Here is a 57,671-nt window from a genome sequence, read left to right as displayed (position 1 = left end):
TTAAAAATTTGTAATCCCACCTTTGGACATCATGCAAAACCTGCCCCTAATGTTAATTCCTGTACTCGCCGTTCAGAAAGCAGCAGGTAACGCTTTAATTAAACCTCTCGGTCATCATGAGCTGCTGTTGGTGCTGGTGCAACTGTCACTATTACTTCTGGTAGCGCGGGGATTAGGTGAGTTGATGCGCCGGATTAACCTCCCGCCCGTTGTTGGGGAATTATTGGCGGGTGTTTTGCTTGGCCCTTCTCTATTTGGTTTAATTCTTCCAGACTTACAGGCGCACATCTTTCCCAAAAATCAAGAACAATCTGATTTACTTTCGGTGATTTCTTGGTTAGGCGTGTTATTTTTGCTGATTGTGACTGGCTTGGAGACGGATCTCAAGCTGATTCTTCGTAAGGGGAAAACGGCTCTGCTGATTTCACTGGGTGGAATTATTGTACCCTTTATCACCGGATTTGGACTGGGCTGGCTATTGCCAGATAGTTTTTTAGCCGACCCAGATAAGCGATTAGTATTCAGTCTGTTTATCGCCACAGCAATGAGTATTTCGGCAGTACCAGTAATTGCTAAGGTGCTGATGGACTTGAACTTGATTCGCCGTGATATTGGTCAAGTCACCTTAGCTGCTGGGATGACTGACGACACCATCGGCTGGATTTTACTTTCTGTGGTTTCAGGTTTAGCTAGTAGCGGCAAATTTGATTTTGGGACAATTTTTCATTCTGTGAGCGCGGCTATATTGTTTTTAGCGATCGCCTTTACAATTGGGCGTACTATTGTAGACCAGATTTTACGCTGGGTTGATGACTACGTTGGCGGCATCTCCGCTAGTATATCGGTTGTGCTGATTCTTTCGCTCTCGGCAGCCGCACTTACCCACGCATTAGGGCTAGAAGCAGCATTAGGTGCTTTCGTGTTGGGGATTTTGGCGGGTCAATCGCGCCGTTTTAGTAATGAAGCTGGACATTTGCTAGAAGTATTCACAGCAGCCTTTCTAGCGCCAATTTTCTTTGCTTCAGCTGGTTTGAAGGTTAACTTGCTAACCCTGTTAGTTCCCCAGACGTTGATATTTGGCTTAATTGTTCTTGCTGTCGCCTGTGTTGGGAAATTTACAGGTGCTTACATTGGTTCTCGCGTCGGTGGCTTGAGTCATTGGGAAGGTTTGGCCATGGGTTCCGGGATGAATGCACGCGGGGCGATGGAAATTGTTGTTGCTACCATTGGTTTATCTCTGGGAGTGCTGAATCCTCAGATGTACTCGATTATTGTGATGGTGGCCATCGTCACTTCCCTAATGGCTCCACCCCTTTTGCGTTGGTCTTTGTCGAAGGTGGTTATGGGTGAAGAGGAAGCTAAACGCTTGGAACAAGAAGAACAGGATAGCCGCAGCTTTATCAAGCAAATCCAGCGTGTCTTAATACCCACCAGTGGTGGCCCTAACATTCAACTGGCGGCGCAACTAGTGGGTTACATGGCTCACCAAAACTCCATAGAAGTGACATCTCTATATGCCTTGAGTGATAAACAACCTCAAAGCAAAGCCCGCCGAATGGAGGCAACCCAGGTAAAAGACACTGCCGCAGACCTTGCTCTAGCCTCTGTTGCTGAAGAAATGCAGCTACCTGCTGATACCAACCTGCAAGCAAAAACGGAGTCGGGGCGGAATAAAGCCGAGGTAATTCTGAATGAAGCGAACAAAAACTATGACTTGATTGTACTGGGAGCCTCTGAACAGATAAGCCCTCAGAAAGCATTGTTCAATTTGCTTGTAGATCGGGTAGTACAAGAAGCACCTTGTGCAACGATGGTGGTGAAGTCGCACCTACCCCACCCCAAAGGCGAGATATGCAAAATCGCTCAACAAGAGTTGAAAAGGATTCTGGTGCCAACGGTGGGGACAGAATATAGCAAAAATGCTGTAGAGATGGCAAGTACGATCGCGGCTCAAACCGGGGCATTAGTCATGATCGTTAACGTGATTAATTTGCCACAGGTTGAGTATATTCTTTACGAACAGCGATCGCTAGCTCCAGTCAAGGAAATTGCCCACGATATGCTCGAACAGCAAGCAACAATTGGTCGCAATCTGGGTGCTGATGTCAAAACTTATATTCTTCAAGGAACCAGCCCAGAAAGGGAAATCCTCAAGTTTGCCCAAACTCAGGAAGTTGACCTAATTATTATCGGGAGTAATATCCGAATGGTTACGGGTCGTGTTTTCTTCGGTCACAGAGTGGATGTAATTTTGAGTAAAGCCCATTGCCCAGTAGCGATAATTACTGCGCCATAGTCGTTCTGACTTTAAATGCATTTAGTTTGTTTGAATATAACAACTGGGGGAGTAGGGAGTGGTGTAGAAACTCTGCGTACCTACCCTGCGGGAAGGCCAAGCGCCTATGCGTTTAAAAACGCTATGATTTTACGCAAAGCTGTACTAAGGAATAAGGATTTATTAACTTCCAGATTTTCTGCATAGAAGCATTTCAGTGCCATGTCCCCAGAAAAAGTTATGGATCTAATTTAATCCTCATTCCTAAGCAAACTTTATCTTTAATAATTTGACCTTAGAGGTTGTTTGAAAAGTAGTTGGCTGTATCTTTGCACTCATTGATCCCCCCTAACCCACGCCAGTCGCTCCACTTGGGGAGACCCCTCTGAGCGACTGGCTCCCCTTAAAAAGGGGGGAAACGGAGTCAAAGTCCCCCAATTTATCGGGGGATTTAGGGGGATCTAAACGTTTTTTTACCGAGAAGAGGACTTTTCAAACATCCTCTTAGTGCGAAGCCCTGTAAGTAACTGATATTTGCAAATTAGCGAGAGCGATATTGTAATTCAAAATGCCTGGAACAAAAAGAATCCCGACTTATTGAAGAAGTCGGGATTCTGAGCCTCTCAGTGTTTGCAGTCAAATAGGATTGCTGTATAAACAAATAGGCACAATTAATTTGTATGAAGCTGAAAAAACATTGTAATTGTTTACTACTTAGCGGTTCTAATTCGCCGCTAAATATTCCCATCTTGCTTCTACACGAGAATCAATACCATTTATGCAAAACGCGTATGGTGTATTTGTGATAGTAATCCACTTGTTTCTTGAATATTGAAAAGCACTATTAGGTAAATAAGAGTAATTTTGATTATTTGGAAGCCAGACCATAATGAGTTGATTTGCTGTATATTGAAACCAAAATCCGTCAACACCTCCTACCCATTGATTCTGATAAATAGGAAATTTTCCACCAGAGTCGGGGCATCTATTTATACTTGCTTGAAGTGCTTGATTTCCTTGATAAAGAGAATATCCAGTACCTGCTATAATACCTACAGCTCTAATAAAATTTAGTATTATTCCCCGTGGATTTGCTTGCGCCAAATTATATGGTGCATCTGATAAAGATTTAGATTTTTGAAGATTTGTAAGATTGTGGGATGTTTGAGCAGATGCTGTGAACATATCTGATACTGAAAATCCTGGCAATGTCATACTAAAAATAGTAATACCAACTAAAAATTTATTTTTTGCAAGCATAATAATCTAACCTCACGAAGAATCAGTGTATAGTACATCAAGAACGAAGGCGAATGTTGAAGAATAATTCAGGATTCAGAATGCAATTAGTGGGGGATTTATACCCGCCACATTTTAAAGGATGTTTTAAAAGTGTTTTACTGTGATTTTAGGCACTTAATGATCCCCCCTAGCCCCCCTTAAAAAGGGGAGAACCGGAATCAAAGTCCCCCTTCTTAAGGGGAGCCACTGCGTTGGGCGGGTTCCCCGACTTGAAGCAAGTGGCGTGGATTTAGGGGGATCTAAAACCTTTTGCTACCGACAAGAGGACTTTTAAAACATCCTCTTAAACACATTTATTCATCTACCAGTTGCACAGAATTCATGGCTTTATTCTCGCGACTTGTGCCTTTATTGTTTCTTGGTAAATTACTACACTAAACTTTTAATGTATTTCGGAAAAATATTTTTTGACTTGGGACAAAAATTATGAGTGTTGAGGATAGTTACGATAGTTACTGCCTTAAGGGGTGGATATAGTCTAGTTTACATATCGAAAAAACTAAACCGTATAGTTTAAAAATAACACTCATGCTCACAAGATAAACTCACCCTAATATAGCAATCCTAAATAAGTCGTGAAAATCTCTGATTCCTCTCTCTGTGGTCTCTGTGCCTCTGCGGTTAATTTATTTTTACAAATGATTTACAATTGCTATTTTAAGGTAAGATTCTTTTTTAAGCCTTTCTAACCCAGGTAGAATGCAGGCAGAATAAGCTAAAATTCATAATCTAGATGTAGTCACTAGTTAGGTTTCTTTTGAGGATACAATCAAAAGTTTTCATCCTGATTGACCTACAGAGATTTAAATTTTAAGTCCCTCCTCAAAGGGTTCTTTTTAACAAGTAGGCAATACTTGTGTGTACACCGTAGGCTTGCGGGGAGGGGAGACGAAGCGTAGCTTTGCTGGGGTGGGCTTCTTGGGGTTCAAGAAGTAATCAAGCGGATACAGCACTTCCGGCAGCTATGAGGTACATCCTCAAACCTGAAAGCTATGCTAGGAGAGGAACAAGAAGAAAAGTTGTATTGCATAATAGCGGGAAGCGCTGTATGATATAAAAGATTTGACCTTAGCGCGAAGCCCTGTAAGTAACTGATGTTTGCAAATTAGCGAGAGCGATATTGTAATTCAAAATAGCTGCGACTCGATTACCTTCTGCTGTTGTCAGGTCATTTTCAGCAGAGATCACCTCTGTTTGAGTGCCCACACCAGCTTGGAACCTCAGCCTTGCTAAATCCAAAGCTTGTCTGGCTTGAGTTAAAGCCAGACTAGAAGTTTGGATATTCTTTAAATTGGATTGCAATTGAAAGTAATACTGTTCTACAGTAAAGCGAATTTGGTCGCGCTGGCTAGCAAATTGAGTTTCTGCGATCGCAATATTCGCTTTCGATTGAGCCGCACGCGCTTTGGCCGCGCCCCCATCAAACAAAGTTAGACTTCCTTGAATTCCTGCTGAATAGCCATCAGTAACGCTGACGCCATCATTATACCGATCTAGCAGATTGTAGCTGCCTGCCAAACTAATTTGCGGCCCTAGCTGTGAAAGTGCCTGTCGTCGCTGTTGCTCGTAAATATTACGTTGTGCTAAATCCTGTTGCAATTCTGGACGATTTTGAAACGCTTGGACAATAGTTTCTTCCAGTGTTGGCTGCCAAAGACCTCCTAACTCTACAGGATCGGCAGCAGTGATATCAACTGACTGCGACAAACTTAACAGGGTAGCAAGCTGACGACGGGCAATTTGCTGCTGTGAGATAGCATTAGTCAAGAGTTGTTGGGAATTTGCTAAATTTACCTGAGCTTGCAGCACATCGAACTGTGTACCTACTCCAGCTTCTAGTCGAGCTTGAGTATCCCGCAAACTAGCCTGGGCATTCTCCACAGCAGACCGATTAATTCTTACTTGTTCATCGGCTTGTTGCAAATTATAGTATTGAGTCGTGGCATTCAACCTAATTGTCAAAGACTGAGTTTCAACATTAAATTCATCCACACGTAGTTGTTCTTGGGCTGCTTGGATTGTCGCTTGTCGATTCCCGGAGGTATAAAGGTTATAATTCAGTTGCGCTGAACCATTGAAAGAGCTACTAGCTTGAGATGAACTGCTAGTAAAACCATTACCACTGTTAGTCACATTCCCGTTGACTCCCAGAGTCGGAAACAAAGCAGCTTGAGACTCGCGTAGGGATGAACGACTACGTTCTAGCTGGAATATGGCTACCTGTAAGTCTCGATTGTTGCGTTGTGCTAATTCCAAAGCTTGTTGCAAAGTGATTGACACAGTTTTCTGAATCTTCACTTCCCCCGGTTTGGTGGGAAATTGGAGAGGATTGGGATTGGGGTTGAGGTAATCGGGAACCTGTACAGAACTTGAGGAATTCTGGGGTTTTGGGGGAGTTGCTGCACCTGCTAAAGTTGGAAAAAGAATAGCAATTGCGACGCTAAACCAGGTAAAATGCACGAAGAATAAACTGAAATTCATAATTGATGTAGTCATTAATTAGGTTTCTTTGAGGAAACAATCAAAAGTTTTCATCCTGATTGATCTACAGAGATTTAAATTTTAAATTCCTCCTCAAAGGGTTGATCTTAACAAATTAGCCCACAATCAAACCATCCTGAACTCGAATAATCCTTCTGGTTTGAGCCGCGATATCTGGTTCATGAGTGACAATTACAATGGTGATGCCTTGGTCATTAAGTTCAGTCAGCAAACTCATCACCTCATGAGAAGTTTCAGTATCTAAAGCACCTGTTGGCTCATCTGCCAAAACTAATGCCGGTCGGTTGACTAAAGCACGAGCGATCGCTACCCGTTGTTGTTGTCCACCAGAGAGTTGACTGGGACGGTTAGCTATGCGTCCCCCTAATCCCACCTTTTCCAAGGCTTCTAATGCCCTTTCACGGCGTTTTGGCTTCGGCAAGTTAGCATAAACCATTGGTAACATGACGTTTTCTAGCGCTGTCGCCCGCGCCAATAGATTAAATTGTTGGAAAACAAAACCGATTCTTTGGTTGCGGATATAGGCTAATTCATCATCATCAAAAGTTGTCAGGTTTCTGCCTTCAAAAATATAGTTTCCAGTTGTGGGACGATCCAGGCATCCTAAAATATTCATCAGCGTCGATTTACCCGAACCTGACGCACCCATAATAGAAACATATTCCCCTTCTTCAATAGAGAGTTCAATTCCCTTGAGTATTGGAACACTAACTTCTCCCAAATGGTAAGTTTTAGTAATAGATTCCATCCAAATCATCGTTGGCATAAGAGTTAGGAGTTAGGAGTTAGGAGTTAGGAATTACCGAAAAAATGGGTTTAGAGCTACGTGCTTCACGCAATGCTTTAAAGTAATGAGTAATGAGTAATGAGTAATAAGTAATGAGTAATAAGTAATAAGTAATAAGTGAATATTCTTACTCATTACTCATTACTCATTACTCATTACTCCAGAATCACCGTGGCTTCAGTCCGGTGAGGATGTCAAGAATTATTTAGTCACTACGTAAAGCAGTAATTGGATCTAATTTAGATGCGTTCCGTGCTGGAATTACCCCAGCGAGTAAGCCAACGCTCAATGAAAGTCCAAAACCAGCAATGATCGATAATAAAGAAATTACAAAGGGAAATTTGAAAGTGCTTGAAGCTATAAAGGCTAATAAAATACCAGTCGCCATCCCAATACATCCGCCGACAATGGAAATCACGATCGCCTCGGCTAAAAATTGATTAAGGATTGCCGAATTGGTAGCTCCTACGGCTTTGCGAATCCCGATTTCTCGTGTCCGCTCAACCACGGAAACTAGCATAATGTTGGCAATACCAATGCCACCAACCACCAGAGAAATTCCCGCGATCGCTACTACCATTACTGTAAATAAACCCACAATACTAGTAAGGGTACTAACAATATCAGCTTGATTAGTCAGCCGAAAATCATCAGCTTGGGGCGGATAAATGTTGTGACGCAGCCGTAAGAGATTGGTGGCTTGAAACTGAGCGGCTTCTAACTGCTCCTGATTAGCGCCTTTGACTAAAATTCCATTGACAGAAACTCCTACCAGTGCATTGTTACCAACCAGTCTCTTCGACATAGTAGTGAGAGGGATGAAAATCTGGTCATCTCGATCCATCGGTCCCTGAGAACCCTTAGGTTCCATTATCCCAATTACTTCATAAGCCTCTCCCTGAATGCGAATTTTCTCGCCGATGACATTGGCACCCTGTTCAAAGAGTGTTTTTTGGACTGTGGGGCCAAGAATGGCCAGTTGTGCGGCAATATCTAGTTCTTGCTGAGTAAAATATCTCCCTTCCTGGGGGTGGGTATTTCTGACTTCTGGGTAGTTTAAATCTGTGCCATAAATAGTTGTTGAGGTATTCTGTCCTGCATATACAACTTGGGCGCTGCGTTGGAGATAAGCAGAAACCATCTGGGCTGATGGCGCTTGGGTAGCGATCGCTTTCGCATCTTCCCAAGTCAAGGTGCTGCTAGAACCTACTCCTTGACGGACATTCCCGCTTCTTGCCGCACCTGCCAAAATTTGGATGACATCTGTACCCAATGCTTGTATCTGTTGCTCAACTCCCTTTTGCACTCCTTGACCGACAGAAGTAATAGCAATCACTGAAGAAATCCCAATAATCACACCCAACATAGTTAGACTTGTGCGTAATTTGTTACTCCACAGAGTCTCTGCCGCCATTGTCAAGATTTCCAGCAATGGTACTGTGCGGGTATTCTTAGCTTTGTAAAAGCCCTTAAATATCTTAAACATCAGGTTTTATTTAAAACTCAACAGAATTGAGTTAAGCATTTCTTCCTTCTCTTCCTTCTCTTCCTTTTCTTCCTTTGCGGACTTTGCGGACTTTGCGGACTTTGCGGACTTTGCGGTTCGTTAAAAAAATTGACTTAGACAAAGAGTTAAGCCTTAACCCAAGTGTATTGATTTAAAACTAACTTTAAGGTAAACCACCACCTGAACGACCTCCGCCGCCACCGGCTCCTCCGCCTCCTCCTATACCAGGCAAAATCCCTCCTCGTGGTGTTGATTGCGGACGCGATCCTGGTGGGAAACTGAGCAATACCTTTTCGTTTCCTGTCAATCCAGATTTAACTTCGGTAAAGTTATTCGCGGTAACGCCAGTCTCAATGGGAGTGAACACAGGTTTGTTATTCTTTCCTGCCACAAACACACCCGTAGCATTTTTTTGGCGCACCACTGAGGCTGTTGGCACTACTAGAACATTTTCAACTTGACCGACTTGAAAATCTACTTCCGCATTCATCCCAGACCGTAGTAGTCTTTGAGGGTCCAAAAGCGATACTCTCACTTCAAAACTGGTGACGTTTTGCTCTACTATTGCTTGGGCAGCAATTTGGCTGACTTTACCTTCAAAGGTTTTTCCTGGGTAGGCATCTGCTTTAATCAAGACTTTTTGACCAAGGCTGATTTTGGAAATATTTGTTTCTGCTAAACTGGCGACAACTTCATTTGTGGAAGCTAGAGACAAGATTGAAGAAGAAGAAGAAGAAGCTACTTCACTACTGGCAGTTGTGGGTGTCACGAAAGCGCCTGGATCAGCATACTTCTTTGTCATTACACCATCAAAAGGTGCGCGAATGATTGTGTCATTGATTTCGGCTTGGATGTTTTGCAGGGAGCCGCGAGCAGATGTTACCTGGGCGCGGGCGGCGCCAATATCTTCTTGGCGCGTTCCGGCTTTCAGAAGTGCTAAACCTTGCTGTCTCTGCCTCACCACCGCTCTAGCTTGGTCAATGTCTTCTGGACGTGACCCAGCTTTTTGCAACCCCAGTGCTTGCTGTGCTGCATTTACCGTGGCTTGGGCGCTATCACGATCTGCACGGGTTTGGTTGAGAGTCTGAAGGGAAATACCACCTGCTTTGTAAAGTTGTTGATTGCGGAGAAAATTATCTTCTGCTTTACTGAGAGCGGCTTGAGTATTTTGTAATTGTGCCTGTGCTTGGGCAATATCTTGAGAGCGATTACCTGCTTGTACCTTTTGCAGATTCGCCTCGGCTTCGTCTAAGGCTCCCTGTGATTGAGCGATATCTTGAGGGCGATTACCTGCGATCGCCTTTTGCAGATTTGCCTCGGCTTGTGCCAATTGTCCTTGAGCAGAAGTAAGTTGCCCCCGCAGGTTGGAATCATCCATGTAGGCAACAATCTGTCCTTGTTTGATCAGATCCCCTTCCTTCACCAACAGTCTTTTCAAGATGCCGGAATTTTTCGGGCTGAGGTTGATTGATCGTTCAGGCTTCACTGTTCCGTTCGCTGAAACTGTGATTGTTAAACTCTGCCTTTGTACAGGGTTTGTCAGCACCCGGCGTCTGGCTTCTTGACGGGGAGCAACTGTTACTTGGTAATAAACTGCATAGCCAATTCCACCCAAAAGGCAAAGAGCAATTAGCCAAGAGAGCCAATTAGGTCCGCCCTTTTTTTTCTTTACCTCTGGAATTAAAAATGATGAATCTACGGTATTTGGTGTATCAATTTTCATGTCCACTTTGTCTATAAAGAACGGCTACCAAGCAAGTTATTCAAGGCCAAAACTATAACCTAGTAGCCCTAATACTGACAAATCTTTTGAGTTATTGGTATTTTAAAGGTTTATTTGCAGTACCAATCCACCAGGAAGTCTGAAGTAATCATCATGCACTCTTACTAATCTCCCAGCAGGAACAATTTCCTGATTGGGAAGAAGAATATCCCCGTTGGGAAGTCGGAAGTAACCTTGATTACGCAGTCTGGCTATGGATCTAAAAGGAATAATTTGCCCATTGGGATATCTGATATCACCATTACCAAGTCTGACTACTCTGCCATTGGGTTGGTTGTCACGGTTCCAATTATCCCGATCTCTAGGGTTTCTGACTTCTCCAAAATTGGATCTGCGATCGCGATTCCAATTTGTGTCTCTAGAGTCTCTGACTTCTCCACGATTGGGTTGATTGTCACGGTTCCAATTACCCGTGTCTCTAGAGTTTCTGACTTCTCCACGATTGGGTTGATTGTCACGGTTCCAATTACCCGTGTCTCTAGAGTTTCTGACTTCTCCACGATTAGGTTGGTTGTCACGGTTCCAATTACCCGTGTCTCCAGAGTTTCTGTCTTCTCTATAGTTGGATCTGCCGTCGCGATCTTGAGCGCTTTGAGCAACAATCTGGACTTTCGTCTGGGCATTTGCAGGTGCAGTCAAGGCAATGGGAACAATGATCAGGGCAGCAGCAGCTAAGAGTATGGATACACGGTTTGGTTTCAACATATAATTGACTCCTTATTTAGATTAAAGTTCTATTCTGTTTAGGTTCGGATTCAGGAATTTAGACAGTTGCTTTTGTTTTGGCATCAAGATGTCTAATATTTACCTCATCGTATAAATTCATACATAACAATTATCACTCAAAAACTCTAAACCGATGTATGACCAAAGTCATTAGTAATTCCACACTGATCTATGACTAAAGTCATAAGTTTTTCTAATCCTGACTTGGTGCAATTCCTTGCCAGACAATATCCACGAGACTCAATAAAAATACTGATATTTTTGTGGGGCTATCTCCAGAATTTAAGTAAGTTCCTATTGGTAATTCCGCAGTTGGTATATTGACTTGGGACAACATCTGCTCCAAAAAAACGTAGTTCATTACCGATCCTAGTAAGATATGAGCCACTGTTTGGGGATCGCAAGGGCGAAGCCGATGTTGGTTGATCTCACACTCTAGGAAAGCACTCAGTAGTTTCACGTCTCGCATCGGTTTTGGTTCTTTACCTCCAAGTTCTGGGAGGGCATTGCCTCGCGATCGCAGCATCATGATCAGAGGCAGCACCTCACGATAGAATTCCATCATCTGGAAGCAAATATTGGTGAGGTTTTCTTTGAGATTGCCTTGGCCACAAAGAGATTCCAACTCGTTCACCCAGGGAGGTTTTTCTGGAATTCCCAGCGCCGCAAAAAATAATTCTTCTTTGGTTGAGAATCGCTTGAAAATTGAAGCTTCAGAAATACCAGCTTGTTGAGCAATTTCTAAGGTTGAAGCACCAAATCCTTGTTGTAAGAAAATTTGACGAGCCGCTTCTAAGATTTGCTGATTGGTGATTCTGGGTGTGCGAGCCATAAATCAATTCAAAATTCAAAATTAAAGACAGCCACCCACAAGGGGGAGCCACTTCGGTGGACGGGTTTCCCGGCATAAAACAAGTGGTGTTGGGGTTTCTACCTACCTTGGGAAACAATGATTCTTTCACCCACCCTTCGGCCACGCTCAGGGCATCGCAAGGGGCGAGATTTTAAACCTCACTTCTTTTCATTAATAAGTAAGTGGTTACTTATTAATATATTTCTTTTGTTATGGGGATGTCAAGAGCTAATGACGTAAGATTTTGCTACCGTCAACAGCGTAGATCGTTTAAGCTAGCTGAAAGATTCTTTGATTAGTGGCTTAAAGGCGGTAATGTGCCTAAACATGTTCGTTTGATTTCTTTTCTAATGGTGTGTAGTTTGTGGAGTATGCCAAAAGCCGCTAACGCGCAGGCATTAATACCCCATACACTGCAACTAGATGGGACAAAGTTAGAGAAACAGGGGTTGAGCCTGGCACAAGAGGCGGCTCAACTAGCTCAGTTTCAACAGGTTGATTTAGCTTTGCCACGAGCGCGACTGGCGACTCAACTGGCTCCGAAGAATGATAAAGTGTGGTTGCTCTTAGGTGGATTGCAATTGCAAACTAAAGAGTTTGACGGGGCGATCGCTAGCCTGAAAAAAGCGCAATCTCTCAACCCCAAAAATGGTGATATTTTGTTTGCGTTGGGTTCAGCTAATTTTCAGCAGAAAAATTACCAGGCTGCTGTTGTCAATTACCAAGACGGTTTGAAGTTAAAACCCAATGATCCAGAGGGATTATTTGATTTGGGTAATGCTTACTACCTGCTGGGTAAATTGCCAGATGCCATCGCCCAGTACGATAAAGCAGTCTCTCAAGATAAAAAATTCTGGCCAGCGCTCAACAATATTGGCTTAATCAACTACGAACAGGGCAATACCCCCGAAGCGATTAAGCGATGGCAATCTGCTGTAACCCTTGATAAGCAAGCCGCAGAACCTTTATTAGCCTTAGCAGTCGCACTGTATAGTAAAGGCGACCGCCAAAAAGGACTAACCTTGGGAGAAGCTGCACTCCGCATCGATTCGCGCTATGCTAATTTGAATTTCCTCAAAGAAAACCTTTGGGGCGATCGCCTACTGTCTGATACGAAAAAATTCCTAGAATTACCCCGTATTCAAGCAGCCCTACTGCAACGAGAAAATTCATCATCAGCCCCTGAACAACGGCCTACGCAATAGAAGTTAGGAGTTAAAAGTTAGGAGTGAGGAGTTAAATATTTCAACTCCTCACTCCTAACTTTCTTATCTCCACTTGCTTAATAGTACCTTTTCATAGTACATATATACTAACTAAATACAGGAACTAGTCGCCCAAAAACATTAGCGGGCGAGTATTCCTGCAATAAGTTGTTAATTTTCAGTGTTCGTCTGGGGGTAGAAGTGCGAGGATTTGGTCAACAAACTGTTGATGGTCAACAACTGGCTTAGAAATGTAGCCATCAGCACCGCTTTGCTTGAGAAAGTTCTCGCGATCGCCTTCCATAGCATGTGCCGTGACTAAAATAACAGGTAAGTTTGCTGTTTTTGGATCAGATTTTAACATCTGTGTAATCTTGATTCCATCAACAGATTTACCTTGATAAACACTTCTAGACAGAGAAACATCCATCAAAATCAGGTCGGCTTCTCCTGATTGGGCAATTTTTATGACTTCTTCGACATTTTCAGTGTGTTTTACACCCAAGCCGCCACGCTTGGACAAAATTTTGGAAAAAACACGAGCATTAATTAGATCGTCTTCGACAATTAAAACAGTTTTCATGAGAATTTAAGTTATAGAGGTGAGGAGATTCCAGAATTCCAGAATTCAAAATTAACAAATGCAATCATGATCAGAAGGAGTCAGAAGACAGAATTCAGAATTCAGAATACCCCAGCAGTCAAGTCACGGGTAACATTTACGGAAAGAATTTTTTCTTCTCCACGATAGCGTAGCGAGTCTTCTCCCTACAGCCCTTCGGGCATCCTACGGCAGGCGTTAGCCTCTCCTTTTGGGAGAAGGGTAGACGCTTTAGCACAACGAGCGTCTTAAAATTCCTGCTCTAAACTTCGATTCTCTATCCAGTTGCACAAAATCCATTCTGGATTCTAGCTCCTGAATTCTGAATTCTTCTTCGGTAAGTATCATGGCTACTAAGTTTATGTAGATTATAGTCGTCTGCATCCTTTTTAATAGTCAATTGCATCCTCGCCAGCAAGGATGATACTACTGCTTTTTCTTCTGTGACTATCAAGATTTTGTGATGAATCCTATTTGATCCGTTATGCTGTGGTTGCCGCAGTGTTGAGTTCCATCGGCTTTTGTGTAGTTAAATTTCAGGGAAAAAACTCATGGCAAAACAGTTAAACCTTCTCTCAACGGGACAGGTAATTCCAACAGCCCTGCACACCGAGATGCAACGGTCTTATCTAGAATATGCCATGAGCGTGATTGTCGGGCGAGCGCTACCAGACGTGCGTGATGGCTTAAAACCAGTGCATCGGCGCATTTTGTATGCAATGCACGAACTCGGTTTAGTACCAGATAGACCCTATCGAAAATGTGCCCGTGTAGTGGGTGATGTGTTGGGTAAATACCACCCCCACGGCGACCAATCTGTTTACGATGCTTTAGTCAGGCTAGTGCAGGATTTTTCTAGCCGCTATCCTTTGCTGGCAGGACACGGTAACTTTGGCAGTGTCGATAATGACCCGCCAGCAGCAATGCGCTACACAGAAACGCGCCTCGCACCCATCAGCCATGAGGGAATGTTGACAGAAATTGGTGAAGAAACTGTGGAATTTGTCGGGAACTTCGATAATTCCCAGCAAGAACCAACGGTGCTACCTGCTCAATTGCCGTTTCTGTTGCTTAATGGCTGTTCTGGTATTGCCGTGGGAATGGCAACGAATGTTCCACCGCACAACTTGGGGGAAGTTGTCGATGGGTTAATTGCCTTAATCGACAATCCAGATTTGTCAGATGAGAAGTTATTTGAGCTAATTCCCGGCCCAGACTTTCCCACTGGTGGGGAAATAATGGGTGAAACGGGAATTCGGGAAGCATACACTACAGGTAAAGGTGGAATTCTGCTGCGGGGAGTCGCAACTCTGGAGGAGATTCCAGCCAGTCGGGGAAGCAAGCGCCGGACGGCAATTATCATTACAGAATTGCCTTATCAAGTGAATAAAGCTGCCTGGATTGAGAAGGTAGCGGACTTAGTAAATCAAGGGCGCTTGCAAGGAATTTCTGATCTTCGGGATGAGAGCGATCGCGAAGGGATGCGAGTGGTAATTGAACTCAAACGCGATACCAATCCCCAAGAAATTCTCCAGCATTTATATCACCAAACTGCTTTACAAGTGACTTTTGGGGCAATTCTCCTAGCAATAGTGGATGGACAACCCCGCCAATTAAGTTTGCGTCAACTGTTGCAAGAATTTTTGAGTTTCCGGGAAGAGACGCTGAACCGTCGCTACAATTACGAGTTGGGGAAAGCTCAAAGTCGTGTGCATTTGGTAGAAGGTTTGCTGAAAGCGCTGTCTAATTTGGATGAGGTAATTGAAATTTTACGGCAAGCTGCCGATGGTAGTACGGCAAAAATTAACCTTTGTAGCCAACTAGATTTGAGTGATGTACAAGGAGATGCAATTTTGTCCATGCCATTACGCCGCCTCACCGGTTTAGAAAAGCAAAATTTGCAGCAAGAATTTGAGCAGATAAGTGAACAAATTAGCTTGTTAGAGCAATTACTGAACGATCGCCGGGAATTATTGAAGGCGCTGAAAAAAGATTTGCGATCGCTCAAGCGCAAGTACAACGATCATCGGCGGACGAAAATCGGAGAGGAGCAAAAATCTCGGGTAGAGGATCAGAAGAACAAAGATGATGAAGACAATCCAAAATCCAAAACTTGTACTGAGCGAAGTCGAAGTATCCAAAATCCAAAATTAGAACAGCCAGCAGAGTCAGCAGTTTTAGAATTTACCCAACGCGGTTATGTCCGCCGCATCCAGCCATCGGGGAAAAAGTCCAAAAGTGAAAATGGTCTGCACGATAATGACTTTATTATCCAAACTGTGTTGACCAACACCGAGAAAGACTTGCTAATACTAAGCGCTAGTGGCAAAGTCTATCCGGTGAATGTGGGAGAAATTCCCCTAACCACTGGACGTTCTCCACGGGGAAAACCTTTAATTACTATGCTTAGTAGTACTGCTCAAGGCGCTCAAGAAGCTGTGGTCAGCCGCTTTGTGCTTCCAGAAAATCTCGAAACTAGGCAAATGATTCTCTTAACAAAACAAGGAAGAATTAAACGTCTGTCTCTGGAAGAATTTACTAACCTGACTCGGCGCGGAATCACGATTTTGAAGCTCAAAGATGATGATGAATTGTCATTTACTCAGTTCATCGCACCAGCAGAGCATCTGATTTTAGCTAGTTCTGGTGGGCGACTGTTGCGCTTTGCAGTCAATGATGAACAATTACCGGTCATGGGTCGCACGGCGATGGGTTTACAAGCATTTCGGTTATTGAAAAATCAGCAAATGGTTGGCTGTGTCCCTGTCGGTAAAGATGACCAATTACTGCTAGTTACTCAAGAAGGATACGCCAAACGGATGCCTGCAAGTCAGTTGAGAGCGGCTAATCGCGGCGATTTAGGCACGCAAGCGCTGAAATTTGCCAGCAAAACTGACAACTTAGCTGGTATGGTGATAGCGAGCGCATCTGGCGAAGTAGCTTTAGTGACGAATAAGGAGCGGGTAGTGCGAATACCTGTGGAAACAATGCCGATTTTAGGCAAAGATGTCAAAGGTGAAAGTATCCTCCAACTCAACCGCGATGAAAAAATCATCACTGTTGCCGAAGTGCGATCGTAAATTAGGGTGATGTTTAACTTGCGACAAGCCAACTTGCAGGATTTAGAGGCGGTGATCCAATTGCGTCTTGAACTCCTGCGAGAGGCTGGCGATATTAAAGGTGACTCTGACACCGCAAACCTAGCAGAAGCAACTCGAAAATATCTTGGCGAAAAAATGCCACGGGGTAAATTTTTAGCTTGGGTAGCTGAAGTGGATAGTCAAATTGTTGCCACTAGCGGCTTAGTATTTTTTCAACGACCCCCCTACAATGGGAATTTTTCTGGCTTAGAAGCATACGTTATGAACGTTTATACAATTCCGATGTGGCGAGGACAGGGAATTGCAACAGCATTATTAAAGGAAATTATCAGCTTTGTGAGAACAACTGAGGCAAAACGCCTCTGGCTTGACACCACTGAGGATGGTAAACGTATCTACGATCAGCTTGGTTTTGTCTCGACTTCAAAAGAAATGGAAATTCTCTGGTACTGACCTATATTTTCAATAATTTTTTATTTTAAGATACTAAATCTGCCGGAAAGCAAGCAATGTAAATAAATTACTTGACAATTAATTTTAATAAGACCATATTGTTTAGATAGGTGAAAGTCTAGATAACATTTCTTCTATCTCAGTAAATCTTACTGAAGACCGATGTTTTAACCTGTATAAATAGCTATCCCTATTGATGTCAAGGTATGGAAACAAAAGTATAAAAAATGTTGCCTTTCTAAAAATATTTGTTATATTAGTTTACATAAGGCAATAAACCTTAAGAATTAAATTTGGAGTTCCAATCATGACAAATGCAAGCACAACAAAAGTCACTACTCCTGTAATTGAAGATCGCAATGCTTGGCGTTGGGGCTTCACCCCACAAGCAGAAATTTGGAACGGTCGCTTGGCAATGATTGGCTTTTCAGCAGCTATTTTGGTTGAAGTTTTTTCTGGTCAAGGCTTCCTACATTTTTGGGGCATCTTGTAAGTTTTAATATCTAAGATGACCTATAAATAAAAAAACCTGGAGTGCTAATTCACTGCCAGGTTTTTATTTATTTGTCATTTGTCCTTCGTCATTTATCTTTTGTTTATTCAATAATGACCAATGACTAATGACAATTGACTATTAACTACCGAATATATTCCTTGAGAACGCTGTTACGATTTGGGTGGCGTAACTTGCGAAGTGCTTTCGCCTCAATTTGACGAATCCGTTCGCGGGTGACGTTGAAAATCTGGCCGATTTCCTCAAGGGTTTTCATCCGTCCATCATCTAAGCCGTAACGCAGTCTCAGAACATCGCGTTCACGAGGGCTGAGACTGTCAAGGACTTTTTCCAGGTCTTCGCGCAGAAGATTTTTGGAAACTTGGTCTTCTGGTGTTTCACCATCGGATTCAATAAAATCGCCCAATCGAGAATCTTCTTCTTTACCAATTGGCGTTTCTAGTGAGATGGGTAATTGGGCAGATTTCGCAATAAACCGTAACTTCTCGATGGTCATTTCCATGCGAGTAGCGATTTCTTCTTCGGTGGGTTTGCGACCCATTTCTTGAGATAGCAACTTGGTAGTTTTCTTAATCCGAGAAATGGTTTCGTAAAGGTGAACTGGAAGACGAATAGTGCGTGATTGATCTGCGATCGCGCGGGTAATTGCTTGACGAATCCACCATGTAGCGTAGGTAGAAAACTTATAACCTTTCTCATGGTCAAACTTTTCCGCCGCGCGAATCAAACCGAGACTGCCTTCCTGAATTAAGTCCTGGAACGACAAACCACGATTCATGTACTTCTTAGCAATTGAAACTACAAGACGGAGGTTAGATTGCACCATCTTGTCTTTCGCCCTGCGACCAACATGGAGGCGATAACGAAAGGCTGGTAGTGGCAGTTGTACTGCTTCTGCCCATTCACTATCTCGAGGATCGCGATCTAACTGCTCACAAAGTCTTTCGCGTACCCTCTCCAATTCCAGTAAATCGGCTATCTTCCGCGCCAATTCGATTTCTTCGTCTGCCCGCAACAGACGAATTCTCCCAATTTCTTGCAAGTAAAGCCGAATTGAATCTTCGGTATAGTGCTTTTTCTTGCTTTGTGTCCGACGACGCGATTTAGCGGCTTTTCCAGACTTTGCGTCGTCCTCATCAGACTGAGGCTCTAAAAATTCCTCGTCACCTTCATCGATGATCAGCAAGTCCTCTTCATCGTCTATTAAGAGTTCTTCTAACTCGAGCTCAGGCTGATTCATTATTTCTAGTTCAGGCTGATATATGCTTTCGAGTACGTTGTTAGCCTGGTTCATGCCGCGTTCCTCATGCTCCTTGCAGAATCAATTACTCAAGATGTGTTTAATGCTCTTTTAAACGAGCCAATTGCCAACCGAAAATAAGCTTTTTGGCAGATTTGCCACAGATATTTTCGGACGTTTTACCCCTCCCATTGGAGGTTTTTTACTTTAGTTTCAGCAATTACTAAAGGTGACTTGCTCACTTTCGTAAATGTTATATGTGTTGCTATCACATATTGCTTTCAACTAACTGGTCAAAAAAAATACTCGCCTCGATCAAAAAATTTGCCACTCTATACAAATGAGTTCATATTGCTGGCAGATTTTCCTATAAAGACTCTTCCGATTGTAGCCTGTTTCACAGAAATTGCACTCTTTTTGTGTATTAATCATGAATTCATTAAGCAAATGTTAGCCACTTTCACCAAAAAGACATTAAAAACGGGAGTTATACCCTGACATTTTTTTCCACTTTTCGGAATTGCAGTGACGCTCTTATTACATTAGGAAGTAAGTACGCTTGCTCTTGCCGAATTTCATGTATTTTACACAACATTAATTACTTAGAAACAGTGCATTTTATGTTAACTCAGACGAGAAGTTTTAATCTACCCATTTTTACATTTCCTTCATAAATTACGCATTTCTGAGACTAAAGCGGATCTTGACCTTGGGTAAATACAACAACAGTGGTGGTGTTTGCCTTAAAGCAGTTAACCTTCTGCGTACTAGCTAGCTTAACTGAGGAGTTGAGGCTGTGACAGATCGATCTCGTGGGAGATCAATTTAGGTTTAACTAATTCGGTCTTATTCACACGTTAGCGCACTGTGGCGATTTCAGCCCTATGAAAGTTGACAAACTCTTCCTATTGTATACAAGGATATTTTAATCAATTCAAAAACAATTTGTCCTGGGAACTCGCCAATATAGTCATATCTTAGGCAAAAGTACATTAGATACATACGATACAATAGCGATCGCCACGGCACCACATGAAGATATTAACAAGTTTTCAGGCTTATGGTGTGTGCTTCCACGAACCATCGTCTCAAACACAGAGAACTCAGAAGATTACCTGATGATTTGGTTACAAAGCTTTTTTGCGTAAATCAATTGTAAATTTAAATACTTTTATTTCGGTGAGTTTCTGTCATCTTATGATCAATAATCCTGAAAATACTTATTAGTTGCTGTTTGATGTCTGATATCCAGTTATTTTCTCAAAGCATAACAAATATGCTTTAATCTCATGGGCAAAATTAATCAGCGAGTCAGAGCAAAGAGTACTATCTGGACTAAATTTCCAATAAAGTTGGTAGTTTTGCTAAGACTCGAACATTGATTTTTGGTAAAATATTGACAATAAGCAAATTATATGATACATTCCCAAAGGAGAAAATAATATTGAACAATGCTTTTCCTCCTATGCCTTTGCTCGTTTTCATAACTTTGTGTAGAATCCTGTTAGATAGAGAATTATTAACAATAGTTAATGAATTTATAGATATATTCACTCATCTAACGACATAGTTTGTAGTGTTGAAAACATTTATAAATTTTATAGTTTGTCATCAGCCAAAAGACGTAGCTTTTAGTCCTGATTTTCCCTATTGAAAACAGCCATAAATTATAAAAAAAGCAATGGGTAATAGGTTTCACCCATTACCCATTACCAAGTTCACAAATTATCAGAGCAGTGTTGATGAATTGATATTAGATATCTAGATCGGTGAAGTTGAGTTTAGAGCCATAGGTTTCGATGAATTCTCGTCTGGGTGCGACGCGATCGCCCATTAAAATTGTGAAGATGCGATCGGCTTCGGCGGCGTCCTCAATTTCCACTTGCTTCATTTTGCGGGTTTCTGGGTTCATGGTGGTATCCCAGAGTTGTTGTGGCATCATTTCACCCAAACCTTTGAAGCGTTGGATGGTATAGTTGGCGTTAGCGGGAAATTTGGCGATCGCTTGATTTTTTTCGCGATCGCTATAGCAATATTCATGATTACGTCCCCGTTCTACTTTAAACAGTGGGGGACAAGCAATATAAATAAAGCCTTGTTCGATGAGTGCCCGTTGATATCGGTAGAAGAATGTTAACAGCAAAGTCCGAATGTGCGCTCCATCTACGTCAGCATCCGTCATAATGACTATCCGGTGATAGCGCAGTTGGGTGGAATCGAATTCATCACCTTTAACACCTAAACCAAGTGCTGTAATTAACGATTGAACTTCGTTATTTTTATAGATTTTAGCGTCGTCGGTTTTTTCAATGTTAAGAATTTTACCACGTAGAGGCAAGATTGCTTGAGTGCGGCGATCGCGTCCTTGTTTCGCACTCCCGCCGGCTGAGTCCCCTTCGACGATGAATATCTCTGATTCGCTAGGGTCACGAGAACTGCAATCTGCCAATTTACCAGGTAATGGCGAAGATTCCAGCACCGATTTCCGCCGAACTAATTCCCGCGCATGACGGGCTGCTTCTGCGGCTTTGAAAGCTTGGATAGCTTTATCTAAAATTGAGTCTGCGATCGCCGGATGAAATTCTAGATACTCGGTGAGGACTTCTCCCACCAGAGAGTCAACAATTCCCCGCACTTCGGTATTACCGAGTTTGGTTTTGGTTTGTCCTTCAAATTCTGGATCTGGGACTTTAACGGAAATAACGGCTGTCAAACCTTCGCGGACGTGTTCGCCACTGAGGTTTGTTTCATTCTCTTTAATTTTATTGCGCTTGCGAGCGATCGTATTTAATGTCCGAGTCAGAACCGCCTTTAACCCTTCTAAGTGAGTACCACCATCCACCGTGCGAATATTATTAGCAAAACCTAGCACATTATCCGTATAAGCGTCAGTACACCATTGCAACGAAACTTCCACTTGTACGTTGTTCCGTTCACCCTGCACATAGATAATTTCTTCATGCAAAGGCTGCTTTTCGCGGTTCATGTAGGCGATATATTCTTTAATACCACCCTTGTAATCGTAGGATTCTACCTTGGGTGTATCGCTTTTTAATAGTTCCAGACGGTGGTCAGTAAAGGTAATTTTGACACCAGCATTCAGATAGGCCAATTCCCGTAGGCGACCTGATAAAGTGATGTAATCAAACTCAATGCTAACAGTGAAGATTTGGGTATCTGGTTTAAAAGTAACAGAAGTTCCGGTTCTAGCTTCTTTGTAAGGCTTGGTTTGGAGTTCGGTAACTGGTATACCTCGTTCATAGCGCTGGAGATAAACTTTTTTATCTCGCCAAACTGTAACTTCTACAACCTCAGATAGGGCATTAACAACAGAAATACCAACCCCATGCAATCCTCCAGAAACTTTGTAGCCACCGCCGCCAAACTTACCTCCGGCGTGTAGCACTGTCATCACGGTTTCTAAAGCCGATTTCCCAGTGCGCGAGTGAGTATCGACGGGAATACCGCGACCATCATCTGTTACAGTCACGGAACCATCAGCGTTGATATCCACCTCTATATGGGTGCAATGACCCGCCAAAGCCTCATCGATTGAATTGTCCACCACCTCGTAAACTAAATGGTGGAGTCCTCGCGGTCCAGTAGTACCGATGTACATTCCTGGTCTTTTGCGGACGGCTTCCAGACCTTCCAGAACTTGAATCTGATCGGCACTGTAACTGCTCGTCATGTAAACTCTCCTGATGCGTGGGGTTTAAGTCGCCAAAAGGCGAACGAAAGCAAAAACACTCCAAAATTCTAACACAAAAGCCTTGTTAGCGTCTGTAGGGCATTTTCAAGAGAAGTTTATACTAGGGTTGCAGTCCTGTTGGAAACGTGAGAAGTGGGGGATGAGGGAGATGAGGGGGATGAGAGAGATGGGGAAGAAATGACTAATGACTAAATTAATTGTGATTTGTGGGGCGACAGCAACGGGGAAATCGGGTTTGGCTTTGGCTTTGGCGATGCGGTTGGGTTCTGTAATTCTGAGTGCTGATTCTCGTCAAGTTTACCGTGAGTTTGATATTGGGACGGCGAAACCAACTTTGGCTGAACAAAAATTGGTGCGGCACTATTTAATAGATATCTGCGATCCAACAGACATAATGACAGTAGCAGACTACCAGGAACAAACACAAGCCTTAATTGCTTCAGTTGGTGTTACGCCACTGTTGCTAGTCGGTGGTACGGGTTTATACATCCGTTCCATTGTCCAAGGGATGAAAATTCCGAGAGTTGCACCGCATAAAGAATTGCGATCGCAGCTGGAATCTCTCGGACAACCCCAACTCTACGCCATATTACAACAAGTTGATCCAGTTGCCGCACAAAAAATTCATGGCAATGACTCAGTGCGAACTTTACGAGCATTAGAGGTATTTTACGTCACTGGATATCCAATTTCAGAACAGCAAGGGGAGAATCCACCAAATTATCCGATTTTGCAAATTGGTTTAGATTGCGGTGTTGAAAAGTTAGGCGCTCGGATTAAACAGCGTACTGAGAAAATGATAGCAAATGGTTTGGTTGCTGAGGTGGAGAATCTTTGTCAAAAATATGGCGCTGATTTGTCTTTGTTGAATACTTTAGGCTATCAAGAAATAAAGCAATATTTGACCGGGGATATTTCCTTGGATGAAGTGAAAGAATTAACAATTTTGCATACCCGACAATTTGCCAAGCGACAACGCACTTGGTTTCGAGCATATCCACAAATTGAATGGTTTGATGCGAATAATCCTGATTTATTAGAGAAGGTTTGGCATCGGATAAATGAGTTTGTAACTTGTACAAGCTCGTGATCATTTTTTGCTCATAAGACGCAAAGTTTTTTTGCGTCTTTACAACCATTGTCCTAGAGAGTGTCTGGATCTACGCCCATAGCCCGTAGCCTTTCTGCTAGTAATTGGGTGCGTTGTTCGGCTTGGGAAGCGCGTTGTTCGGACTCGGAAGCTCGTTGTTCGGACTGGGAAGCTCGTTCATCTCCAGTCGATAAAACATTCCCATCTTGGTAACACCAGCGTAACCAATGATCCTGTCTGCCTTCAAATTCACCTTCCCACAGAGTTACACCTAAACCAACTTGTTCTAACCAAATTTCTGAAGTTTCAAAGTAGCGTGTTCCCCTAAGTTCATAAACGCGTAGTAATTTTTCTCCTAATTGCTGATTTGGATCATATACGATGTAGTAACTAGCCCGCATGTGTTCATAAATTTGCAGCTTTTTGCCAAGTTCATCACCTTCTTTATTAGAGACAATTTCGAGGACAACTTCTGGAGGTTTGCCAAAACGCCAAACCATATAACAACGATTTTGTTTTTCCCACCAATTTTCAGGCATTTGAACATCGAAGCTGAGAAAAACATCAGGTACAATTGCGGGTTGACCATCTGTATGGTAAATACCGACATTGGCTGCTGCTAAAAAAGTCTGGCTTTGTAGAGAACTGTAAAGAGAGCTAATTAAAAGGCGTTTCTGTTTAGAAGTTGCAAAATTATCTAAAGTGTCATTTTCAGTGACTAGCTGGTTGGCATCTGGCACATAGTAATCATCATCATTGATTAGAACTTGCTGAACCATGATTTTATCCAGTATTTGAGAGCGTTATTTCTAGGTTAGTTGATTGGGGATGAAACTATTTAAGCTAACTTTACACTGTGTATTCATAATTGGTGTCATTGAGTTAATTGTGTCAAAATATACTAAAACAAGCTTGTAACATTACCACAATGATTAAACCAATACTGCAAAATCGTTACAAAATTATTAAGCGATTAGGATCTGGGGGGTTTGGAGAAATTTATCTGGCTGAAGATTTAAAAGTGTCTGGCATTCACAAATTTCAATGTGTTGTCAAACGACTACAGCCCCAAGTGCCCCAAGTGATGAATCAAAGAATTATAGAGAGATTCCTTCAAGAAGGGGAAACTCTTTTGAAACTGGGTCAAAACCACAGTCAAATTCCCAAGCTGTTCAACTTTTTTGAGGAAAATCAAGAATTATATCTTGTTCAAGAATTTATTGAAGGGCATGACTTAAGCCAGGAAATGAATTTTGGGAAGCAATCGAGTGAAACTGAGGTTATTAAGTTCCTACGAGAAATTCTTGAAGTGCTGGAATATGTTCACTATCATGGGTATATCCACAGAGATATTAAGCCAGCTAATATCATGAGACGCTTTCGAGATGGAAAGTTAATACTGATTGATTTTGGTTTAAGGAAAGAAATAAATTTTTTAGGACAAACCCCTAATAGTGTTGATGTTGGTACTCCTGGTTATAAGCCAAGTGAGCAGATAAATGGTACACCTATGTTTAGTAGTGATATTTATGCTGTGGGGATGACAGCAATTCAATTCTTGACTGGAAGACCACCGCACCAACTTTCAAAAGACAATAACGGTGAGGTAATTTGGCGACATTTGACGCAAGTAAGCGACAGGCTAGCTGATATTTTAACAACAATGTTAAAAAACAATTTCCGCGAACGTTATCAAGATGCAAGTGAGGCATTACAAGCTTTAACAAAACTACAAGCAATAAAACTAGCTAAATTATATTTACAATCACATCGCGTCTCCCAAACCAATCAAGCCAAGGAAATCCCTCAATCATATTTATCATTACTCAAGCCAACATTGATTGGCGATAAGTATGGTTATGTTAACCATTGGGGAAAGTTTATTATCCCACCATATTTTGATATGGCTCGTGACTTTTCTCAAGGATTAGCAGCAGTTAATCTTGGTGGTCGAGTAAGTTTATTTTTTGGCGTTAGGGGTGGTAAGTGGGGTTATATCAACAAGAGAGGGGAATGGGCTATCATGCCAAAGTTTGATGAAGCTGGCAGTTTTTTTAATGGTGTTGCAAGGGTCGAAGTTGGTGGGCGAGATTACTATATCAACGATAGAGGAGAATCTATTCTTTAGTTAGTTGCATTATAAGCCCTGTTTAAATGTTGCCACTGTTCCTTTACCTCGCCTTAGTCCGTAGCTTCAACAAACTAAATGCCAGTTATATGATGCTCATATATCCACTTATCGAAATTATTGCTGAAAATGAGTGCGATCGCATTTTACTCACTCTTAGCTGCTATTTTTGCAACAATAGTAATTAAAGCGTTAGAAAAAAGCCTGTAATCTGCCATACATCTACCTTGAACTTGAAAAAACTATGCTTACCCAAGATAAAAAACAACTTAACTGGAAACCCATTATCAAAGCATTCGAGGCTATCCTTGGCAAAAATGGTGTGGTGCAACGCCGCGAAGAACTGATTACCTATGAATGCGATGGTTTAACTGGCTATCGCCAACGTCCGGCTGTGGTGGTGTTACCCAGAACTACAGAACAAGTTGCCCAAGTCGTGAAGATATGCAATCAGTATTCTATCCCCTTCATCGCGCGCGGTTCTGGCACTGGTCTATCTGGTGGCGCTTTGCCAGTGAAAGACTCTGTTTTAATTGTAACTTCGTTAATGCGGCAAATCCTCAGCATTGATTTGGAAAATCAACGCACAGTTGTCCAACCAGGGGTGATTAATAGTTGGGTAACACAAGCTGTTAGTGGTGCTGGATTTTACTACGCTCCTGATCCTTCCAGTCAAATTATCTGCTCTATTGGGGGCAACATTGCCGAAAATTCTGGCGGCGTACATTGTCTCAAATATGGTGTCACCACTAACCACGTTTTAGGGTTAAAAATTGTCACGCCATCAGGTGAAATTATCGATTTAGGCGGACAAATCCCAGAAATGCCTGGTTATGATTTAACAGGTGTATTTGTTGGTTCTGAAGGCACTTTAGGAATTGCTACAGAAATTACTTTGCGAATTCTCAAAAGTGCAGAATCAATTTGTGTGCTGTTAGCAGATTTTACTAGCATTGAAGCTGCGGGAGCAACTGTTTCTGATATCATCAGCGCTGGAATTATTCCTGGTGGTATGGAAATGATGGATAACGTTAGCATCAATGCAGTTGAAGATGTTGTCGCAACTAATTGTTATCCCCGCGATGCTACTGCTATTTTACTAATAGAAATTGACGGTTTAGAAGTGGAAGTTGCAGGCAATAAACAGCGAGTTACCGAAATTTGTAAAAAGAATGGTGCGCGTAATGTCACTTCTGCTACTGACCCAGAAACTCGATTGAAATTATGGAAAGGACGCAAGGCGGCTTTTGCTGCGGCTGGGCATTTAAGTCCAGATTATTATGTACAAGATGGTGTAATTCCCCGGACTCAGTTGCCTTATGTTCTGCATGAAATTGAGGCATTAAGTAAAGAATATGGTTATGTGGTTGCTAATGTATTTCATGCTGGTGATGGCAATCTTCATCCCCTAATTCTTTTTGATAATTCTGTATCTGGAGCATTAGAACAAGTAGAAGAAATGGGGGGAAAAATTCTCAAACTTTGTGTCCAAGTCGGTGGTAGTATTTCTGGTGAACATGGCATCGGTGCAGAGAAAAAGTGCTATATGCCGCAGATGTTTAGTCCAGTTGATTTAGAAACTATGCAATGGGTGCGGCAAGTTTTTAATCCTAAAGGGTTAGCAAATCCTGAAAAGATATTCCCCACACCACGGACTTGTGGAGAAGCAGCAAATGCATCGGCACTCAAGCAATTTGAAGGTGTGGAAAGATTCTAGGAGTTAGAGGTTGTTTGAAAAGTGGTTGGCTGTAATTTTAGGCACTTATTGATCCCCCGTAACCCCCCTTAAAAAGGGGGAAGAATCAAAGTCCCCCTTTTTAAGGGGGATTTAGGGGGATCTAAAACTTTTTGCTACCGATAGGAGGACTTTTCAAACATCCTCTTAGAGACGCGATTAATCGCGTCTGTTATCAGATTTTGGTATTGTTAAGTATATTCATGACCAAAATTTGCTCTGTATTATTTTAAGTATTCTGACTCCTGAGTTCTTAATCATCATTTATTTACATGATCCGGAGGATTGTAACTTTATTTTGTAGTTATATATAGCGCTTCTCAGTTGAGTCCAATACAGACCTAACCCCCAGCCTCTTCCCTACTAGCGTTGGGAGGTAAGATTCAAAGCCTCTCTCCTAAAAAAAGAGAGGTTTGGAGAGAGGTCAAAGTGTATTGCTTCCATTCGATAACCGCTATATATTCCGATCGCACTAGGTCAAATTTACAAATGAATCGGGTTGCTCGCTGTTGTGTTTCTTACTTGATTTGTTTGGGCTTAGTAGTCGCTTTAGCAGTTTTTTTACCCTCTTCACTGCCAGTTTATTCCCAAAAAACAAGTCCTTTAACTACAGAAATTCGCGGCGTTTGGATCACTAATGTTGCTAGTGGTGTACTATTTTTCCCTTGGGGTATTAACCGTGCTATAAATCAATTATCGGCTCTGAAGTTTAATACTATTTATCCTGTAGTTTGGAACCGAGGACATACTTTTTATAAAAGTCCTGTAGCCAAAATGACTATAGGCTCTGATACTCAACTTTTGCTCAACTTCATGCACGGTGGACAAGATGTTTTAGCAAAGATAGTAACACTTGCTAAAAAGAAAGATTTGAGAGTCATTCCCTGGTTTGAATACGGGTTCATGACACCCCATTATTCACAATTAGCAAGGCGTTATCCTTCTTGGCTAACAATTGGCCAAGAAGGTATAAATTCTATTCAAGATGCCCCACCAGAAGAAATTGACAATGTTTTGGTGAGTCACCAGGCTTGGTTGAATCCTTTACATCCACAAGTGCAAAAGTTTATCCAAGGGTTAATTTTAGAAGTAGTCAGGGATTATGATGTGGATGGTATTCAGTTTGACGACCATTTTGGGATGCCTGTACAGTTTGGCTACGATCGCTTCACTATCAAACTCTACCAGCAAGAACATCAAGGCAAAAGTCCCCCTACTGACGCTTTTAACTCAGAATGGATGCGTTGGCGAGCAGATAAAATTACTGGTTTCATGGCAGAAATCTATCAAGCTGTCAAGGCAGTTAAACCCAATGTCAAAATTTCTTTGTCTCCTAACTATCAAGCTTTTGCCTACAGATACTATTTGCAAGATTGGGAAACTTGGGTAAAAAAAGGTTTAGTTAATGAGTTAGTTTTGCAGGTATATCGAAATGATCAAAACTCTTTTATCGCTCAACTAGAACTTCCATCTGTGAAATTGGCTCAAAGTTTAATTCCTGTAGAAATTGGTATATCAACGGGAACAGTAGGTAATCCGGTGAAAATCGCCCAAATTAGAGAACAGGTTCAGGCGGTGCGCGATCGCAATTTTGACGGTATTTCCTTTTTCTACTGGGAAAGTCTGTGGGGTTACATCGTACCTGAATCACCCCAACAGCGACGCAAAGCTTTTTTTGAGATGTTTAATGCTAAAGCTGTCAGACTATCACAACCAAAGAAACTTTGAGATCGCTTCATCTGTTAAATGCGTAATTTGATACTCAAACAGGGTATTACAAATAAGTACCTTAGATGAAATATCAAAGATGATTTTAAGCTTGAGAAATATCAGTTCTGTATCTGCCGTATTTTTATTAGTCAGCGTTAGCAGCTTTCATCAGTCAGCCATAGCCACTATCAACAATCAGTCCCAACTGATAGCACAGCAGAGTAAAATCCAGTCACACCCAGTTTTTAAATCTATTCTGCCTAAATTAAAGCAAAAGACTCAGATTCGGATTCTCTTACCGAAGTTTATTCCTGAGTCGGATGGGGAAAATCCAATTTACGCAATTATAGAAGCTGCTACGCAAAAAAAATATGATATTTTACTGGATTTCACTCCCGACTGCTATGGTGCTTCTGCCTGTCATTTGGGCGTTGTTTCTGCTGAAGCTGTAACTCGCAAAACACCCCGTCTTAGTGGTAAAGCTGTATCGTTAGCTAAGGGAATCACTGGCTATTTTGTAGATTTTACTTGTGGCGCTGGTTGTTCAGATGCTACCTTGACTTGGAGACAAGAGGGTGTGCAATATGTTGTTGGGTTGAAAGCAGGCGATCGCACTTCTTTGATAAAAATGGCGAATTCTGCGATTAACTAACTCTGTGGATTCAAGTTTGATCGCAAATAACAATCGGCAAGTTTTGTAGCAGGGCAAAATCCCTGTTACAAAACTTAACTACAAATTACGAATTATTTTAATCTCTAGCTAACATCAGAGTTTGATTTTACTTCCCATCGAAACAGCCGTGGCAATTGAGACACATCTATGGCGTAGTTAACAATCCATAGCACCAATTCAAAAACCAATAAATATCGTATCCACAGCAACTCGCTTTTAGAACCCAAAAGTGTCAAACCCTCATACAACTGCCAGAAGCGGTAAGGCAGGTATATATAAGGAACCATTACCCACACTACATTCTGCAACTGCCTCAGGGTAACTGTCTCAGAGATAATTTGCAACCCTAATATGATAAAGTACCAACCAAGCACAATTAACACACTGCGATCGCCCCACCATAGACCCCACAATAGCATGGCCACTAATGGCAGCAATATTCCTAGCACTTGCACCGATAGGAACCAAGCCTTATACCAAGAGGGAAAGGGTAGAGGCAAAGTATAGGGCTTTGTTTGTTTCCATCCCCAATTCACAACCACAATCAAAAGTGTGGCAATTATAAAAAAGAGGAGATTTTCTAGAAACAAATAGAGGTTGATGTTTAAGTAAGTCACACCGCTCCGAATTAAAAATTAATAATCCTCATCAATTACGAAAATACTTTAACTTTTGTTTGCTCGATTTTCTTGTATTACATGAATAATCGATGGCAGTAAAGAAACAACTATAATTAATCCAATAATCGGTAACAAATACTTATCTACCTGTTCAGGTGGTAGAGATTTTCCTAAGAAAAACCCTAAAAAGGTGATGCCGAATGTCCACAAGAATCCACCAATTAAGTTGTAAGACATAAATGTTCGGTAATGCATAGCACCAAGTCCAGCCACAATGGGCGCAAAAGTGCGGATAATCGGTGTAAATCTCGCTAAAACTAGGGTTTTTTTGCCATGTTTCTCATAAAAATCTTGGGTTTTTACCAGGTGTTTTTTCTGAAACAACCATGAATCTTCTTTCTCAAATAATTTTCTGCCAAATCTATGCCCTGTAGCGTAGCCAACATTATCACCAAGAACTGCACAAACAAAAGCACCAAAAATCAGAACCCAAATGTTAAACCCTGATTTTGGCAGAGATGCGAGAAATCCAGCAGTAAATAGCAAACTATCTCCGGGGAGAAAAAAACCAATTAGCAAGCCAGATTCCGCAAAAATAATCGCCCACACCCCAAAATAGCCAATTTTTGTAATTAGGTCTGGTAAATTTAAATGCATAAAATCTTTTACTGTTAAACAATAAGCCTAAAATATCTTAACGTTTAGCAATTTTTCTGAATAAAAAATAATATTAAATTAACATAAAGTTATTGTGTAATCTTGAGAAATGTCATTACGAATGGCATATTTTATGGTATAGGTGCCAAATGCAAAGATATTTGAAAGTATTAAGACTATTTTGGAGTGCGGCGATCGCAGCAGAGTTAGAGTATCGTGTTAACTTTTTCATAACTACCCTCAGCAGCTTAGGAAATCTTGCTGGCAGCCTCTTTGGACTATTCTTATTTTACCGGACTGGCTACACTTTTAGTGGCTGGTCATGGGAAGCCGCTTTAGTAGTTCTCGGAATTTTTACCATACTCCAAGGATTTTCTACGACTTTTCTAGCGTCGAACTTGAATCGCATTGTCCGTCACGTACAGGAAGGCACTTTAGACTTCATATTATTAAAACCGATCCGCAGTCAGTTTTGGCTTTCCACCCATACCTTTTCACCTTGGGGACTGCCGGATCTAATTTTTGGTAGTATTATCATTGGCTATGCAGGTAAACGCCTCGGTGTAGGGATAGACGGCTATCTACTCGGTGCGCTGCCCTTATTGTTCAGTTTGGTGATTTTGTACAGTTTGTGGTTTATGTTAGGAGCAACCAGTATTTGGTTCGTTAAAATATATAATGCTACCGAAGTGCTGCGTGGTTTGTTGGAAGCTGGACGATATCCCATCGCCGCATATCCCACAGCTTACCGTTTTTTCTTCACCTTTATCATGCCAGTGGCTTTTTTAACTACTGTACCAGCCCAAGCGCTATTGGGTCGGAGTGAAATTAGCTGGTTCATAGGTGCGGCAATATTAGCAGTAGTGCTATTTTTGGCTTCTACTTGGTTTTGGCGGTTTGCGTTGCGATTTTATACTAGTGCTTCGAGTTAGAAAGAGAAGTAATCAAATTTTTATGTTTTATGGCACTTTCTCTAGAGATAAATTTGCTTGAAGGAATTTTGCAACCCTTGCAAACAGCGAAAGATATCGTCAACCAAAGCGTTCACTCTTTCAGTAATTCAGTGCAACAAGCTGGACAGTCTTTGCAGGATACAGCAGCAAGTACGACCGATAAGGCAATTAATACAGTTAGCGCAACTCTTGAACAAGCTAAAGGTTCTTTAGAACAAAATTGGCAAAGGGCTGAACAAGTTAAGAGTACAACATCGGGAGTAGTAAAAACCGCAATTACTTCTTCTGTGAATGATTGGCTGATGCAACACCCGGTATTTTTTAGGTTAGTTCAAATAGGAAGTTGGGCAGCTAATCACCCAATTATTAGTATAGTAATTCTAGTGTTTGCGCTTGCTCTACTTTGGAGCATCATCAAAGCAATTGTCCGCTTGATTGAAACAACTAGTTGGTCAATACTCCAAGTTCCATTAAAACTACTTCAGGCTTTGATTAAAGTTAGTTTTGTATCCTTAACTAATGTTGCCACTTTTGCTGTTCAAAAAATCACAGCTACGAAAACAACTGATAACCTGACTATTTTACTACCTGAAACTTTTCAACCAAATAAACAACAACGATTAATAGAAATTTCTCATCGCTTAGAAGTGATTCAAAAGGAACAACATGAGCTTTTACAAGAAGCCGCAGACTTGATTGCTTCCGACACAATTGATATAGAAATATCAAAAATTAAACAGCTAAAAAGCGTTGAATCACATCTTGGCTGAGTTTTCCTGTGGAACGGCAGGCGACAATACCACCTTATGGCTTTGGTCGTAGTAAACTTATAGCGGTTCTCGTTCACGTGAGGTACACCCGTAGGGGCAATTCATGAATTGCCCCTACACCTTGCGATCTAATTTTGTACCGCATCTGAGTGGGAACCGCTATAAGGTTAGAAATTTATAGCATTAGAAAAGTGACTGCAAATATAATCGACCACGGGGTGTAGCTGAACCAATAGTTTTGCAAGTGTTCATCCGACGCAGCAAATTATTGGAAGCTGCCATCTTTTTCATACTTGATTTTTATCTACCTATTAATAGATTTTACCTAATAAACATCATCGTGACTACCAATATCTACAAACACAGCATCACCATCATCTGTAAAGTAACAAACTACTCTCTCGTCATAATCTACACTAAAGCTCCATAAGTCTTTAAGCTTACCTGACAATTTATGAGTTTTCAAACCCTGCTCAAATGGATTTGCTGTAAACTGCTCCAACTTTTGCCAAAACCGTGGTTATAAATCTACATTCCTTTGAATTCGCTTTTTAAAAGCACGTTTAAATGAAGAATTGAAACTTACTTTTAACATCACTCTTCTATCAGTTGTCTCAGTTCATCCATATTTGAGGAAAACTTTAGTTCACTATTTTGCTGTTCTACTTGCGCCGCCTGAAAATTTTGATAAATATCTTCACGCCTTTCTTACCGTAGATATTGCTGCAATAACAGTTGAATTTCTAACTTTTCTTCGCTGGAAAGACTTTTAATTGCTTCAACTATATCACTGAAGATCATAAATTGAAACACCTTTTAGTACTTATCATATCAATCTAACATGGTAACGATAAAGCTATGCCATTGCTCATAATCTACTGAATTACAATTTGTTGTGTACCAACAAACTCTGTATCGAATGCTAAATTTTCATCCTCCAAAAGCATCTCAATTACTTCACGCAGATTCTCTTGTAATTCATCCAATGTTTCTGCTTGGGAGTGTGCGCCAGGAAATCCGGGAACATAGCCAACATAAAGCTTTGTATCAGAATCTCGCTCAACAATTGCTGTGAATATTTGACATAGTTTTAGCATTAAAGCTATGTCAAATATTCACAGCATAGCACTAGCATCTGAAAATGGACTGGACTGGCAAAATTGAACACGGAATAGAGCGTGGTTGGCTTTTCAGACTTTACGTGGCGGCTCATCTCACCCTCGCTACTTTTACCCCAATTAGTGAGGTTAACATTTGAATAAATCAAGTACCGGAATATAGCCAATGGATACGGATAGAGTCATCTTTAGCACCCAGTGGATTGCTGTTAGGGAATCTTCTAAAGGATTTCAATATTTGGAACGAAATGGTAAGGATTCAGTTGCGGTATTTCTTTTGAGAAAGAGTGGCGAAAATCCGGGACAGTATGATGTCCTAATTCGACACCAGCATCTCTGTATTGATAATCAAGAGGTAAATGGAAGACTAAAGCTTTTTCCCTGCCCGATTACAGGTGCATTGGATGAAGGGGAATCGTCAGAAGCTGCTGCCATTCGAGAGGTTTCTGAAGAGACTGGATATAGGGTTCAGGTTTTACCTTTAGGCAAGTATATCGTTGGTACTCAGGTGAATGAAGTCTGTTATTTGTATTATACAGATGTTACAGGTAGAGTGCCGGATGAGGCTCAAGAGGATGGAACTTATTTGGAGTCCATTGGTAGAAACGAATGGCATCCCTTTAATTATCTAGAAAAGTGTGAGTACTCGGCTTGTCAGATTGGATTGTTTAAACTGCGAAAGATACTTTTTCAGGAGAGTTAGTTTTATTCTACAATCGAGTGGCTCTCGTTATAGTGCAGTACTATGCCAAGCAATGATCTGGACAGAGTTAAAGAAGATCGAGACTTTTTGATTAAACAAAGTGAAATGCTGCAATCTGTAATTAAACGGATGGCAGACAATTCGCTTGAAGCTAAAAAATTTGGATTAACGGTTTGGGCTGCGATCGTTGGATTTGGTTTTCAAAATAGAAACCCTATTTTATTTATCCTGGCATTCGTCTCTTTTACTTTATTCGGTTTACTGGATATCTATTATTTGTACATGGAGAGAGAATTTCGGAAGAACTTCAATCGGTTAGTTCGGATCATTGGAGGTTATGGATCTAACGAAGATGATGAATGGGTAAAGCAAATGAAGTTAAAACAAAGAAACTTTTTGATACCTGATTCATCACCTGATTTTTTCAGGCAAATTTCCAGCAAGGATAGTGTTCTAAAATCCTGGGCAAACCTTCCTTATTTGATTACTTTTCTGATTACGATGGTGCTTATGTATGTACCTTTGCCATCGAAATAGAAATGTAAAAGGTAGCATTCTACTAGATGTATTGTTTTTATCTTTGAGAAACAATTATAGAAATTATCTCCAATTAAAGAACAAAATCTTTGCAGCACTTCTGAATTCTCTCTATGTATGCTTGTCGGGTTTCGTGTGATCCCCCATCCCATAGAACTAATGCTGGGAGGTGTCCTTTTGGGCGATCGGGTCGATTATATTTAAAATTATCTGTATACACGAATAGACGATCTTCTTTATATCCCCAATCCAATGCAACAAAGAAATCAAGAAGTTCCCTATTAACTTGTTGCCAGATATCTATTTGTGCGCTGTAACCAAAGTGACCTTTACTGTAATCTGTCCAAAGTTTATCAATTTTACGTATATCTTTACATGGAATTCTCTGAAAATCAGTTAAATTAAAGTAATTTTGTTGAACATTTGCTACTTTCAACAATAGATTTTTAGTAGTTTCATCTGCTTCTATCCACTCTCCTTTTTTAAGCGAATACTCTAATTGAGCATAGAGTAATAGTTCTTCAGCGTCCTTATCACTGAGTCCCAAATTATTCTGAAGTTCTTTCAACTCAGAAAGAATGTCATCGCTCAAAAAACCTTCTGTTTCTAAATTGTCCTTCAGAAGATTCTGATATTCTTGCAGGTTTTGTTTGTATTCTTCGTGCCGTTGGCTACGTAATTGAAGAACAGCATTTTCAATCGCTTTAGCCTTCTCGGTATCTAGCCCTATTCTCTGCCTTATTTTTGCTAAGTTAATCTTATTAATGTTAGAAATCTCATTATAGGGTTCAGAGAGTGGAACCTTGTTAACATAGCCTTCAACCTTTTCACGGTATTCAATCTCAGGAGTCGGTTGCTCTAAAGATTTTACTGGCGGTTTATGAGGAGAAAATAACACTGGTTCAGAAGGGAGTGGTGGAGACACGTCTTTTTTAATTTCTGGTTGTATAATGCTGTTTTGTTTTTTAAGACGATACCAAAGTTCTGTAAAGCTTTTCTCGTCAGTAAGGATATATTTATCTCTGGAATTTAGTACCAAAGGAACATAATCCAAGTCAGATTGAGAAAATACAACTGGGATAAATTTAGTGTCTCTTAACTGAGCGTTGTAAAGGTCGTTTCTGATAATTGTTCCTTCCCACGAAGCCCCTAAACCTTTTCCAGTTTCCTCCTTACCCTCAAATCGTCGCTTGTATGTCTCAGTAAAGATGATAAGCACAAACTCAGCCCACTCAATTCGGTCTGACATCCAAAGATCCCATCCTTGAGCAGGGGTAAAAGGAGGCTTTGCTCGAACATAACGATCTATTTCTGCGTTAATCCCCCATTTTGAGCGTAACGTATTTGCTAGTCCTAACACATTGTTTTTGTGGTCGTCTGAGTCCCAGCTATAGCTAATGAAAACTTTTGTTTCTGTTTGTGTTTGTTCTGTCATGTTTGTCTCTCAAGCATAGATAAGTTGTTGCGTATTTAATTTGTATATTGGAAGCGGGCAAGATGCCCGCACTACAATAATTTTACGTTTTCGTATTATACATTTACGAAAGTAACTTGATGCTTTAACCATTAACTAACTTTAGTAGAGCGACCGAAAACTTTGGCGTTAGCGAAGCTCACCGAAGATATCGCTTGTCCTACACTTTACAACATTAACTCCAGATATTTTCACACAAAAAACGGTAGAGCAATAAATACTCTACCGTTTTCTAATTTTTTATTTGAGACTAAATCCCAAACCCTAAATCTTACTCAACACCTTGGGGTAACAATTCCCGACGCTGTTGAGAACTAACTTGCACAATGCCATTTTCATCCACATCAACGATCGCAGTATCGCCATCCTTAATACGACCAGACAGAATTTCTTCTGCTAGGCTATCTTCTAACAGGCGCATAATTGCCCGACGTAATGGCCTCGCGCCGTAGCTGGGACTGTAACCTTCAGTGATCAACCGATCCTTGAAGCGATCGGTGACTTCTAAGGTGATACCCTTTTCCGTCAGACGACCAAATACTTCCTTGAGCATAATTTCGGCGATTTGGGTCACTTCCGGCTTGTTCAACTGACGGAAGACGATAATTTCATCGAGTCGGTTGAGGAACTCTGGACGGAAGTACTGCTTGAGTTCTTCGTTGACCAAAGAGCGAATCCGGTTGTAAGTTGACTCGCTGGCATCTTCTCCGGAGAATTCAAAGCCGATACCGCTACCGCCTTTTTCAATTACCTTAGAACCAATATTGGAAGTTAAAATCAGCAAGGTGTTCTTGAAGTCCACCGTGCGACCTTTGGCATCGGTTAACCGACCGTCTTCCAAAATTTGCAGCAGCATGTTGAAGACATCGGGGTGGGCTTTTTCGATTTCGTCGAACAACACCACGGTGTAAGGACGCCGCCGCACGGCTTCAGTCAGCTGACCACCTTCGTTATAGCCAACATAACCTGGAGGGGAACCAATCAGCTTGCTGACGGTGTGACGCTCCATGTATTCGGACATATCTAAGCGGATCATCGCTTCTTCGGAACCGAAGAAGTAAGCAGCTAAGGATTTCGCTAACTCGGTTTTACCTACACCAGTCGGCCCAGAGAAGACAAAGCTAGCTATGGGTCGGTTGGGATTTTTCAAACCGACCCGAGCGCGGCGAATTGCGCGTGAAACTGCTCTCACAGCTTCATCTTGACCAATTAAACGCTGGTGCAAGGTGTCTTCCATGTGCAGCAGCTTTTCAGATTCAGATTCGGTGAGTTTGTTCACCGGTACCCCAGTCCAAGAAGCGACAATGTGAGCAATGTCTTCTTCTGTAACTACAGGTTCTTCACCTTCTGTGCCAGTTGCATTGGTCTTGCTTTGAGCGATCGCGCGGATTTCAGCTTTGATTTCCATTTCGCGATCGCGCAGTTCCCCAGCTTTATCAAAGTCTTGAGAGCGCACCGCGTCATCTTTTTCTTTTAATATCAGACGCAGTTCTTTATCTAACTCCTTAGCTGCGGGTGGCAGTTGGGAGTTAATTAAGCGCACTCTAGAACCAGCTTCATCAACTAAGTCGATGGCTTTATCTGGCAGGAAGCGATCGCTAATGTAACGATCTGATAACTTCGCCGCCGCTACCAATGCTTCGTCGGAGATTTTCAGTTTATGGTGTTGCTCGTAGCGTTCGCGCAGACCATATAAAATTTCAATTGTTTCATCAACTGTCGGTTCACCAACCATCACTGGCTGGAAACGCCGCTCTAGGGCTGCATCTCGCTCGATGTGCTTCCGGTATTCATCTAGGGTTGTAGCACCGATGCACTGCAACTCACCTCTGGCCAAAGCTGGTTTGAGGATATTCGCTGCGTCAATAGCACCTTCTGCTGCACCCGCACCAATTAAGGTGTGTACCTCATCAATCACGAGAATGACATTACCCGCAGAGCGGATTTCATCCATGATTTTTTTCAAGCGTTCTTCAAATTCACCCCGGTACTTGGTTCCTGCTACGAGCAAACCAATATCCAACGTGACTACGCGTTTATCTTCGAGGATGTCAGGGACATCTTTGGTGGCAATGCGTGAAGCTAAACCTTCAGCGATCGCTGTTTTGCCAACTCCTGGTTCCCCAATTAGCACTGGGTTATTTTTAGTCCGGCGACCCAATATCTGGATCACCCGCTCGATTTCTTTGGCGCGTCCTACCACTGGATCGAGCTTATTATCCATTGCCATTTGGGTCAGGTTTGAACCAAATTCATCCAGAGTCGGGGTTTTTGTGCGCCCGGATGAACCGCCTGGTGAAACTTCAGCAGTTTCTCCCAACATGCGGATGACTTGGGTTCTTACCTTAGATAGATCCACACCGAGGTTTTCTAGCACCCTGGCTGCGACGCCTTCCCCTTCGCGGATTAGGCCCAACAGCAGATGCTCGGTGCCAATGTAGTTATGCCCCAGTTGGCGTGCTTCTTCCAAAGAGAGTTCGAGAACTCGCTTTGCCCGTGGGGTAAACGGAATTTCCACGGCAACAAAGCCTGATCCCCGTCCGATAATTTTTTCAACTTCAATTCGGGCATCTTTGAGATTGACACCCATTGATTTCAGCACCTTGGCGGCTACTCCAGTGCCTTCGCCAATCAGACCCAAGAGGATCTGCTCGGTTCCGACAAAGTTGTGACCTAAACGGCGGGCCTCTTCTTGGGCCAGCATGATTACCTTAATGGCTTTTTCTGTGAAGCGCTCAAACATGGCTTTATCCCATCATCTGCGGTCGTGCCGGTATGCTGATTTTAGCACAGGCAAAGCTTTTGGATGCCTGTATAACAGATTATAGACATCCTGAAGCTATGACTTTAGTTGATGGGCTAATTGTTAACTATTGACTACTTTTATCTAGCTAGTGTACTGAGGAGCTTTAGTTCACCAGCGTTTTTAGGATTTATTACAAATAGCTGACTGCTTGCATTCAGAGTTTTTTGACTTAATCCCAAACGTTTATTTATAACATCTATACGCTTGAATGTAAAGCATCAATACCTGCTATAGGTTTTTATTATATAAATCTTATTTAGAATAAAATATTTAAATATAATTAGGCGCAGCAAAGTTACATTTTTTTGCTGAAGTTGATCGCAAGCCCCGATAATTCCAAATTAAAAATCCCCAGCTACTTAAAAACCAAGTGCCAAAAGGATTTGGCCAAGCGATCGCTGACAATAGAATACCACTGGTCTAAAGTTGCTTGAAATTTGCGGTGTTGTAAATCTGGGAGCCAAAGAATCAGCGCGTCTTCATCGTTATCTTGGTAGTAACGCGGCCGCCGTCCGGCTGTTTTGAAGCCAAATTTTTGATATAAAGATATGGCCCCCAAGTTGGAAGCTCGCACTTCGAGGGTAGCTCGCTCCATTTTGCGATCGCAAGCTGTCTTGATGAGCGAATATAATAAAGCCGCACCCATTCCTTGGCGGTGATATTCGGGATGAACCGCCAAAATTGTAATGTGGGCTTCATCTAAAATTGACCAAAAGCAACCCATTCCTAGCAAACTTGTGTTGGAGGAGGGAGAAAATAAACCGAGTATATCGCTGTTGGGACTATCCAATTCTCGTTTGTAGCCGTCCATTGTCCAAAGTCCGCCAAAACAGGCTTGATCGAGTTCCAGAATAGCACTGAGATTTTCTAATGTCAGTAATTTAATTTCTAAGTCTAATGAGATCACATTTATTGAATAAGATTACAAACCCTTTGTACACTGGGAATCGGGAGACGAACTCAAAGCCCGTAATTTGAACAAGGAAAACTTTTATATTTATGGTATCGACTCACCCCACTGGGGTTCAACATTCTGGAAGTCAATATTTACCTCAAAGGCTTGACACCAGCGCAAATCCATCCCCTAATCAAGAACTTTTACCGTTAACTGCCAGAGTTAATCATCATGACTTCCTGGAAATTGGTGGATGTGATGTCACAACCCTAGTTGAGCAATTTGGTTCACCTTTATATATTTTAGATGAAGAAACCCTGCGTTCGGCTTGTCAGCAATACCGAGATGCTTTCAAGCAATACTACAAGGGCGAATCTCAAGTATTGTACGCCTCAAAAGCTTGGAATTGTTTAGCAGTTTGTGCGATCGCCGGATCAGAGGGACTGGGAATCGATGTAGTTTCCGGGGGCGAACTTTACACCGCCCTAGAAGCTGGTGTTAGTCCCGATAAAATTTACCTTCACGGAAATAATAAATCTCGTGAAGAATTAATTTTAGCGATCGAGTCTGGTGTCACCATTGTGGCGGATAACTGGTATGAATTGCGTACCCTTGTGGAAATTGCCCAACCTGGTCAAGCAATCCGCATCATGCTACGGTTAACTCCCGGTATTGAGTGCCACACCCACGAATACATCCGCACGGGACACTTAGATAGCAAATTCGGCTTTGATCCCAACGATTTAGATGAAGTTTTTACCTTTGTCAGCCAACAACCTACCCTGAATTGCGTAGGAGTACACGCTCATATTGGTTCCCAAATTTTTGAGCGCCAACCGCATCAAGATTTGGCGGCTGTTATGGTGCAGTGGCTCCGGGATGCTGGGAAGTATGGTTTAAATATTACAGAGTTAAATGTTGGTGGCGGTTTGGGGATTAAGTACATAGAATCAGACGATCCCCCTAGTATTGAAGAGTGGGTGAAGGCAATTTGTCAAGTAATTCAAGAAGCTTGTGTAGCCGAAAATCTGCCTTTGCCGAAATTACTGAGTGAACCAGGGCGATCGCTAATTGCCACAGCTTGCGTCACTGCCTATACTATTGGTTCATCCAAAGTTATCCCAGAAATTCGTACCTACGTGGCAATTGATGGCGGAATGTCTGATAATCCCCGCCCAATTACTTACCAATCAGTTTATCGGGCAGTCGTTGCTAATAAAATGTCTTCTCCCTTAACCCAAACAGTTACAATTGCTGGTAAACATTGTGAATCAGGAGATATTCTGATTAAAAATGCTCTACTCCCAAAGACTGAGCCAGGGGATATTCTCGTAGTTATGGGAACTGGTGCGTACAATTACAGTATGGCATCTAACTACAACCGCTTGCCCCGACCGGCAGCAGTCGTAGTAGCGAATGGCGAAGCAAATTTAATTTTGCAACGTGAAACTTATCAAGATTTAATTCGACAAGATCGCCTACCAGAAAGACTAAAAAGTAGTCATTAGTCCTTTGTCACTTGTACTGAGCGACTTGCCTTGAGCGAAGTCGAAAGGAGTCGAAGTATTGGTCATTAGGCAGGAACTAATGACTGGTGAATTATGACTAATGACTAAATGTAATTAGAGGCAAAAGTGTAATCCAGATGTCATGAGAGATTGGTGGAAGCAATGGCTGACAAACCTGGGGTGGTCACAGTCCTTGCTACTTGGGACTCTGGATATTGTGTTAGTGCTGGCGCTGACGTACATGATACTAGTTATTATTAGTGAGCGCCGGACACTATGGATGGTGCGAGGATTCATTATCTTAATGCTAGCCTCAGCACTAAGTGGCAGATTCGGACTACCTCTGCTCAGTTTTGTACTTGAAAAGTTGGTAATTGGTTGTGCTGTGGCGATGGCAGTTGCTCTACAATCAGAGTTTCGGCGATTTTTGGAACAGTTGGGGCGTGGCGAATTCCGCCAGTTGTTTCAACCCGACCGTCTGGCAATACCTAAATCTGATAGTGTAATTGATGAAATTGTTGAGGCTGTTAAAGAATTGTCAAAAAACCGCATTGGAGCTTTACTAATTGTGGAAACCACAGGGCCAATTGATGAGCGAGATTTTTCTGTGCCAGGAGTAAAGCTAAATGCGGAGGTTTCTAAAGAACTGATCCAGACAATTTTTCAGCCGAAAACTTTGTTACACGATGGGGCGACACTGATCCGTGGCTCGCGGATTATATCATCGGGTATAATTTTACCACTTTCGGGACGCACAGCCTCGCGCCAGTTGGGAACACGCCACCGGGCGGCAATGGGAATTACTGAGCGGGTCGAAAATTGCGTTTGTGTCGTTGTATCTGAAGAAACGGGTTCTATTTCCTTAGCGGAACGGGGAACCCTAAATAGACCACTGACGATTAGGAAGTTGAAAGAGTCATTGGAGGCTCTTTTGTCTCCAACCGTTGATAGGGAAGCTGTTGCTCCTGGTCTATTGAGTTTTGTTCGTCGGATAGGTGGAAAGACACTAGCACTGGTTTCACGTTTACTCAGATTACCATCGACCGCTTCTCGAGATAAAAAATGACAGCACAACAAACTAAACTGCAAGATTTACCTACTGACTTAAAACGAGAACTATTGCCGCAGCACGTGGCGGTGATTATGGATGGCAATGGTCGATGGGCTAAACGTCAAGGTCTACCTCGAATTATGGGTCATAAGCGAGGAGTAGATGCTCTCAAGGATTTACTTCGCTGTTGTCAGGATTGGGGAATTCAGGCGCTGACAGCTTATGCTTTTTCAACGGAGAACTGGAAAAGACCGCAGGAAGAAGTGGATTTTTTGATGACTCTGTTTCAAAGAGTTTTGCGCCAAGAACTGCGGGAAATGGTCGAGGAGAATGTGCAAATTAAGTTTGTGGGAAATTTGCAAGAACTGCCGCGATCGCTCCAACAAGAAATTTCCCGTTCAATGGAAGAAACTAAGAATAATCGTGGTATCCGGTTTTCGGTGGCAACTAATTATGGCGGACGACAGGAAATTTTACAAGCTTGTCAGGCGATCGCAAAACAAGTTCAGCAAGGTCTGCTACAACCTGATGAAATTAATGAACAGGTATTTGAGAGCCACTTGTACACAGCCGGAATTAATGATCCAGATTTGTTAATTCGCACCAGTGGAGAAATGCGCCTCTCCAATTTCCTACTCTGGCAAATGGCTTATGGAGAAATTTACATCACTGATGCGCTCTGGCCCGATTTTGACCGAGCAGAGTTTCACCGCGCCTTGTGTGCCTACCAGCAACGGGAGCGGCGGTTTGGGAAAGTTTAAAATCAGTGCGATCGCATTCAGCAGTCATAGTGCGATCGCTCCCAACACATTGGTGACAGAAAGTTTAAAATTATAAACTATTTGTCAATAAGCACTATTGCTGAAAATATTGTTCAAAATCGGGGTTATAAACACAATTTTTAAGCTAGCAATGGCGTTCGCAAAGCGTCTCTAAGAGTTGGCGGGCTATGCCTAGGCGTCATATTTAAAAGCATTGTTTACACTTGTCTTCAAACCAGAGGATTTGCTAAATTTGATACTCAATATTCTAGTTTATTTATGGTTTAATTACTGTTGACAAAAATGATTTTGCCTAAACTTATCACAAATTGCAGAGATCGTACCTCAACTCAAACGATTAGCGATCGCTCTCTTTTTGGGGACATCTAACAAAATCGCATTGCTCCCGATTCTCCTTGACCCGATACACTTGGTATCTCTTGGCTAGGGATAGTCTAGGTACTCGCTAATTCTCAAGGCGAATAATCCATATCATGGAGTAGACATAGATTAGTTGTCTACTGCTGCTATTTCGGGATACGTGCGAGTAACCCATCAATTGTACGGCGATCTCCAACCTTCACCTGGTCTAGAAGTTTTTCTAATACATTACGCAATGATGAATCAGGAGTCCAGACATAATCCTTTGCTTCCAAGCTTTCTGCTGCTGCGATCGCGACTTTAGCTTCAGACGCTCTCAACATCTCGACTAGCAGGTCGATAACTCGTGGCTTGTCAGATCCAAATACAGCATCCGCAAGTCTAACCTGCCAAGCAACGGGTCTATGTTTCCAAGTTCTTGCCAAACGAGTCCAATCAGCTTCGCTAAGACCATCAAGGAGTTCTGTCGCGTGATCAATGGCATCATCAGACCAGAGATTTATATTGTAGTCAACCCCAAGGTATTGATCTAGCTCATCAAATGTATCCATTAAACTCTCCTTTCTTAATTTAGAAGCTTGTAGTCAGACTGCCTCCAGTTGGATAGGAACTCGTCACATTCCCACTAGCGTCCTTTATCACTTCCCATTGCGCCCCATTAATTATACCCTGATGAAGCGTAGCTCCATCCCTGGCGCGGGTCAGCACTGGCGGTGTCTTCGCAACCTGATCGCCAGCGCGCAGTATATCACTATCGCTCCAGCTTGAGGGTGCCAGGGTACTGGACTTAGTTCTTGACCATACTTCAGGTGGACCAGGAGATACCAACTTTTGAAATTTTACTTGCACGGTTCCGTCTGCATTTGGTACTGGTATTGCTGGTGGCGCTGGATCTATAATCCGAAAATTGGGATCGCTCAAAATGCTGGGCGAATGAGCGCCTCTAATTGTTCTAAAGTCAGCGGTACCTGGTGTTGTCCCCTTCTGTTCGCCCACCAATATTTTGCTGTCAATTTTCTTTTGTGCATCCAGTGCTGCTTCCACATCGGCGACACTCTTTTTTCCAGGCCCCATCTTGTCCAGAACGCGATCAAGACGGAATGCATCCGGGTCTGGTGCTGGTTTTAGTCCCGCATTGTTGATCAAGCGCTCAAGTTCCAATGGATCATCAATATAAGTCAGGAAGCGCTCAAGTTGAGCTGCGTCGTCTGTAATTACCAGCAGTTTCTCAAGTTGAGCCACAGTCATGCTGGGCAGGTTCAGCAGTCGTTCCAACTCAGCTGCGTTGGCAATTTTGGGCAGGTTCAGCAGTCGTTCCAACTCAGCTGCGTTGGCAATTTTTGGTAGCTCCAGCAGTCGTTCCAACTCAGCTGCGTTGGCAATTTTTGGTAGCTCCAGCAGTCGTTCCAACTCAGCTGCGTTGGCAATTTTGGGCAGGTTCAGCAGTCGTTCCAACTCAGCTGCGTTGGCAATTTTGGGCAGGTTCAGCAGTCGTTCCAACTCAGCTGCGTTGGCAATTTTGGGCAGGTTCAGTAGTCGTTCCAACTCAGCTGCGTTGGCAATTTTTGGTAGCTCCAGCAGTCGTAATAACTCAGCTGCGTTAGCAATTTTTGGTAACTCCAGCAATTTTAACAGCTTGCCAGCATCACCAACTTCTTCTAGGAGCAATATAAGCTGCTCCACGTTTCTAACCTTTCGTAACAATTGAAGAAGTTGACCTGTGTCCTCCACCATACCTAGCAAGCGTCCAAGCCGCCCTATGGTCTTGATTGAGCCTGCCAGAGGCAGCAACGCCAACACCAAGTCGAAGAAAGATTTACCCAGCATTCGCCACCGCTCATCGTCCGTCATGGCTTTGCCACTGAAGAAGGCTTGATAAACAGCGATCGCAAAGGCGATGAGAGCAACTACTGCAAAAACGATGGTGACAATAGCTACAATCACTTCCAGAATAGCCGCGATGGAAGCAACAAAGGCAACAACTGCCTCGATAGCAACAACCACGGCGACGATAGCTGCAAGTAAAGCCTCTGCTCCGCCAACAATAAGAATAATTAGACCTACCACAATCACGATGGCAAGCACAACCAGAGCAACGATGAGCAGAACCTTGACCACTTGCCAAAGCACATTAAGCAGCTCAACAAATCCATCCCAAATTCCACCGAGGAATGAACCGACTGCTTTGAGACCTCTTTCCAATAGGCTCTCATTCTCAACTTCCTCTGCCATCTTATCAATCTTTGCTCCCAGTCCAGAAGCAGCTTCGTCTTGCTTGGCAAGACCATCGTCTACTTTTTGCTTGAACTGAGCCTTACCTTCGTTGAGTTGCCGCTCCCAGGTGGCTGTACTCTCGTCAACCGCCCGCTGTAGCTGATTGCCTACATCGGTGACAACCTTTTGCATATCTTCCACACTCTTGGCAGCAGCATCACCCATTTTCTGAGAGGTCTGACTGGTGATGTTTGAAACTTTTGTCTCAAAATCACTTCCAATTTGTTGAACGGGTGCGCTCAACTGGGCAACTAGAGTCGTTGCCTGTTGTATGGCTTGGTTCCCAACCTCCTGACCAGAAGATTGAGACCCAGTAGATATCTGTTCCAGCGTGGAGTCATACTGGGTTAACGTGCTGTTGAGTTGAGTCTCTGCGGTATTGATGTTCTCAGTGATTAAATCCCCTGGATAACTGCCCAACTGGGCGGAAACCTCAGCCACGAATGAGTCAATGCCATTGGCAAATTTGGTTGCGTTTTCATCTACTTGCTGACAGGCGTTCTGCGCCGACTGATCAATGGCAGGTAGGGCTTGTTGAGCTAACTGATGGATTTGTTGGATGCCTTGCGCGTGTCCTGATTCAAGCTGTGCAGTGGTGTCACGCGCTGACAAGTCAATTTGAGACAAGGATTCTGTAGCCGCTTGGTTTATCGCTGCAATAGTATCGTCTCTAGTCTTCTCGATCTTGCTCCGGCTCGCTTGCGATGGTTCGCTGAACTTCTGAGCTGCTTCTTCTCCTTCTCGTCGGAATTTGGCAGCTAAGTCATTAGCATCTTGGTGAACCGCTGTTGCTATTTCTTTGCCAGCGTTGATGATGTCTTCAGCCGCCTTGTTAGCCATCTGACGAGCGCCACTGGCGATGTCAGGAGCTCGTTTATAGCTGCTGTACTGTGCAGCTTTGCTTTCTCCTAATGTCCTGGCTTGGACTGCCTTGTTGTTACACCCGTCAATTGCCCTTTGTGCTTGTTGATTGCCTTCAGTCGTCGCTGCGATGGCTTTACTTTCTGCGGCTTGTCGGATTGCGTTTTGTTTCTCTCCAACTACCCGTTGCAAATTCCCCAATTCAGTCTGTGCAGCATTCTGAGTGGCTTCAATCTTCACGTCTTGCTGTGACGTGATTTCTATGCGTGCATTCTGGGCGGCTTGCCGAACTTGTTGGAGGGTTTGGCTATAAACCTTTTCCAGCTCAGTGACTTTAGCTTCGATCGATTGCTGGACATTCTGCTTCTGTATTTCAGCATTTGCCAAAATTTGTTGTTTCTTTGGTTCAGCAGACTGGAACAGCCCGTCTCGTTTTGCCGCTGCTTGCTGGATAAATTGGGTAAGTTCAGCCGATGAAACTTCGGTTGTGCCTCCTGACGAGGCTTTAGTAGCCGGTTTAGCCTCAGCAGTCACCTTAGAAGTGTTGGCAGGAACGGGTGTGGCTCCTATATCTGCCTTTGACGATGAGGACTTGGGCGCTCCCCCGTCTAGGGGTTTAATAGTTGGGTGAGTCTTGCCAGTAGCTTGGGCAACAGCCTGATCGGACTTAGCATCAGTCATAGTCTCCGGCTGGGCTTCAATAGCCGGTTTCCCCGCGACATCTGCTTTGGGGGCGTTAGTGGGAGCGGATATAGCCCCTCGATCTACTTTTTCTGGTAATGCTGTTGGAGCTTTCTGGATCTCAGTCTCTTTGTTATCGCCAGCAGGTTGTGGTTCGGGATTATCTTTGAGTTGTATTGTTGGTTCGGGTAGAGAGTTGAAAGAAAATGCAGGGCTAATTTTAGGCTGAAGGGTTTCTTTATTAGACCACAAGTTAATAACATTTTTTTGTTGGAGTCTATTATCTTTTGTCTGTTGCACGACATGAGTCAACTCATGGGCAGTCAAATCATTCTTCTCTGGAGATTTCCCAGATCCAAAGTAGATATCGCTACCATACGTAAACGCCTGTGCTTTCAATTCCTTATTCATCTGCACTGCTTCGCTGTCCGTATGCACCCGCACCTGCTGGAAGTCAGCCCCCAAACGAGGCTCCATGAACGATCGCACTTCATCTGGTAAAGCACTCCCCCCACCCTGACTCGCATTCAGTCGATTTTCCAAATCGGGCTGAACTTGGGAAACACCATCAGCAGCGCGTTGAATCGGTTCTTCCTGCTCACAAGTTTCACATTTTGCCTGAATCAGTTTCTCCTCTGCCAACATTTCCTGACGCTGCACCAGTGGGGTGATGGTTTCTGCCAGTGGCTTAGTCTGGATCTCTTCTGTTTCTTCTTCCTCCACCTGGCGCTGAAAGTTGGGGGTTGGAGGATAAGTCATCCGCATCACCTGATTTGCCACCCAATCGGCTTCCTGCTCATACTTGTCCCCTGGTTCTCCCACCGTCAGTTTGGCCTGGGGACGACGCAACGCCATGCGACTAATGTCATGACCAAAAGACCGTTGTGGAATGGTTTCTGATAACAAAGATTGCTCGTCAGCAGACTGAGCTTCTTGAAGGTTGGTTGATTCCTCAGTTGCTGTTTGGATGACATTATTCGTTGGTGAACCGAAGCTTCGCACTGGATTTGCCAGTGTCGGAGTCGTTGGTGAGACAAGAGACGGATTTGAAAAATTTGATGTACCTGCTTTGTTACGCCCAAACGTGCGTAGTTTACCACCGTAGGTATCGCTCATCTCACCCTTCCTTCATCGATGGGTAAAGCTATGATTCCTGATGTCAGGCATTTTATACCAAATAAATTTTACAGTTTATCGAAATGCGATCGCTATCGACTTTGGTCTAAATTTAGGGTGAATTCTACTCAACACTTTTTTATGGGCCTGAGAACACAGCTTGTTCTATATCATCCCGACTTAGAGAATACTTAAATGAGCGTTGAATATCTTGCCCATTTTCCCCAGATTGGACATATCGCACTACGATTTGCTCAACATCAAGCCATAATTCAGCTTGCCAACTAGGCCGATGCACACGCCAGCAATGCCTCTGTGTTTCGTCTTGTTGACAGCCTTGGTCTTTTAGCCACTGCTCAATTTGTGGCAGGGAATGATTATATAGGGGAGTATCAGAGGGAAGAAGAAGCATAGGAATTTTAGATTTTGGATTTTAGATTTTTTAATTACTCAGATGGGTAATTAATTGCGACATATAGGTAATCGGCTGTTGTAAATATGCAGTTGGTTGCAGCAAATGTGTTGGGAACGCAGCCTCGCCACGAGTTAAGCCAATGGCAACTGCTAATAACAGACAACCTACAAATGTTAACACCAGCATAAATAAAGCAAAGATTTCGCCAGATGAAAGGGGGCGATCGCTCGCATCGAGGTAAGCTGATTTTGACCAGTCATGAGAACGCGAGACGGGATGATTCAAATCCGGGGGTGGTTGAATCACTCCAAAGCGGGAATAGCCAATTTTTAAATCGTAGCCCAAGCGCCGTTCTGGATGGCTAAGGGTAGCATAAGCTTCGTTGATTTGCTGAAATTTGGGAGTGGCGATCGCAGTCGGCAAGTCTGTAGTATCAGGATGATAGCGTTTGCTCAGTTCCCGATAAGCGCGACGAATGTCAATTACCGATGCCGAGGGATGCAGTCCTAGCAGGGAGTAATAAGTTGGTTCACTGCTTTGTGGCATTGCCCCGTTTTGATTCACGGCTGTTTGAGTCACTTTGCTCAAAGATATTTTTTATATTTTAAATCCTTTGTGAATTGGAGAAGACACAGCAGGTCTAGCATTTGATAAGATATTTTAATAAAGCATTTAATTAGATGCGATGCAGATCAAAATTAATCTCGAAAATATTCAAAGTCTCACCGACTTCAAGCGCAATGCTAAGGATTACCTAGAGCAGATCAAGTTCACAAAGTCCCCACTTGTACTAACTGTAAATGGTAAAGCTGAGGTTGTGGTGCATGAAGCGCAAGCGTTTCAACAGATATAGATGAACTCCAGCGCCTTGAAGAAGAACTGCAAAAACTCAAGTTAGAAGCATTACGCAGTCAGATTGACATTGGTATTAAGCAACTTGATAGTGGACAGTATACTGAATATAACGACGAGTTACTTCCAGCTTTTTTTGCAAATATTAAAGCACGAGAACAGCAAAATTTGGCTAACAGCGATTCTGTATGAGTCGATTTCGGATTTCTACTCAAGCAGCGCAAGATATTGAGGATATATGGAAATATCTTGCCCCAAATAACTTAAAAGCTGCTGACAAACTTTTTGATACTCTGCGAGAAAGCTTTCCAAAACTGGCCAAGTTTCCCCAAATGGGCAGACAACGAGATCAATTGGCTGCTTTTTTGCGAAGTTTTCCAGTGAAAAATTATTTAATTTTTTATCGTCCAATAGACGAAGGCATAGAAATTGTACGTATCTTGCACGCTTGACAAGATATAGAAACTATTTTTCAAGATGACGAAGACTAATTAAAAATTAGTCATTGTTCTGGTCAATAGCTTCATTAAGATTGATATCTTATTCCTAACGGATTAAATCAGCACGGGGTTTAAAGGTTTCAATTTGCCGTAGCTTTTCATACAGTTCCCGTTCTTCTTGACTAATATTTTTCGGTGTAACTATTTGAATTTCTACTAATTGATCGCCACGTTTACCGTCATCACTAGGATAACCTTTATTCCCTAGTCGAAATTTTTGACCAGACCTAACTCCGGGAGGGGTGGTCATTTTTACAGGGCCATCAAGAGTAGGTGCTTCTACCTGTCCTCCTAAAACTGCCTCGCTGGGAGTAACGGGAACCTGGCAGAGTATATTAGAACCTTCTAGCTTAAATAATGGATGAGGTTCAACGGTAATTTTTAAGTATAGATCGCCACCGCCAACGCCTTGGTTCCGCAAACGGATGGTTTGACCTGATACCATACCTGGAGGCATATTAACTTCTAGCGATCGCCCATCTTCTAAACGAATGCGTTCATTACCACCTTGATAAGCTTTTTCTAGGGGAAGTGTTAATCTGGCTTCTATATCCCGGCGGGTTGTGCGAGGAGGGGTGTTAACTGTGTAGGCAACTTTTGTTCTGGGGGAACGAAACGGATCGCTAGTATTGCCATTATTGGAGTTATTTTCCGTACTCTTATTTTTGACGCCGATAACTTGATTAATAAAGCTTTCAAAGTCGGAGAATTGGCTTGGATCTACATCCTGATTCCCGTTGCGATCGCCTTGAGTACTCTGCCAAGTTTTCGCCTTTGGGGTTTGTTTGTTGCCCGCAAAGCCTTTTTGCTTCCAGTAGCGGCTAAACTGGTCATACTGCGATCGCTTGGCTGGATCTGAAAGAACTTCATAAGCCTCGCCAATATCCTTAAATTTTTCCTCAGATTCTTTGTTACCCGGATTCAGATCGGGGTGATATTGCCTTGCTAACCGCCGATAAACCTTTTTAACTTCCTCACCAGAGGCATCTTTAGATACTCCCAATATCTCGTAGTAATCACGAAAGTTCGGCAAATTTTGCATAGTTCAGTTGTTTAAATTTTAGATTTTAGATTTTGGATTAATTATGAGTTAGCAGAGATGAGTTAGGAGTTGAAAGATTTAATTTTTAACTCCTAACTTCTAACTCCTAACTTTTCTTATAACCAATCATTGTCTTCTTCATCATCCCAGTTATCTTGGTAGCTGGGACGGGATTTGCGTGGAGGACGGCTTTCATAAGAGGAAGAACGACTATCCCGGTTATAGTCTCTGCTATAGTCTTTACCGTAATCTTTGCCATAGTCCTGACTGTATGAGTCGCGTTCCCGATATCCATCTCTGGGAGATTCGCGTTCTTTCTCTTTATCACCACCTGTAAAGATGTCACGGATAGTACCAAACAAATCGTCGTCTTCGTCTTCAGCATAAGACTGGCGGACTTCCCGATTTAGTTCATAGAGAGCATCTTGCAAATCAGCGTAGGCTTGATCGATACCGCGATCGCTATTTTCCTTCAGACTCTCCTTTAGTTGTCGGCAAATATTATCAATTCTTTGGCGGCGGCTGCGGGCAAACTGCATACCAAATTCCAGTGCTACTTCTCTAAGTTGCCTTTCTGCTTGGAAAATCAACGCCTCAGAACGAGTCCGCTTTTCTACTCTTTCTTTACGTTCGCGATCGACATCGGCGTATTTTTGAGCATCCTGAATCATCCGATTCACTTCCGACTCGTTCAAGGTGGAAGCGCCTTGAATGGTGATACTCTGCTCTCGCCCAGTGGTTCTATCGAGGGCTGTTACCTGTAAAATCCCATTAGCATCAATATCAAATGACACCTGAACTTGGGGAATTCCTCGTGGTGCTGGCGGGATACCATACAGCTTGAAACGTCCTAAAGACTTGTTGTTTGCTGCCATTTCCCGTTCGCCTTGAACTACGTGAATTTCCACAGTATTTTGGTTATTTTCAGACGTGGAAAAAATGTCAGAACGACGTACTGGAATGGTGGTGTTGCGGGGAATGAGTTTTTTCATTACGCCACCGATGGTTTCCAATCCCATAGAAAGGGGTGTGACATCCAACAGCAGCACATCTTTGAGTTCGCCTGCGAGAATTCCGGCTTGAATTGCTGCACCTACTCCCACGACTTCATCGGGGTTGACATTTTCATTGGGTTCTGTGCCAATCAAGTCCCGCACAAGCTGCTTCACCATTGGCATTCGCGTAGAACCGCCAACTAGTACAACTTCTTCAATGTCTCTAGGTGAAAGTCCGGCATCTTTGAGGGCGCGTTTCACTGGTGTTCGTAATCGCCCCACCAAATCACCACACAAACCTTCAAACTGGGAACGAGTTAAACGAGTTTCCAGATGTTTGGGGCCATCTTCCGTGGCGGTGATGAAGGGTAAGTTAATATCAGTGACGCTAACAGCAGAAAGCTCAATTTTGGCTTTTTCCGCAGCTTCCATGAGACGTTGCAAAGCTTGGCGATCGCGTCTTAAGTCTACCTCTTCTGTTTCCAGAAATTGCTCTGCTAACCAATCTACGATTATTTTGTCAAAGTCATTACCACCAAGTTGCGTATCTCCACTGGTAGCTTTGACTTCAAATATCCCATCACCAACGTCTAAAATCGACACGTCAAAGGTGCCACCACCCAAGTCAAATACTAAAATAGTTTCCGTGTCACCCCGATCCAATCCATAAGCCAAAGATGCCGCAGTCGGTTCATTGAGAATCCGCAACACCTCTAAACCGGCAATTCTACCAGCATCGCGAGTTGCCTGCCGTTGAGAATCGTTAAAATAAGCGGGTACTGTAATTACTGCGCCTGTGACTGGTTCACCCAAATACCGACTAGCATCGTCTGCCAATTTCTTCAGCACCATTGCCGAAATTTCTTCTGGGGCAAAATCTTTATTCAGACGGGGACAGGCGATTTTAATATTACCTACTTCGTCTTTGCGGATAGTGTAGGGCACACGCTTAGAATCTGGATTAAGTTCGCCATACTTCCGCCCAATGAAGCGTTTAACTGCAAAAAAAGTATTTTGGGGATTGAGAACGGTTTGTCGCCGTGCCATTTGCCCAACCACCCTTTCACCTTCTTTACTAAAGCCAACCACGGAGGGTGTTGTTCGCATTCCTTCTGCATTGGCAATCACCACCGGCTTGCCACCCTCCATCACGGCGACTACTGAGTTGGTTGTACCCAAGTCGATGCCGACTACCTTGCCCATGCGTTACTCTTCTCCTAAAGTGTCTTATATATTTATTATGATTGGGCGGAACTATCTCTAGCTTTGTGCCACAGGATAAAAACACCCCAATGGTATAATAGTCATTATTAAGGCAGTAAGCTAAGAAGTGCAGCTAGAGGAGATAGTTGCAAGACTAGGATAGCATTGAGATGGTTGGTGTGCCTAAGCAGCCTCAATTCTGGTTATCCGCCTACTTCTTTTACGGTATGTGCAAGTTGGTTAATGCACCTTAATAATACTTGCTTTGCTTTTTTGAGTGTCTGAAAACCCTAAATATTGCCACTATTTTAAAAATTTGAATTTAACAGAGCGATTACAAAGTTCCCTGAGTGCGATCGCGCGCGAACGCGATCCTTACATGGCAACGGCTGGACATTTTTTTGTCCAAGAATACATCCGTCAGCAATTTTCCCAATGGGGGAGTGTGGAAATCCACACCTTTGAAGTCAGAGGCAAAGCTTGTAATAACTTGATATTAAATTTACCTTCCCAAGCTAGAGGGCAAAAAAGAGATTTGCCACCTATCTTAATTGGCGCTCATTATGATGCCGTTCCGGGAACACCAGGGGCAGATGATAATGCTACAGGTGTGGCGGTGTTGCTGGAATTGGCGAGAAAGTTTGCTGCCCAAGCTGTAAGATATCCTCTAAGGCTGGTTGCTTTCGATATGGAAGAATACGGCTTACTGGGTAGCGCGGACTATGCAGCACTGTTGCACCAACAAAAGCAACAGCTACGCTTAATGATTTCCTTAGAAATGCTGGGCTATAAGGATTCTACACCTGGCTCCCAAAGTTATCCCTCGCCTCTGGAACGCTTCTACCCAGATAGAGGTGATTTTATTGCTTTAATTGGCAATTTGCGGATATTGCCTGATTTAATTGGCATGAGTCGGAGTATTCGCAAAGTTGGCGTAGCTAGTCAATGGCTACCCGTGCCGAATCGAGGTTTAATAGTTCCCCAAATCAGACTTAGCGATCATGCACCTTTTTGGGATTTGGGTTATCCAGCAATGATGGTGACAGATACGGCATTCTTGCGAAATCCACATTATCACAAAGCTAGTGATGCGATCGCTACTTTGGATTTAGATTTTCTGACTCGTGTATGTGAAGGTTTAGAACTTGCGATTCGGAATCTATAAAAGTTACACTTTGTTCCAAAAGTATTTTCAATAATACAATAATTTCAATCATTTGTAATGTCTAACTTGAATCATATATTTAATCATATATTTTCTGTGTGCGATCGCGCATTTGGAGTCAAAGTAATTAAATCGTCGATATTGCGTTTCATTGTCTCGCAAATTGCATCTAATGGTAAGTCGTTGGCATCATAACCAAAGGGGTTTTCTATCTCCAAGCCGATGGCTTCAATACCAAATACTGTAAAACCAACTAAAGCAGCAATTAAACCTGTCCACCAACCGAGACTATGCACGATTTGAAATGGTAGCAAGAAGCAATATAGGATCAGCAATTGCTTCAGATGAATAGCATAAGCAAGGGGCATAGGTGTTTTTAAAATACGTTCGCATGCACCTAAATTATCCACAAGATTATTCAATAACTCTTGCATAGATGTTAGCTGGTAGCTATTAAGGCAATTACGATGATACTGTTGCTGTAAATAATCTCCTATCCAAAAGGCAACCTCTATAGGAGGATTATTCATAATCTTCAGTTTTCTATACTTAGAAGAGGGCATTAAGTCTTCTAACTCTCTATTGACAGCCTCTCCTCGCAAATGTAATTTAGTGGTTACACCAAAAGCTGCCAATAAGTTTAATGCCGTAATTTTATTTTCTTTATCTTCTGGTGAAATTTCCTCAACTGATACCCAAATTTGCCGCGCTAGATTTCGGATGTTATTTACTATAGATCCCCAACATTTTCTACCTTCCCAAAATCGCTCATAAGCAGTATTTGTCCGAAAGACAAGTAACAAACCTAAAACAATGCTCGGAATAACACTTCCTAAAATAGGTTGGGATACAGGCAGGTCAAAATGGTAAAGTAGAGAAATCAGAAATCCGAAAGCTCCGCACCATAAAATATGTTTATAAATTGCTTTAATTACCGAACCTTTAACTTGTAATTTTGCGCGAACCCATTTTATTTTTTCGGCTATCATACAATCATCCTCATAAAATATTTAGTTAACCAATAGATTAAACAGCAAATAACTTAAAAATAATCACTATAAAAGCAGCACAATTGGCTGGCAAAGAGGATACTTGAAAAAGTAATCTTGGTTAAGAACATGATATGCTGGTTGCAATGTATTGTATTCTAGCTTCTGTTATACAATATCGAGTCCGCTTAAATACTTATTATTAGCACTGACGCAAAAAGTTTTTTGATAAGCAATTAGGTGCATATTATATAAAAGTCAAGAGCAATGCCTATAACTCGCTACGCCTAAGCGCCAATTATAAAGAAATGTAAAGATTTTCCTGTAGCTGCATAAATCCCCCCATTCTACCCCGAGAAATCTATAGAAGAAAAGGTACATTCCTATCGATGATGTCTATACAGCATTAGTCGGTATGATATACCCTAGTAAATCAAAAAGTTCTAGCCTGTAAAAATCCTGCCCTGTAAATTAAAGTCTAGGCATAACTTACTTATTTAGTTATGTCTTTTTTTTAGTTAGTCTCGAAATGTTGAATTTCAATCAAATAACCATTAAAATCACGGAAAAAACAGTGGTAAATGTTGTAGTTTTCATTTAGTGTCGGTGGCTTTTCAAATTCCATGCCACGTTCTTTGAGATATTTACAGCAGTTTTCATGTATTTGAACCACATCTGTCGTAGGGGCACAGCATGCTGTGCCCCTACCGCGTGGTCTATTTACCTGAAAATGTAAACTACTCATCCACCTGCTGTGTTGCCAAGGTAAAAATTACACTCGATTGCTTTTAGGTTGGCGGAGCTGATTTTTCCCTTGCTTCACACAATCCCAAGTATACAGAGCCACTAACAGTATAAATTCGACAGGTTCCTTGGTCAAGCCATAACTCCAAGCCTAGCTTTTGTTCGTAGAATTCTGTAGATACATTGAGGTTATGGGTAGAAAAGAAGGTAATTTACTGTTCGATTTGCGGATGAGGACACATAAAACACATTTGAGTATATACCCTAACGACATCCGGCGATCGCAGATGTAAAAATTGATTGATGTTAGAAACCTGTTACTACTCCAGAATGCCTTAAGTGCATCTGGAGTTTCTTTTTGGAAAAAGCGATGTCTACGACGGTCACTGAGCGACTTGCCTTGAGCGAAGTCGAAAGGAGCCGAAGTGCGGGCTGCGCCTACGAAATTTTCCAAATCATCCTGATATGCCAAAACATGGCTGAATAAGGATGCATACTGAATTATCTATATCTAAACACGGGGCATCACCGTTGATGTACCCCTACTACCAAACAACTCTCGCAAAACAGCCTCAGTTCATCTGGGGCTGTTTTGCGTTACTTCCGACCATCTGTGAGAGGTTAAGGTAATTGCACATTTGTCAAGAGGGTGCAGGAAAAGGGGATAAATCTAGCTTGGAGACTGGCTTTCGGAGATATTTAA

General features: G+C 42.5%; 45 protein-coding genes. 20 read left to right on the top strand and 25 right to left on the bottom strand.

From position 1 onward, the window contains the following. The first annotated feature begins 31 nt into the window (after nucleotides 1-31). A complete protein-coding gene (locus tag V7K50_RS21770) occupies nucleotides 32-2,296 on the top strand; it encodes a cation:proton antiporter domain-containing protein (protein WP_334963631.1) in 2,265 nt (754 codons plus the stop codon). Between the two features lie 702 nt (nucleotides 2,297-2,998). On the opposite strand, the gene V7K50_RS21765 is transcribed toward V7K50_RS21770, so the two are convergent. The 7 genes from V7K50_RS21765 to V7K50_RS21735 all read right to left on the bottom strand — a co-directional run bounded on the left by V7K50_RS21765 (nucleotide 2,999) and on the right by V7K50_RS21735 (nucleotide 11,714). Further along, the gene (locus tag V7K50_RS21765) at nucleotides 2,999-3,535 is read right to left on the bottom strand and encodes a hypothetical protein (protein ID WP_334963629.1); all 537 of its coding nucleotides are present in this window, start codon (nucleotides 3,533-3,535) and stop codon (nucleotides 2,999-3,001) included. 1,110 nt (nucleotides 3,536-4,645) lie between these two features. Further along, nucleotides 4,646-6,058, bottom strand: coding sequence for a TolC family protein (locus V7K50_RS21760; protein ID WP_334963817.1), 1,413 nt, complete (start codon nucleotides 6,056-6,058; stop codon nucleotides 4,646-4,648). Between the two features lie 115 nt (nucleotides 6,059-6,173). After that, complete coding sequence (locus V7K50_RS21755) at nucleotides 6,174-6,845, bottom strand: ABC transporter ATP-binding protein (RefSeq protein WP_334963627.1); 672 nt, start codon at nucleotides 6,843-6,845, stop codon at nucleotides 6,174-6,176. A 226-nt stretch (nucleotides 6,846-7,071) separates the two neighbouring features. Beyond that, nucleotides 7,072-8,352 carry an ABC transporter permease gene (locus V7K50_RS21750; protein ID WP_442944650.1) on the bottom strand — a complete coding sequence of 427 codons (1,281 nt, stop codon included), beginning with the start codon at nucleotides 8,350-8,352 and terminating at the stop codon, nucleotides 7,072-7,074. Nucleotides 8,353-8,536: 184 nt separating this feature from the next. Beyond that, nucleotides 8,537-10,096: an efflux RND transporter periplasmic adaptor subunit gene (locus V7K50_RS21745; protein ID WP_334963625.1), complete on the bottom strand. Its 1,560-nt coding sequence runs from the start codon at nucleotides 10,094-10,096 to the stop codon at nucleotides 8,537-8,539. A 102-nt stretch (nucleotides 10,097-10,198) separates the two neighbouring features. After that, the gene (locus V7K50_RS21740; RefSeq protein WP_334963623.1) at nucleotides 10,199-10,861 is read right to left on the bottom strand and encodes a hypothetical protein; all 663 of its coding nucleotides are present in this window, start codon (nucleotides 10,859-10,861) and stop codon (nucleotides 10,199-10,201) included. A 214-nt stretch (nucleotides 10,862-11,075) separates the two neighbouring features. Beyond that, nucleotides 11,076-11,714, bottom strand: a complete 639-nt coding sequence (locus tag V7K50_RS21735; RefSeq protein WP_334963621.1) for a TetR/AcrR family transcriptional regulator — start codon at nucleotides 11,712-11,714, stop codon at nucleotides 11,076-11,078. Between the two features lie 338 nt (nucleotides 11,715-12,052). On the opposite strand from V7K50_RS21735, the gene V7K50_RS21730 reads away from it, so the two are divergent. Continuing rightward, nucleotides 12,053-12,940, top strand: a complete 888-nt coding sequence (locus V7K50_RS21730) for a tetratricopeptide repeat protein (protein WP_334963619.1) — start codon at nucleotides 12,053-12,055, stop codon at nucleotides 12,938-12,940. A 178-nt stretch (nucleotides 12,941-13,118) separates the two neighbouring features. Here V7K50_RS21730 and V7K50_RS21725 read toward each other — a convergent pair whose 3' ends face one another. Continuing rightward, nucleotides 13,119-13,523 (bottom strand): response regulator, encoded by a 405-nt coding sequence (locus V7K50_RS21725; protein ID WP_334963617.1) that lies wholly within the window; start codon nucleotides 13,521-13,523, stop codon nucleotides 13,119-13,121. Between the two features lie 569 nt (nucleotides 13,524-14,092). Here V7K50_RS21725 and gyrA point away from each other — a divergent pair. From gyrA to V7K50_RS21710, 3 genes are all read left to right on the top strand, one after another. After that, nucleotides 14,093-16,621, top strand: coding sequence for a DNA gyrase subunit A (gene gyrA / locus V7K50_RS21720; protein WP_334963615.1), 2,529 nt, complete (start codon nucleotides 14,093-14,095; stop codon nucleotides 16,619-16,621). A gap of 9 nt (nucleotides 16,622-16,630) precedes the next feature. After that, complete coding sequence (locus tag V7K50_RS21715) at nucleotides 16,631-17,095, top strand: GNAT family N-acetyltransferase (RefSeq protein WP_334963613.1); 465 nt, start codon at nucleotides 16,631-16,633, stop codon at nucleotides 17,093-17,095. 307 nt (nucleotides 17,096-17,402) lie between these two features. Then, a complete protein-coding gene (locus V7K50_RS21710) occupies nucleotides 17,403-17,588 on the top strand; it encodes a chlorophyll a/b-binding protein (protein WP_069073374.1) in 186 nt (61 codons plus the stop codon). Between the two features lie 145 nt (nucleotides 17,589-17,733). Here V7K50_RS21710 and rpoD read toward each other — a convergent pair whose 3' ends face one another. Together rpoD and gyrB are read right to left on the bottom strand one after the other, a co-directional pair. After that, on the bottom strand, nucleotides 17,734-18,903 hold the full coding sequence (gene rpoD, locus V7K50_RS21705) for an RNA polymerase sigma factor RpoD (protein WP_196525044.1): 1,170 nt from the start codon (nucleotides 18,901-18,903) through the stop codon (nucleotides 17,734-17,736). Nucleotides 18,904-20,602: 1,699 nt separating this feature from the next. Further along, nucleotides 20,603-22,540 carry a DNA topoisomerase (ATP-hydrolyzing) subunit B gene (gene gyrB / locus V7K50_RS21700; protein WP_334963611.1) on the bottom strand — a complete coding sequence of 646 codons (1,938 nt, stop codon included), beginning with the start codon at nucleotides 22,538-22,540 and terminating at the stop codon, nucleotides 20,603-20,605. Between the two features lie 205 nt (nucleotides 22,541-22,745). Here gyrB and miaA point away from each other — a divergent pair, with 205 nt between their 5' ends. Beyond that, nucleotides 22,746-23,651, top strand: a complete 906-nt coding sequence (gene miaA, locus V7K50_RS21695) for a tRNA (adenosine(37)-N6)-dimethylallyltransferase MiaA (RefSeq protein WP_334963609.1) — start codon at nucleotides 22,746-22,748, stop codon at nucleotides 23,649-23,651. 53 nt (nucleotides 23,652-23,704) lie between these two features. On the opposite strand, the gene V7K50_RS21690 is transcribed toward miaA, so the two are convergent. Further along, nucleotides 23,705-24,430 (bottom strand): Uma2 family endonuclease, encoded by a 726-nt coding sequence (locus V7K50_RS21690; protein WP_334963607.1) that lies wholly within the window; start codon nucleotides 24,428-24,430, stop codon nucleotides 23,705-23,707. 149 nt (nucleotides 24,431-24,579) lie between these two features. On the opposite strand from V7K50_RS21690, the gene V7K50_RS21685 reads away from it, so the two are divergent. The 4 genes from V7K50_RS21685 (at nucleotide 24,580) to V7K50_RS21670 (ending at nucleotide 29,876) form a co-directional block, all read left to right on the top strand. After that, entirely contained in the window at nucleotides 24,580-25,779 is a 1,200-nt protein-coding gene (locus V7K50_RS21685; protein ID WP_334963605.1) for a protein kinase domain-containing protein, read from the top strand. A gap of 244 nt (nucleotides 25,780-26,023) precedes the next feature. Beyond that, nucleotides 26,024-27,496: a glycolate oxidase subunit GlcD gene (gene glcD, locus V7K50_RS21680; protein ID WP_334963603.1), complete on the top strand. Its 1,473-nt coding sequence runs from the start codon at nucleotides 26,024-26,026 to the stop codon at nucleotides 27,494-27,496. A gap of 507 nt (nucleotides 27,497-28,003) precedes the next feature. Beyond that, complete coding sequence (locus V7K50_RS21675) at nucleotides 28,004-29,242, top strand: glycoside hydrolase family 10 protein (RefSeq protein WP_334963600.1); 1,239 nt, start codon at nucleotides 28,004-28,006, stop codon at nucleotides 29,240-29,242. Nucleotides 29,243-29,321: 79 nt separating this feature from the next. Further along, nucleotides 29,322-29,876 carry a hypothetical protein gene (locus V7K50_RS21670; protein WP_334963598.1) on the top strand — a complete coding sequence of 185 codons (555 nt, stop codon included), beginning with the start codon at nucleotides 29,322-29,324 and terminating at the stop codon, nucleotides 29,874-29,876. Between the two features lie 104 nt (nucleotides 29,877-29,980). On the opposite strand, the gene V7K50_RS21665 is transcribed toward V7K50_RS21670, so the two are convergent. Both V7K50_RS21665 and V7K50_RS21660 read right to left on the bottom strand, forming a co-directional pair. Then, nucleotides 29,981-30,514, bottom strand: a complete 534-nt coding sequence (locus tag V7K50_RS21665; RefSeq protein ID WP_334963596.1) for a hypothetical protein — start codon at nucleotides 30,512-30,514, stop codon at nucleotides 29,981-29,983. A 48-nt stretch (nucleotides 30,515-30,562) separates the two neighbouring features. Next, nucleotides 30,563-31,174 carry a DedA family protein gene (locus V7K50_RS21660; RefSeq protein ID WP_334804527.1) on the bottom strand — a complete coding sequence of 204 codons (612 nt, stop codon included), beginning with the start codon at nucleotides 31,172-31,174 and terminating at the stop codon, nucleotides 30,563-30,565. 149 nt (nucleotides 31,175-31,323) lie between these two features. Here V7K50_RS21660 and V7K50_RS21655 point away from each other — a divergent pair, with 149 nt between their 5' ends. Both V7K50_RS21655 and V7K50_RS21650 read left to right on the top strand, forming a co-directional pair. Next, nucleotides 31,324-32,106, top strand: coding sequence for an ABC transporter permease (locus V7K50_RS21655; protein WP_334963594.1), 783 nt, complete (start codon nucleotides 31,324-31,326; stop codon nucleotides 32,104-32,106). A 29-nt stretch (nucleotides 32,107-32,135) separates the two neighbouring features. Further along, a complete protein-coding gene (locus V7K50_RS21650; protein WP_334963592.1) occupies nucleotides 32,136-32,897 on the top strand; it encodes a hypothetical protein in 762 nt (253 codons plus the stop codon). A gap of 325 nt (nucleotides 32,898-33,222) precedes the next feature. On the opposite strand, the gene V7K50_RS21645 is transcribed toward V7K50_RS21650, so the two are convergent. Together V7K50_RS21645 and V7K50_RS21640 are read right to left on the bottom strand one after the other, a co-directional pair. Continuing rightward, entirely contained in the window at nucleotides 33,223-33,399 is a 177-nt protein-coding gene (locus tag V7K50_RS21645) for a type II toxin-antitoxin system RelE/ParE family toxin (RefSeq protein ID WP_334963590.1), read from the bottom strand. Between the two features lie 373 nt (nucleotides 33,400-33,772). Continuing rightward, nucleotides 33,773-33,994 carry a type II toxin-antitoxin system HicB family antitoxin gene (locus tag V7K50_RS21640; protein WP_334963588.1) on the bottom strand — a complete coding sequence of 74 codons (222 nt, stop codon included), beginning with the start codon at nucleotides 33,992-33,994 and terminating at the stop codon, nucleotides 33,773-33,775. A gap of 187 nt (nucleotides 33,995-34,181) precedes the next feature. Between V7K50_RS21640 and V7K50_RS21635 the strand changes: the two genes are divergently transcribed. Both V7K50_RS21635 and V7K50_RS21630 read left to right on the top strand, forming a co-directional pair. After that, nucleotides 34,182-34,718: an NUDIX domain-containing protein gene (locus V7K50_RS21635; protein WP_334963586.1), complete on the top strand. Its 537-nt coding sequence runs from the start codon at nucleotides 34,182-34,184 to the stop codon at nucleotides 34,716-34,718. A 42-nt stretch (nucleotides 34,719-34,760) separates the two neighbouring features. Continuing rightward, entirely contained in the window at nucleotides 34,761-35,255 is a 495-nt protein-coding gene (locus tag V7K50_RS21630) for a hypothetical protein (protein WP_334963584.1), read from the top strand. Nucleotides 35,256-35,328: 73 nt separating this feature from the next. Here V7K50_RS21630 and V7K50_RS21625 read toward each other — a convergent pair whose 3' ends face one another. From V7K50_RS21625 to rimI, 3 genes are all read right to left on the bottom strand, one after another. Beyond that, nucleotides 35,329-36,690 carry a GUN4 domain-containing protein gene (locus V7K50_RS21625; protein WP_334963582.1) on the bottom strand — a complete coding sequence of 454 codons (1,362 nt, stop codon included), beginning with the start codon at nucleotides 36,688-36,690 and terminating at the stop codon, nucleotides 35,329-35,331. 310 nt (nucleotides 36,691-37,000) lie between these two features. Next, nucleotides 37,001-39,472, bottom strand: a complete 2,472-nt coding sequence (locus tag V7K50_RS21620) for an ATP-dependent Clp protease ATP-binding subunit (protein ID WP_334963580.1) — start codon at nucleotides 39,470-39,472, stop codon at nucleotides 37,001-37,003. Nucleotides 39,473-39,890: 418 nt separating this feature from the next. Further along, nucleotides 39,891-40,442 carry a ribosomal protein S18-alanine N-acetyltransferase gene (gene rimI, locus V7K50_RS21615; RefSeq protein WP_334963578.1) on the bottom strand — a complete coding sequence of 184 codons (552 nt, stop codon included), beginning with the start codon at nucleotides 40,440-40,442 and terminating at the stop codon, nucleotides 39,891-39,893. Nucleotides 40,443-40,534: 92 nt separating this feature from the next. Between rimI and lysA the strand changes: the two genes are divergently transcribed. From lysA to V7K50_RS21600, 3 genes are all read left to right on the top strand, one after another. Then, nucleotides 40,535-41,938: a diaminopimelate decarboxylase gene (lysA, locus tag V7K50_RS21610; protein WP_334963576.1), complete on the top strand. Its 1,404-nt coding sequence runs from the start codon at nucleotides 40,535-40,537 to the stop codon at nucleotides 41,936-41,938. 142 nt (nucleotides 41,939-42,080) lie between these two features. Continuing rightward, a complete protein-coding gene (gene cdaA / locus V7K50_RS21605) occupies nucleotides 42,081-43,004 on the top strand; it encodes a diadenylate cyclase CdaA (protein ID WP_334963574.1) in 924 nt (307 codons plus the stop codon). Further along, nucleotides 43,001-43,750: an isoprenyl transferase gene (locus V7K50_RS21600; protein WP_334963572.1), complete on the top strand. Its 750-nt coding sequence runs from the start codon at nucleotides 43,001-43,003 to the stop codon at nucleotides 43,748-43,750. The genes cdaA and V7K50_RS21600 overlap by 4 nt, the downstream gene beginning before the upstream one ends. Nucleotides 43,751-44,277: 527 nt before the next feature. Here V7K50_RS21600 and V7K50_RS21595 read toward each other — a convergent pair. The 4 genes from V7K50_RS21595 to V7K50_RS21580 all read right to left on the bottom strand — a co-directional run bounded on the left by V7K50_RS21595 (nucleotide 44,278) and on the right by V7K50_RS21580 (nucleotide 50,024). Next, nucleotides 44,278-44,682 carry a hypothetical protein gene (locus tag V7K50_RS21595; RefSeq protein WP_334963571.1) on the bottom strand — a complete coding sequence of 135 codons (405 nt, stop codon included), beginning with the start codon at nucleotides 44,680-44,682 and terminating at the stop codon, nucleotides 44,278-44,280. A gap of 19 nt (nucleotides 44,683-44,701) precedes the next feature. After that, entirely contained in the window at nucleotides 44,702-49,063 is a 4,362-nt protein-coding gene (locus V7K50_RS21590; protein WP_334963569.1) for an eCIS core domain-containing protein, read from the bottom strand. Between the two features lie 139 nt (nucleotides 49,064-49,202). Further along, a complete protein-coding gene (locus V7K50_RS21585) occupies nucleotides 49,203-49,475 on the bottom strand; it encodes a DUF3143 domain-containing protein (RefSeq protein ID WP_334963567.1) in 273 nt (90 codons plus the stop codon). Between the two features lie 30 nt (nucleotides 49,476-49,505). Next, nucleotides 49,506-50,024 carry a J domain-containing protein gene (locus V7K50_RS21580; RefSeq protein WP_334963814.1) on the bottom strand — a complete coding sequence of 173 codons (519 nt, stop codon included), beginning with the start codon at nucleotides 50,022-50,024 and terminating at the stop codon, nucleotides 49,506-49,508. A gap of 139 nt (nucleotides 50,025-50,163) precedes the next feature. On the opposite strand from V7K50_RS21580, the gene V7K50_RS21575 reads away from it, so the two are divergent. Next, on the top strand, nucleotides 50,164-50,331 hold the full coding sequence (locus V7K50_RS21575) for a type II toxin-antitoxin system prevent-host-death family antitoxin (protein ID WP_334963565.1): 168 nt from the start codon (nucleotides 50,164-50,166) through the stop codon (nucleotides 50,329-50,331). Between the two features lie 187 nt (nucleotides 50,332-50,518). Next, nucleotides 50,519-50,782 carry a type II toxin-antitoxin system RelE/ParE family toxin gene (locus V7K50_RS21570; protein WP_334963563.1) on the top strand — a complete coding sequence of 88 codons (264 nt, stop codon included), beginning with the start codon at nucleotides 50,519-50,521 and terminating at the stop codon, nucleotides 50,780-50,782. Nucleotides 50,783-50,876: 94 nt separating this feature from the next. Here the strand turns inward: V7K50_RS21570 and V7K50_RS21565 are convergent, their stop codons facing one another. Beyond that, nucleotides 50,877-51,872, bottom strand: a complete 996-nt coding sequence (locus tag V7K50_RS21565; protein ID WP_334963562.1) for a J domain-containing protein — start codon at nucleotides 51,870-51,872, stop codon at nucleotides 50,877-50,879. 116 nt (nucleotides 51,873-51,988) lie between these two features. Beyond that, nucleotides 51,989-54,070, bottom strand: coding sequence for a molecular chaperone DnaK (gene dnaK / locus V7K50_RS21560; RefSeq protein WP_334963560.1), 2,082 nt, complete (start codon nucleotides 54,068-54,070; stop codon nucleotides 51,989-51,991). Nucleotides 54,071-54,386: 316 nt separating this feature from the next. Here dnaK and V7K50_RS21555 point away from each other — a divergent pair, with 316 nt between their 5' ends. Then, entirely contained in the window at nucleotides 54,387-55,235 is an 849-nt protein-coding gene (locus V7K50_RS21555; protein ID WP_334963558.1) for a M28 family peptidase, read from the top strand. An 83-nt stretch (nucleotides 55,236-55,318) separates the two neighbouring features. Here the strand turns inward: V7K50_RS21555 and V7K50_RS21550 are convergent, their stop codons facing one another. Continuing rightward, nucleotides 55,319-56,224 carry a bestrophin family protein gene (locus V7K50_RS21550; RefSeq protein WP_334963556.1) on the bottom strand — a complete coding sequence of 302 codons (906 nt, stop codon included), beginning with the start codon at nucleotides 56,222-56,224 and terminating at the stop codon, nucleotides 55,319-55,321. Nucleotides 56,225-57,671: the final 1,447 nt, after the last annotated feature.

Source organism: Nostoc sp. (assembly GCF_036917135.1).
Classification (GTDB): domain Bacteria; phylum Cyanobacteriota; class Cyanobacteriia; order Cyanobacteriales; family Nostocaceae; genus Nostoc.
This window is presented reverse-complemented; position numbering and strand designations above follow the sequence as displayed.

Excerpts from the sequence above, each read along its gene's own strand:
- V7K50_RS21770 (WP_334963631.1), top strand. The coding sequence starts at position 32 with ATGCAAAACCTGCCCCTAATGTTAATTCCTGTACTCGCCGTTCAGAAA.
- V7K50_RS21765 (WP_334963629.1), bottom strand. The coding sequence starts at position 3,535 with ATGCTTGCAAAAAATAAATTTTTAGTTGGTATTACTATTTTTAGTATG.
- V7K50_RS21760 (WP_334963817.1), bottom strand. The coding sequence starts at position 6,058 with ATGAATTTCAGTTTATTCTTCGTGCATTTTACCTGGTTTAGCGTCGCA.
- V7K50_RS21755 (WP_334963627.1), bottom strand. The coding sequence starts at position 6,845 with ATGCCAACGATGATTTGGATGGAATCTATTACTAAAACTTACCATTTG.
- V7K50_RS21750 (WP_442944650.1), bottom strand. The coding sequence starts at position 8,352 with ATGTTTAAGATATTTAAGGGCTTTTACAAAGCTAAGAATACCCGCACA.
- V7K50_RS21745 (WP_334963625.1), bottom strand. The coding sequence starts at position 10,096 with ATGAAAATTGATACACCAAATACCGTAGATTCATCATTTTTAATTCCA.
- V7K50_RS21740 (WP_334963623.1), bottom strand. The coding sequence starts at position 10,861 with ATGTTGAAACCAAACCGTGTATCCATACTCTTAGCTGCTGCTGCCCTG.
- V7K50_RS21735 (WP_334963621.1), bottom strand. The coding sequence starts at position 11,714 with ATGGCTCGCACACCCAGAATCACCAATCAGCAAATCTTAGAAGCGGCT.
- V7K50_RS21725 (WP_334963617.1), bottom strand. The coding sequence starts at position 13,523 with ATGAAAACTGTTTTAATTGTCGAAGACGATCTAATTAATGCTCGTGTT.
- gyrA (WP_334963615.1), top strand. The coding sequence starts at position 14,093 with ATGGCAAAACAGTTAAACCTTCTCTCAACGGGACAGGTAATTCCAACA.
- V7K50_RS21715 (WP_334963613.1), top strand. The coding sequence starts at position 16,631 with ATGTTTAACTTGCGACAAGCCAACTTGCAGGATTTAGAGGCGGTGATC.
- V7K50_RS21710 (WP_069073374.1), top strand. The coding sequence starts at position 17,403 with ATGACAAATGCAAGCACAACAAAAGTCACTACTCCTGTAATTGAAGAT.
- rpoD (WP_196525044.1), bottom strand. The coding sequence starts at position 18,903 with ATGAACCAGGCTAACAACGTACTCGAAAGCATATATCAGCCTGAACTA.
- gyrB (WP_334963611.1), bottom strand. The coding sequence starts at position 22,540 with ATGACGAGCAGTTACAGTGCCGATCAGATTCAAGTTCTGGAAGGTCTG.
- miaA (WP_334963609.1), top strand. The coding sequence starts at position 22,746 with ATGACTAAATTAATTGTGATTTGTGGGGCGACAGCAACGGGGAAATCG.
- V7K50_RS21690 (WP_334963607.1), bottom strand. The coding sequence starts at position 24,430 with ATGGTTCAGCAAGTTCTAATCAATGATGATGATTACTATGTGCCAGAT.
- V7K50_RS21685 (WP_334963605.1), top strand. The coding sequence starts at position 24,580 with ATGATTAAACCAATACTGCAAAATCGTTACAAAATTATTAAGCGATTA.
- glcD (WP_334963603.1), top strand. The coding sequence starts at position 26,024 with ATGCTTACCCAAGATAAAAAACAACTTAACTGGAAACCCATTATCAAA.
- V7K50_RS21675 (WP_334963600.1), top strand. The coding sequence starts at position 28,004 with ATGAATCGGGTTGCTCGCTGTTGTGTTTCTTACTTGATTTGTTTGGGC.
- V7K50_RS21670 (WP_334963598.1), top strand. The coding sequence starts at position 29,322 with ATGATTTTAAGCTTGAGAAATATCAGTTCTGTATCTGCCGTATTTTTA.
- V7K50_RS21660 (WP_334804527.1), bottom strand. The coding sequence starts at position 31,174 with ATGCATTTAAATTTACCAGACCTAATTACAAAAATTGGCTATTTTGGG.
- V7K50_RS21655 (WP_334963594.1), top strand. The coding sequence starts at position 31,324 with ATGCAAAGATATTTGAAAGTATTAAGACTATTTTGGAGTGCGGCGATC.
- V7K50_RS21650 (WP_334963592.1), top strand. The coding sequence starts at position 32,136 with ATGGCACTTTCTCTAGAGATAAATTTGCTTGAAGGAATTTTGCAACCC.
- V7K50_RS21640 (WP_334963588.1), bottom strand. The coding sequence starts at position 33,994 with ATGCTAAAACTATGTCAAATATTCACAGCAATTGTTGAGCGAGATTCT.
- V7K50_RS21635 (WP_334963586.1), top strand. The coding sequence starts at position 34,182 with ATGGATACGGATAGAGTCATCTTTAGCACCCAGTGGATTGCTGTTAGG.
- V7K50_RS21630 (WP_334963584.1), top strand. The coding sequence starts at position 34,761 with ATGCCAAGCAATGATCTGGACAGAGTTAAAGAAGATCGAGACTTTTTG.
- V7K50_RS21625 (WP_334963582.1), bottom strand. The coding sequence starts at position 36,690 with ATGACAGAACAAACACAAACAGAAACAAAAGTTTTCATTAGCTATAGC.
- V7K50_RS21620 (WP_334963580.1), bottom strand. The coding sequence starts at position 39,472 with ATGTTTGAGCGCTTCACAGAAAAAGCCATTAAGGTAATCATGCTGGCC.
- lysA (WP_334963576.1), top strand. The coding sequence starts at position 40,535 with ATGGTATCGACTCACCCCACTGGGGTTCAACATTCTGGAAGTCAATAT.
- cdaA (WP_334963574.1), top strand. The coding sequence starts at position 42,081 with ATGAGAGATTGGTGGAAGCAATGGCTGACAAACCTGGGGTGGTCACAG.
- V7K50_RS21600 (WP_334963572.1), top strand. The coding sequence starts at position 43,001 with ATGACAGCACAACAAACTAAACTGCAAGATTTACCTACTGACTTAAAA.
- V7K50_RS21595 (WP_334963571.1), bottom strand. The coding sequence starts at position 44,682 with ATGGATACATTTGATGAGCTAGATCAATACCTTGGGGTTGACTACAAT.
- V7K50_RS21590 (WP_334963569.1), bottom strand. The coding sequence starts at position 49,063 with ATGAGCGATACCTACGGTGGTAAACTACGCACGTTTGGGCGTAACAAA.
- V7K50_RS21585 (WP_334963567.1), bottom strand. The coding sequence starts at position 49,475 with ATGCTTCTTCTTCCCTCTGATACTCCCCTATATAATCATTCCCTGCCA.
- V7K50_RS21580 (WP_334963814.1), bottom strand. The coding sequence starts at position 50,024 with ATGCCACAAAGCAGTGAACCAACTTATTACTCCCTGCTAGGACTGCAT.
- V7K50_RS21575 (WP_334963565.1), top strand. The coding sequence starts at position 50,164 with ATGCAGATCAAAATTAATCTCGAAAATATTCAAAGTCTCACCGACTTC.
- V7K50_RS21570 (WP_334963563.1), top strand. The coding sequence starts at position 50,519 with ATGAGTCGATTTCGGATTTCTACTCAAGCAGCGCAAGATATTGAGGAT.
- V7K50_RS21565 (WP_334963562.1), bottom strand. The coding sequence starts at position 51,872 with ATGCAAAATTTGCCGAACTTTCGTGATTACTACGAGATATTGGGAGTA.
- dnaK (WP_334963560.1), bottom strand. The coding sequence starts at position 54,070 with ATGGGCAAGGTAGTCGGCATCGACTTGGGTACAACCAACTCAGTAGTC.
- V7K50_RS21550 (WP_334963556.1), bottom strand. The coding sequence starts at position 56,224 with ATGATAGCCGAAAAAATAAAATGGGTTCGCGCAAAATTACAAGTTAAA.